At 71.8% G+C, this 57,671-nt stretch carries 44 protein-coding genes (2 of these 44 running past the window's edge); 33 read left to right on the top strand and 11 right to left on the bottom strand.

Annotation, left to right across the window (positions count from 1 at the left end):
* The 6 genes from miaA to hflX form a co-directional block, all read left to right on the top strand.
* Positions 1–215, top strand: the 3' portion of a protein-coding gene (miaA, locus tag OG897_RS20235; protein ID WP_266658604.1) for a tRNA (adenosine(37)-N6)-dimethylallyltransferase MiaA. The gene continues 724 nt to the left of window position 1, outside the view; the window shows 215 of its 939 coding nt (coding positions 725–939); the start codon falls outside the window, past its left edge; its stop codon occupies positions 213–215.
* Positions 216–322: 107 nt separating this feature from the next.
* Complete coding sequence (locus tag OG897_RS20230; RefSeq protein WP_266660349.1) at positions 323–820, top strand: hypothetical protein; 498 nt, start codon at positions 323–325, stop codon at positions 818–820.
* Between the two features lie 182 nt (positions 821–1,002).
* Positions 1,003–1,899 (top strand): diaminopimelate epimerase, encoded by an 897-nt coding sequence (dapF, locus tag OG897_RS20225; RefSeq protein ID WP_266658603.1) that lies wholly within the window; start codon positions 1,003–1,005, stop codon positions 1,897–1,899.
* 162 nt (positions 1,900–2,061) lie between these two features.
* Positions 2,062–4,266, top strand: a complete 2,205-nt coding sequence (locus OG897_RS20220) for a bifunctional (p)ppGpp synthetase/guanosine-3',5'-bis(diphosphate) 3'-pyrophosphohydrolase (RefSeq protein WP_266658602.1) — start codon at positions 2,062–2,064, stop codon at positions 4,264–4,266.
* Positions 4,267–4,418: 152 nt separating this feature from the next.
* Complete coding sequence (locus OG897_RS20215) at positions 4,419–5,897, top strand: M1 family metallopeptidase (protein ID WP_266658601.1); 1,479 nt, start codon at positions 4,419–4,421, stop codon at positions 5,895–5,897.
* 284 nt (positions 5,898–6,181) lie between these two features.
* The gene (gene hflX / locus OG897_RS20210; RefSeq protein ID WP_266658600.1) at positions 6,182–7,660 is read left to right on the top strand and encodes a GTPase HflX; all 1,479 of its coding nucleotides are present in this window, start codon (positions 6,182–6,184) and stop codon (positions 7,658–7,660) included.
* Positions 7,661–7,841: 181 nt separating this feature from the next.
* Here hflX and OG897_RS20205 read toward each other — a convergent pair whose 3' ends face one another.
* Together OG897_RS20205 and OG897_RS20200 are read right to left on the bottom strand one after the other, a co-directional pair.
* Positions 7,842–9,026: a serine protease gene (locus OG897_RS20205; protein WP_266658599.1), complete on the bottom strand. Its 1,185-nt coding sequence runs from the start codon at positions 9,024–9,026 to the stop codon at positions 7,842–7,844.
* A 148-nt stretch (positions 9,027–9,174) separates the two neighbouring features.
* Positions 9,175–10,398: a serine protease gene (locus OG897_RS20200; protein ID WP_266658598.1), complete on the bottom strand. Its 1,224-nt coding sequence runs from the start codon at positions 10,396–10,398 to the stop codon at positions 9,175–9,177.
* 156 nt (positions 10,399–10,554) lie between these two features.
* On the opposite strand from OG897_RS20200, the gene OG897_RS20195 reads away from it, so the two are divergent.
* The 5 genes from OG897_RS20195 (at position 10,555) to OG897_RS20175 (ending at position 19,393) form a co-directional block, all read left to right on the top strand.
* The gene (locus OG897_RS20195; protein ID WP_266658597.1) at positions 10,555–12,309 is read left to right on the top strand and encodes a diaminobutyrate--2-oxoglutarate transaminase family protein; all 1,755 of its coding nucleotides are present in this window, start codon (positions 10,555–10,557) and stop codon (positions 12,307–12,309) included.
* Between the two features lie 237 nt (positions 12,310–12,546).
* Positions 12,547–14,454, top strand: a complete 1,908-nt coding sequence (locus OG897_RS20190; protein ID WP_266660347.1) for an IucA/IucC family siderophore biosynthesis protein — start codon at positions 12,547–12,549, stop codon at positions 14,452–14,454.
* A gap of 136 nt (positions 14,455–14,590) precedes the next feature.
* Positions 14,591–15,316, top strand: a complete 726-nt coding sequence (locus OG897_RS20185) for a GNAT family N-acetyltransferase (protein WP_266660345.1) — start codon at positions 14,591–14,593, stop codon at positions 15,314–15,316.
* Positions 15,317–15,539: 223 nt separating this feature from the next.
* Positions 15,540–17,336 (top strand): IucA/IucC family siderophore biosynthesis protein, encoded by a 1,797-nt coding sequence (locus OG897_RS20180; protein ID WP_266660343.1) that lies wholly within the window; start codon positions 15,540–15,542, stop codon positions 17,334–17,336.
* Between the two features lie 74 nt (positions 17,337–17,410).
* Complete coding sequence (locus tag OG897_RS20175; protein ID WP_266658596.1) at positions 17,411–19,393, top strand: ATP-dependent DNA helicase; 1,983 nt, start codon at positions 17,411–17,413, stop codon at positions 19,391–19,393.
* 110 nt (positions 19,394–19,503) lie between these two features.
* Here OG897_RS20175 and lexA read toward each other — a convergent pair whose 3' ends face one another.
* Positions 19,504–20,289, bottom strand: coding sequence for a transcriptional repressor LexA (gene lexA, locus OG897_RS20170; protein ID WP_266658595.1), 786 nt, complete (start codon positions 20,287–20,289; stop codon positions 19,504–19,506).
* A 578-nt stretch (positions 20,290–20,867) separates the two neighbouring features.
* On the opposite strand from lexA, the gene nrdR reads away from it, so the two are divergent.
* Positions 20,868–21,380, top strand: coding sequence for a transcriptional regulator NrdR (gene nrdR / locus OG897_RS20165; protein ID WP_266658594.1), 513 nt, complete (start codon positions 20,868–20,870; stop codon positions 21,378–21,380).
* Positions 21,381–21,564: 184 nt separating this feature from the next.
* Positions 21,565–24,459: a vitamin B12-dependent ribonucleotide reductase gene (locus tag OG897_RS20160; RefSeq protein ID WP_266658593.1), complete on the top strand. Its 2,895-nt coding sequence runs from the start codon at positions 21,565–21,567 to the stop codon at positions 24,457–24,459.
* Between the two features lie 114 nt (positions 24,460–24,573).
* On the opposite strand, the gene OG897_RS20155 is transcribed toward OG897_RS20160, so the two are convergent.
* Complete coding sequence (locus tag OG897_RS20155; RefSeq protein WP_266658592.1) at positions 24,574–25,104, bottom strand: TerD family protein; 531 nt, start codon at positions 25,102–25,104, stop codon at positions 24,574–24,576.
* A 90-nt stretch (positions 25,105–25,194) separates the two neighbouring features.
* Here OG897_RS20155 and OG897_RS20150 point away from each other — a divergent pair, with 90 nt between their 5' ends.
* From OG897_RS20150 to OG897_RS20120, 7 genes are all read left to right on the top strand, one after another.
* Positions 25,195–26,025 carry an arylamine N-acetyltransferase gene (locus OG897_RS20150; RefSeq protein WP_266658591.1) on the top strand — a complete coding sequence of 277 codons (831 nt, stop codon included), beginning with the start codon at positions 25,195–25,197 and terminating at the stop codon, positions 26,023–26,025.
* 33 nt (positions 26,026–26,058) lie between these two features.
* A complete protein-coding gene (locus OG897_RS20145; protein ID WP_266658590.1) occupies positions 26,059–26,664 on the top strand; it encodes a YdbC family protein in 606 nt (201 codons plus the stop codon).
* Between the two features lie 93 nt (positions 26,665–26,757).
* Positions 26,758–27,417, top strand: a complete 660-nt coding sequence (locus OG897_RS20140) for a histidine phosphatase family protein (RefSeq protein ID WP_266658589.1) — start codon at positions 26,758–26,760, stop codon at positions 27,415–27,417.
* Between the two features lie 11 nt (positions 27,418–27,428).
* Complete coding sequence (locus OG897_RS20135) at positions 27,429–28,337, top strand: ADP-ribosylglycohydrolase family protein (protein WP_266658588.1); 909 nt, start codon at positions 27,429–27,431, stop codon at positions 28,335–28,337.
* Positions 28,338–28,617: 280 nt separating this feature from the next.
* Positions 28,618–30,507: a DUF4153 domain-containing protein gene (locus OG897_RS20130; RefSeq protein ID WP_266658587.1), complete on the top strand. Its 1,890-nt coding sequence runs from the start codon at positions 28,618–28,620 to the stop codon at positions 30,505–30,507.
* Positions 30,508–30,679: 172 nt separating this feature from the next.
* Positions 30,680–31,390, top strand: a complete 711-nt coding sequence (locus OG897_RS20125) for a ribonuclease HII (RefSeq protein ID WP_266658586.1) — start codon at positions 30,680–30,682, stop codon at positions 31,388–31,390.
* A gap of 94 nt (positions 31,391–31,484) precedes the next feature.
* Positions 31,485–32,123, top strand: a complete 639-nt coding sequence (locus tag OG897_RS20120; protein WP_266658585.1) for a hypothetical protein — start codon at positions 31,485–31,487, stop codon at positions 32,121–32,123.
* An 82-nt stretch (positions 32,124–32,205) separates the two neighbouring features.
* On the opposite strand, the gene OG897_RS20115 is transcribed toward OG897_RS20120, so the two are convergent.
* Both OG897_RS20115 and OG897_RS20110 read right to left on the bottom strand, forming a co-directional pair.
* Complete coding sequence (locus OG897_RS20115) at positions 32,206–32,835, bottom strand: hypothetical protein (RefSeq protein WP_266658584.1); 630 nt, start codon at positions 32,833–32,835, stop codon at positions 32,206–32,208.
* A gap of 216 nt (positions 32,836–33,051) precedes the next feature.
* Positions 33,052–35,271 carry a RecQ family ATP-dependent DNA helicase gene (locus OG897_RS20110; RefSeq protein WP_266658583.1) on the bottom strand — a complete coding sequence of 740 codons (2,220 nt, stop codon included), beginning with the start codon at positions 35,269–35,271 and terminating at the stop codon, positions 33,052–33,054.
* Between the two features lie 172 nt (positions 35,272–35,443).
* Between OG897_RS20110 and OG897_RS20105 the strand changes: the two genes are divergently transcribed.
* The 7 genes from OG897_RS20105 (at position 35,444) to OG897_RS20075 (ending at position 46,011) form a co-directional block, all read left to right on the top strand.
* Positions 35,444–36,793, top strand: coding sequence for a DUF4192 domain-containing protein (locus OG897_RS20105; protein ID WP_266660341.1), 1,350 nt, complete (start codon positions 35,444–35,446; stop codon positions 36,791–36,793).
* 254 nt (positions 36,794–37,047) lie between these two features.
* A complete protein-coding gene (locus tag OG897_RS20100) occupies positions 37,048–38,952 on the top strand; it encodes a glycogen debranching N-terminal domain-containing protein (RefSeq protein ID WP_266660339.1) in 1,905 nt (634 codons plus the stop codon).
* Positions 38,953–39,131: 179 nt separating this feature from the next.
* Complete coding sequence (locus tag OG897_RS20095) at positions 39,132–40,028, top strand: NUDIX domain-containing protein (protein WP_266658582.1); 897 nt, start codon at positions 39,132–39,134, stop codon at positions 40,026–40,028.
* A gap of 157 nt (positions 40,029–40,185) precedes the next feature.
* Positions 40,186–41,991, top strand: a complete 1,806-nt coding sequence (locus OG897_RS20090) for an ATP-binding cassette domain-containing protein (RefSeq protein WP_266658581.1) — start codon at positions 40,186–40,188, stop codon at positions 41,989–41,991.
* Between the two features lie 160 nt (positions 41,992–42,151).
* A complete protein-coding gene (locus OG897_RS20085) occupies positions 42,152–43,039 on the top strand; it encodes a FadR/GntR family transcriptional regulator (protein ID WP_266658580.1) in 888 nt (295 codons plus the stop codon).
* A 380-nt stretch (positions 43,040–43,419) separates the two neighbouring features.
* Positions 43,420–44,988: an RNA polymerase sigma factor gene (locus OG897_RS20080; protein ID WP_266658579.1), complete on the top strand. Its 1,569-nt coding sequence runs from the start codon at positions 43,420–43,422 to the stop codon at positions 44,986–44,988.
* A 192-nt stretch (positions 44,989–45,180) separates the two neighbouring features.
* A complete protein-coding gene (locus OG897_RS20075) occupies positions 45,181–46,011 on the top strand; it encodes a trypsin-like serine protease (protein ID WP_266658578.1) in 831 nt (276 codons plus the stop codon).
* A gap of 390 nt (positions 46,012–46,401) precedes the next feature.
* On the opposite strand, the gene OG897_RS20070 is transcribed toward OG897_RS20075, so the two are convergent.
* Entirely contained in the window at positions 46,402–46,632 is a 231-nt protein-coding gene (locus tag OG897_RS20070; protein ID WP_266658577.1) for a hypothetical protein, read from the bottom strand.
* A 450-nt stretch (positions 46,633–47,082) separates the two neighbouring features.
* Between OG897_RS20070 and OG897_RS20065 the strand changes: the two genes are divergently transcribed.
* From OG897_RS20065 to OG897_RS20045, 5 genes are all read left to right on the top strand, one after another.
* On the top strand, positions 47,083–49,200 hold the full coding sequence (locus OG897_RS20065; protein WP_266658576.1) for a type IIA DNA topoisomerase subunit B: 2,118 nt from the start codon (positions 47,083–47,085) through the stop codon (positions 49,198–49,200).
* A gap of 98 nt (positions 49,201–49,298) precedes the next feature.
* On the top strand, positions 49,299–50,492 hold the full coding sequence (locus tag OG897_RS20060; protein WP_266658575.1) for a sensor histidine kinase: 1,194 nt from the start codon (positions 49,299–49,301) through the stop codon (positions 50,490–50,492).
* On the top strand, positions 50,489–51,241 hold the full coding sequence (locus OG897_RS20055; RefSeq protein ID WP_266658574.1) for a response regulator transcription factor: 753 nt from the start codon (positions 50,489–50,491) through the stop codon (positions 51,239–51,241). The genes OG897_RS20060 and OG897_RS20055 overlap by 4 nt, the downstream gene beginning before the upstream one ends.
* Positions 51,242–51,372: 131 nt before the next feature.
* Positions 51,373–51,831 (top strand): DUF485 domain-containing protein, encoded by a 459-nt coding sequence (locus OG897_RS20050; protein WP_266660337.1) that lies wholly within the window; start codon positions 51,373–51,375, stop codon positions 51,829–51,831.
* Positions 51,828–53,426 (top strand): cation acetate symporter, encoded by a 1,599-nt coding sequence (locus OG897_RS20045; RefSeq protein ID WP_266658573.1) that lies wholly within the window; start codon positions 51,828–51,830, stop codon positions 53,424–53,426. Before OG897_RS20050 ends, OG897_RS20045 begins: the two co-directional genes overlap by 4 nt.
* Here OG897_RS20045 and OG897_RS20040 read toward each other — a convergent pair.
* From OG897_RS20040 to OG897_RS20030, 3 genes are all read right to left on the bottom strand, one after another.
* Positions 53,423–55,006, bottom strand: a complete 1,584-nt coding sequence (locus OG897_RS20040) for a sensor histidine kinase (RefSeq protein ID WP_266658572.1) — start codon at positions 55,004–55,006, stop codon at positions 53,423–53,425. The genes OG897_RS20045 and OG897_RS20040 overlap by 4 nt on opposite strands.
* An 84-nt stretch (positions 55,007–55,090) precedes the next feature.
* Complete coding sequence (locus tag OG897_RS20035) at positions 55,091–55,324, bottom strand: hypothetical protein (protein ID WP_266658571.1); 234 nt, start codon at positions 55,322–55,324, stop codon at positions 55,091–55,093.
* 123 nt (positions 55,325–55,447) lie between these two features.
* The gene (locus OG897_RS20030; protein WP_266658570.1) at positions 55,448–55,945 is read right to left on the bottom strand and encodes a DUF6082 family protein; all 498 of its coding nucleotides are present in this window, start codon (positions 55,943–55,945) and stop codon (positions 55,448–55,450) included.
* Between the two features lie 193 nt (positions 55,946–56,138).
* Between OG897_RS20030 and OG897_RS20025 the strand changes: the two genes are divergently transcribed.
* The gene (locus OG897_RS20025) at positions 56,139–57,275 is read left to right on the top strand and encodes a GTP-binding protein (RefSeq protein WP_266658569.1); all 1,137 of its coding nucleotides are present in this window, start codon (positions 56,139–56,141) and stop codon (positions 57,273–57,275) included.
* A 50-nt stretch (positions 57,276–57,325) separates the two neighbouring features.
* On the opposite strand, the gene OG897_RS20020 is transcribed toward OG897_RS20025, so the two are convergent.
* Positions 57,326–57,671: the 3' end of a DNA topoisomerase (ATP-hydrolyzing) subunit A gene (locus OG897_RS20020; RefSeq protein ID WP_266658568.1), read on the bottom strand. Its footprint extends 2,108 nt past the window's final position; 346 of the gene's 2,454 nt are visible here — the last part of the coding sequence; its start codon lies beyond the right edge, outside the window; it ends in the stop codon at positions 57,326–57,328.

Below are 57,671 nucleotides of genomic sequence, written 5' to 3'. Positions count from 1 at the left end.
TGGGGTACCAGCAGGTGCTGGCCGCCCTCGCGGGGGAGTGCACGGACGACGAGGCGCGGGCCGAGACGGTCCGGGCCACCAAGCGGTTCGCGCGCCGCCAGGACTCCTGGTTCCGCAGGGACCCCCGGGTCCACTGGCTGAGCGGCGCGGCCGAGCACCGTGCGGAACTCCCGCACCAGGCGCTGGCGTTGCTCGAACGAGCGGTCACAGCCTGATCACGTGATGGCATCGGGACGCTCCGCCCGTCATGGGGGCGCCCGTGCGCGTGCCATCATCGAGCTTCGAGCGACCGTTGGAGTCCGAGTGGGGAGGGCGCGTGGCGATGGAGGCCGGCCCTCGCGACAGAGCACAGGAAGAACCGGAGCGGTTGAGTCCTGACGGGCCCGAAGACCAGTCCCGACTGCCGGGCGAGCACCCCGGGCACGGGGAGCACGCCGATGCGCCGGAGCTGCCCGAGGTTCCCGGGCTGCCCGCCCCCGAGGCCGAGGTCGAGGTCGAACTGCGCCCCCAGCGGCGCCTGCGGATCTGGCAGCTCGCCCCCATCGTCGGCCTCGCGGCCGTCGGGTCGCTGATGTTCGCCTTCCCGCTCGCCTTCGAGATCGGCGACGGAGGCGCGGTCGTCGCGATGCTCGGACTGCTGATCAGCTGCTGCGCCGCGGGCTGGGGCATGATGGCCGCCCGCCGCGTCGGCTACACCTGGCCGGGACTGCCCGCCAAGGGGGCGGGCGGGCGCGCTGACTGGCGCGTCGCGGCCCTCTACGCGGCGGTGTGCGTGGCCCTGGTCGCGCTGGCGATCTGGCGCGTGGCCCGACTCCGCTGACCCGGCCGTTCGATCTCTCGGAGCGCGTACGGCGCGTGCGGTCCTTAACTCGTCGGCGTGCGTACGTCGGCCCGTCCCGGCGGCGCCCGCCCGGCCCGTGTCGGGCGTGTGGAGCAAGGCCCGTACCCGCAGGCCCGGCGGTCGAAGACCGGTTGTCGGACCCGGCCCTTACGATGGACCGCGTGACCACCGCACCCGCCGCCCCCGCACCGCTCACCTTCCTCAAGGGCCACGGAACCGAGAACGACTTCGTGCTCGTTCCCGACCCGGAGAACGCCCTCGTGCTGCCGCCGACCGTCGTCGCCAGGCTGTGCGACCGCCGGGCCGGAATCGGCGGCGACGGCCTGCTGCACGTCGTGCGCTCCGCCGCGCACCCCGAGGCACGCGCGATGGCCGCCGAGGCCGAGTGGTTCATGGACTACCGCAACGCGGACGGCTCGGTCGCCGAGATGTGCGGCAACGGCGTGCGCGTCTTCGCCCGCTACCTCCAGCACGCCGGGCTGACCGACGGGGGCGACCTCGCTGTCGCGACCCGGGGCGGCGTCAAGCACGTCCACCTCGACAAGAACGGCGACGTCACCGTCTCCATGGGCCGCGCGGCCCTCCCCGGGGGCGACGTCACCGTCGCCGTGGACGGCCGAGAGTGGCCCGCCACCAACGTCAACATGGGCAACCCGCACGCGGTCGCCTTCGTCGAGGACCTCGCACACGCCGGGAACCTGTACGACCCGCCGCCGTTCAGCCCCGCGAGCGCCTACCCGCAGGGTGTGAACGTCGAGTTCGTCGTCGACCGGGGCCCGCGCCACGTCGCGATGCGCGTGCACGAGCGCGGCGCCGCCGAGACCCGCTCCTGCGGTACGGGCGCGTGCGCCGTCGCGGTGGCCGCCGCCCGCCGCGACGGGGCGGACCCGGCCGTCACCGGCGCGCCCGTGACGTACACCGTGGACGTGCTCGGCGGACGCCTCGTGATCACCGAGCGGCCGGACGGCGCCATCGAGATGACCGGCCCCGCCGTGATCGTCGCAGAGGGACAGATCGACCCGTCCTGGCTCGAAGAGGCCCAAAACGCCCCCGCATAGACCTTCGCTCGAATGGGTGATCCGGTTCACGCCGGGCGGGACCCGGTCAACACCGCGTGATGGGCTCGGTAGCATCAAGCACCGGCCCGGACGGGACACTCCCGACGAAGGCAGGGGGAGTCACCACCCGCCCACCGCCGGTCGAGGCTGCCGGAGGTGCCCATGAGTGCAGAGGCCACCAACCCCAACGGTGTGTCCCCGGAGTTCCGCCCGCTGACCCAGCCGGCGGCACTCCCCAGGACGACGCAGGGCCGCAGGCGCGGCCGTCCCAGGATCGACCTGCGGCGGCTCGGCCGGGCCGCACTGCTCGGTCCTGCCACGCGCGGCCGGACCCCGGACGCGATCGCCCATGTGGCCGAGGCCCATCGCGCCCACCATCCGGACGCCGACCTCACCATCCTCAGCAGGGCCTACGTCCTCGCGGAGTCCTCACACCGCGGCCAGATGCGCAAGAGCGGCGAGCCGTACATCACGCACCCGCTGGCCGTCACCCTGATCCTGGCCGAACTGGGCGCCGAGACCACCACCCTGACCGCGTCCCTCCTCCACGACACCGTCGAGGACACCGACGTGACCCTCGACCAGGTGCGGGAGCAGTTCGGCAACGAGGTCTGCTTCCTCGTCGACGGCGTCACCAAGCTGGAGAAGGTCGACTACGGGGCCGCCGCCGAGCCCGAGACCTTCCGCAAGATGCTCGTCGCCACCGGCAACGACGTACGCGTGATGTCGATCAAGCTCGCCGACCGGCTGCACAACATGCGCACCCTCGGCGTGATGCGCCCCGAGAAACAGGTCCGCATCGCCAAGGTCACCCAGGACGTCCTCATCCCGCTCGCCGAACGGCTCGGCGTGCAGGCGCTCAAGACCGAACTCGAAGACCTCGTCTTCGCGATCCTCCAGCCCGACGACTACGCCGGCACCCGGGCGCTCATCGACGGCAACGCCGTGCAGGGCGACCCGCTCGCGCCCATCGCCGAGAGCGTGCGCGGGGTCCTCAAAGAGGCGGGCATCACCGCGGAAGTCGTCGTGAGGCCCCGGCACTTCGTCTCCGTGCACCGGGTCTCCCGCAAACGCGGCGAACTGCGCGGCACGGATTTCGGACGGCTGCTCGTCCTGGTCGGCGAGGACGCCGACTGTTACGCCGTACTCGGTGAACTGCACACCTGTTTCACCCCGGTGATCTCCGAGTTCAAGGACTTCATCGCCTCGCCCAAGTTCAACCTGTACCAGTCGCTGCACACCGCCGTCGCGGGCGGCGACGGGGCGGTCGCCGAGATCCTCATCCGTACGCACCAGATGCACAAGGTCGCCGAGGCGGGCGTCGTCGCCCTCGGCAATCCCTACGCGCAGCCCGACAGCAGCGAGCCCGCCCCGGACGGCGAGCGCGTCGATCCGACCCGGCCCGGCTGGCTGTCCCGGCTGCTGGAGTGGCAGGAGTCCACGCCCGACCCGGACGCCTTCTGGACGTCCCTGCGGGCCGACCTCGCGCAGGACCGGGAGATCACCGTCTTCCGCTCCGACGGGGGCACGCTCGGGCTCCCCGCGGGAGCGAGCTGCGTGGACGCCGCGTACGCCCAGTACGGGGAAGCCGCGCACGCCTGCATCGGTGCTCGCGTCAACGGCCGTCTGGCCACCCTCAGTACGGTGCTGCGCGACGGCGACAGCGTGCAGCTGCTGCTCGCGCACGACGCGGCCTCGGGCCCCTCGCCCGACTGGCTGGAGCACGCGCGTACGCCCGCCGCCCGCATCGCCATCGCGGGCTGGCTCGCCGACCCGGACACCGAGCACGACGCGGGGCCGCCCCAGGGGGTGCGGGCGGGCGCGGAGACCGCCAGGGCGGCCGGGGCCTCACCCGCGCCCCCCGTGGCGCCAGAAGGCGCTTCACGGCCCGCTGAGGACGTCTCGCGGCCCGTCGTGGAGAACGCGGTGGCGGACCTTCCGGACGCGAGCGTCCGACTGGCCGGGTGCTGTACGCCCGTACCGCCGGACAAGGTGCTCGGCTTCGTCGTCCGGGGCGGCGTCGTCACCGTGCACCGCGAGGCGTGCGCCGCCGTGGACCGGATGCGGGCGCTCGGCCGGGAACCGGTCGGGGTGCGCTGGCAGCAGGGCACCGCGGACCTGAGGGTGACCCTCGTCGCCGAGTCCTTCGGCCGACCGCACCTGCTGGCCGACCTCACCGAGGCGATCGCCACCGCGGGAGCCGAAGTGGTCTCGGCGACGGTGGAGCCCCCGACCGAACAGCGCGTGCGGCACACGTACACCCTCCAGCTCACCGACGCCGCCGGGCTCCCGGCGCTGATGCGGGCCATGCGGGAGGTCGCGGGCGTGTACGACGTCAGCCGCGCCCAGCACCCGGCGACGGCCTGACCGGCGCTCGCGCGCACCGTCGGGGTCACCCGCGCAGGTCGGGGTCACTCGCGCACCGTCCGGGTCACCCGCGCGGGGCAGTCCGACCCCGTTCGAGTGGTGCGGAGCGTGCCGTCCCCGCCGTTGCGCTCGGGCGCTGATAGCGGTGGTTCATGCTGCTCACCTCCCGGCGCCTGCGTGCCGCTCTGCTGGCCGCCGCGTCCGCCTTCCTCGTCGGCGCCGTCCTGCCCGCGCCCGTCCCCCTGGGGATCGGCGACACCCTCTTCCCGCACCTGGGCAACCCCGGGTACGACGTCCTCTCGTACGACATCGGCCTCACCTACGACGGCGACAACGGCAAGCCGCTGAACGCCGTGACCAGGATCAAGGCGCGCACGACCGAGACGCTGGAGCACCTCAACCTCGACTTCGCGCACGGCACCGTGCAGTCCGTCGAGGTGAACGGCGCACGCGCGACGTTCGCCACGTCCGGCGAGGACCTGGTGATCACTCCCGCCTCGGCCCTCAGCAGCGGAAGCCGCACGGTCATCACGGTCAAGCACACCAGCAACCCCGTCGGCGACGCCTCCGACGGCGGCTGGGTGCGCACCGGCGACGGACTCGCCATGGCCAACCAGGCCGACGCGGCGCACCGCGTGTTCCCCTGCAACGACCACCCCTCCGACAAGGCGTACTTCACCTTCCGGGTGACCGCGCCCAAGGAGCAGACGGTCGTCGCCAACGGACTGCCCTCCGCGACGCCCCGCGCGGTGAAGGGCGTCAAGGGCGGCAAGGACGCCCTGTCCTGGACGTACACCACCCGTCACCCCATGGCCACCGAGCTCGCCCAGGTCTCCATCGGGAAGTCCGCCGTCCTGCACCGGACGGGGCCGCACGGACTGCCGGTGCGGGACGTGGTTCCGGCCGCCGACGCGAAGAGACTGGAGCCGTGGCTCAAGAAGACTCCGGCGCACCTGGCGTGGATGGAGGAGCGCGTCGGGCGCTACCCCTTCGAGACGTACGGGGTGCTGATCGCGGAGGCCAACACCGGCTTCGAGCTGGAGACGCAGACGCTGTCCCTGTTCGAGCGGTCCCTGTTCGCAGGCACCGGATACCCGGAGTGGTACGTCGAATCGATCATGGTGCACGAGCTGGCGCACCACTGGTTCGGCAACAGCGTCTCCCCGCGCTCCTGGTCCGACCTGTGGCTCAACGAGGGGCACGCCAGCTGGTACGAGGCGCTGTACGCGCAGAAGGACCGCCCTCTTGAGGAGCGCATGAAGGCGGCGTACGGCAACTCCGACGGCTGGCGGCGGGCGGGCGGCCCCCCGGCCGCGCCGAAGCCCTCCCAGCCCGGCCAGAAGATCAGCATCTTCCGGCCGGTCGTCTACGAGGGCAGCGCACTGGTCCTGTACGCACTGCGCCAGGAGATCGGCGAGAGGGCCTTCGACACCGTGGAACGACGCTGGGTGAGCGAGCACAGGGACGCGGTGGCCACCACCGCCGACTTCGTGAAGCTCTCGTCGGACGTCGCCGGACGTGACCTCGCCGGATTCTTCGAGAAGTGGCTGTACGGCCAGAAGACGCCCCCCATGCCGGGGCACCCGGAGTGGAAGAGCGCCGCCGCGCAGGGGCCGGAGAGTCACCGCTGAGGACGGCTGGGGAGACGGGGGAAGCGGGCGGCGACCGGATGCGGGGAGACCGCGAAGCGGGCGCTAAACCCGTGTGACGCCCGGGCCGTGCCGTGCGACCATCGACGGGTCGGCGGCACGGTCGGGCGGGAAATTCTCCGGAGATCTCCGGGGGAATCACCGGGGTCCTTCGGGAATCATCCGGGACCGTCACGCGTTGTGACTGTCGACGGGGCCTTCGGGTCTCCCCACGGAGGGGAGGTCTGCGGCTCCTCCACACATCGACACGACGACGTTAGGACCCAATGACCCCCTCCACTTCTTCCCCTTCCAAGAACGACAACATCACAGACAGCCTGCGGGCCGATGCCCTGATGGAAGAGGACGTCGCCTGGAGCCACGAGATCGACGGAGAGCGGGACGGCGACCAGTTCGACCGCTCCGAGCGCGCCGCACTGCGTCGTGTGGCCGGCCTCTCCACCGAGCTTGAGGACGTCACCGAAGTCGAGTACCGGCAGCTGCGCCTGGAGCGCGTCGTGCTGGTCGGTGTGTGGACCTCGGGGACCGCGCAGGACGCGGACAACTCCCTCGCGGAGCTGGCGGCGCTCGCTGAGACCGCCGGAGCCCTGGTGCTCGACGGTGTCGTCCAGCGGCGCGACAAGCCGGACCCGGCGACGTACATCGGCTCGGGCAAGGCCATGGAGCTCCGCGACATCGTCCTGGAGACCGGCGCCGACACCGTCGTCTGCGACGGTGAGCTCAGCCCAGGCCAGCTCATCCACCTCGAAGACGTCGTCAAGGTCAAGGTGGTCGACCGGACCGCCCTGATCCTCGACATCTTCGCCCAGCACGCCAAGTCCCGAGAGGGCAAGGCGCAGGTCGCCCTCGCGCAGATGCAGTACATGCTGCCGCGACTGCGCGGCTGGGGTCAGTCGCTCTCCCGTCAGATGGGTGGCGGCGGCGGTGGCGGCATGGCCACCCGTGGTCCCGGTGAGACCAAGATCGAGACGGACCGGCGCCGGATCCGCGAGAAGATGGCGAAGATGCGCCGGGAGATCGCGGAGATGAAGACCGGCCGCGAGCTCAAGCGCCAGGAGCGCAGGCGCAACAAGGTGCCCTCGGTCGCCATCGCCGGGTACACCAACGCGGGCAAGTCCTCGCTGCTCAACCGCCTCACGGGTGCGGGCGTGCTGGTGGAGAACTCCCTGTTCGCCACCCTCGACCCGACCGTGCGCCGTGCCGAGACGCCCAGCGGGCGGCTCTACACGCTGGCGGACACCGTCGGATTCGTCCGGCACCTGCCGCACCACATCGTCGAGGCGTTCCGCTCCACCATGGAGGAGGTCGGCGACTCCGACCTCATCCTGCACGTGGTGGACGGCTCGCACCCGGCGCCGGAGGAGCAGCTGGCCGCCGTGCGCGAGGTGATCCGTGACGTCGGCGCGCTCGACGTGCCGGAGATCGTCGTGATCAACAAGGCGGACGCGGCCGACCCGGTCGTCCTCCAGCGGCTGCTGCGCATCGAGAGGAACGCCATCGCGGTCTCGGCCCGTTCGGGTCAGGGCATCGAGGAACTCCTGGAGCTCATCGACCGCGAACTGCCGCGCCCCTCGGTCGAGATCGAGGTGCTCGTGCCGTACATCCAGGGCGCGCTGGTCTCGCGGGCGCACGCCGAGGGCGAGGTGATCTCCGAGGAGCACACCGAGGAGGGCACGCTGCTCAAGGCGCGGGTGCACGAGGAACTGGCGGCGGAGTTCGCCACGTTCATCCCGACCGCGCACTGACGCACGCGTGCGCCGTGCGGCTCGGGCTGGTACGGCGTGCGCCGTACGGCTCGAATGCGTAGGGCCACCGCGCCAGCACGGCCGTACCGCACGCGTTCGGCTCGTACCGTGCGCGAAGGCCGGTGGCCCGCACCCTCCTGACGAGGGTGCGGGCCACCGGCCTTGCGCGTACCGGAGGAGATCAGCTCTTGCCGTACCTCTTGCTCATCATCGTGTAGAGCTGCTCGGCGCCCTTGCCGAGTCGCGGGCCGGCCAGCCAGCCGTGCGTGACGGGGCCGATCGAGGTGTTCGAGACCAGGCTCAGGCCGCCGCCCTGCCGGTTCATGAACCAGCCGCCGCCCGAGGAACCGCCGGTCATGGTGCAGCCGATGCGGTGCATGGTGGGCGTGGTCGGGCTGAGGGACAGCCGGTTCGGCCGGTCGACGCACTTGTGCATGACGTAGCCGTCGTAGGGCGGGCCCGCCGGGTAGCCCCAGGCGCCCATCGCGCTGATCCGCCGGGTGTCGGGCGCGTTGAAGTCGATCGGCATCGCGGTGCCGACGGTCTCCTCCAGAGACTTGCCGCCGTTCTGCGGCTTCACGTGCAGGACCGCGTAGTCGTACGGAGCACCGTTGCCGCCGGTCGGGCCGCCGCCCCGGATCCATTCGCCGGAGGTCGCCACCCAGTCCGCCCAGTAGGCGCCGTAGGGAGCTTCCTCCTGCGGCGGGGCCGCCTGGAGCGCGGCGGGCGACTTGGCGTTGTTGTTGTACGCGGGAACGAAGATGATGTTGCGGTACCAGCCGCCCGCACCGCCCGCGTGCACGCAGTGCCCGGCCGTCCAGACGAGGTTGGACCTGCCGGGGTTGTTCACGTCCTTGACCACGGTGCCCGAGCAGACCATGTGGCCCTTGGGGGAGTCGAAGAAGAGCTTCCCGACCGGGGCGCCGTGCCGGGTGTACGGGGTCTTCTCGCGCGCCGCCTGTACCGGACGCGGCGCGGGGTCCGAGACGCCCTGGCCGGAGGAGAGGTCACTGGCGGTCGTCGTCTTCGCGGGGTCCTTGGCGCTCCGCATCCGCTCAGGCTTCCACAGGCCCTCGATGACCGGGTTGACGAAGTCCTTCGCCTCGCGCAGCCACTTGTCCTTGTCCCAGTTCTTCCACTCGCCGCTCTTCCACTTCTCGGGGTCGACGCCGTGCTCCTTGAGCTTGTCGGCGAGGTCCTTCGGAAGAGCGATGTCGGAATCCCCTGCGGGAGTCGAGGCGGCCGGTGCGGACGCCTTGTCGCCGCCCCCGGACGCCTTGTCCTCGGTGGGGCCGCAGGCCGTCGCCGTCAGCGCGAGTGCCGCGGCGAGGCCGGTGACGGCCAGTAGTGGACGTATGGATCGCATGGAAATGTTTCCCCCTGGATGTACCGGATGTTCAGATGTGTCATGAGCGTGTCATGTGCGGAACTGACGTGCGGGAAGGTAGCAGACGGGTCTTCCGGGTCCCGCGAAGGAGGGCGCACCCCGCGGGGTGCGCCCTCACGGCTTCTCGCTAGCGCGAACCGGCCTTGTCGTAGATGGTCTTGGCCTCGGGGCCGAGCCGCGGACCGGCCAGCCAGCCCGCCGTGACCGGGCCGATCGAGGTGTTGGACACCAGCGCGGGCTTGCCGTCCTGGCCCTGAGCGACCCAGCCGCCGCCCGACGAACCACCGGTCATGCTGCATCCGATGCGGTACATCGTGGGCTGCGCGGGCTTGATCGCGAGGCGGCCCGGTTTGTCCTGGCACTGGTACATGCGCTCGCCGTCGAAGGGCGGCGCGGCCGGGTAGCCGGTCGCCTCCATGCTCGCGATCTTCGGCACGGCGGGTGCGTTGAACTCGACCGGGAGCGCGGAACCGACCGTCTCCTCCAGCGACTTGCCCGCACCCTTCTCCGAGGTGACGTTCAGCACCGCGAAGTCGTACGGGGCGCCCTCGCCGCCGGTCGGTCCGCCCTGAGTGATCCACTGGGCGGAGGTGTAGGCGTTCTTGGCCCACCACACGCCGTACGGTGCGATCTGCTCACGGGTCGTCTCCTTGGAGACCGCCCCGGCCCGGTCGTTGTACGACGGCACGAAGGCGACGTTGCGGTACCAGCCGCCCTTCGCGCCCGCGTGCACGCAGTGGCCCGCCGTCCACACCAGGTTGGACTTGCCCGGGTGCGCCGGGTCCTTGACGACCGTCGCGGAACAGGACATCGACCCCTCCGGGCCGTCGAACAGCAGCCGCCCGGACTCGGGAGCGGCGGAGTGGTACGGAGCCTTGGCGGCCTTCGCCGGGAGGCGGGCGGGGATCGGGTCGGTGATGCCCTTGTCGCCCGAGATGTCATTGTCGACGGGCTTCTGCGGCTGCTTGTCGGCGTCCTTCATGCGGTCCGGGTTCCACAGGTCCGCGATGATCGGGTTGACGAAGTCCTCGGCCTCGCGCAGCCAGTCGTCCTTGTTCCAGTTCTTCCACGCGCCGTTCTTCCACTTGTCCAGGTCGATCCCGTGCTCCTTGAGCCGGTCCTTGAGATCGTCCGGAATCGTGATCTTGTCGTCGCCCGAACCCCCGGTGGTGGCCGCCGAGCCGGTGGTCCCCGTGGTCGGCGTACCGGCGGCGCCGTCCTCGGTGGGGCCGCAGGCGGTGACGGTCAGCGCGAGCGCGGCGACGAGACCGGCGACGGACATCGAGGGCGCACTTCTGCGACGGGCGCTCTTCCCCTGACGAACGGTGCGGGTCGGGCGTATGGGTCGCATGTCTTGATCCCCCTGGGACTTCGAACGTGACGGGCGAGGCGGTGCGGCGGGTGGAAACGGGTGGAACAGGCAGAACGGGTGGAACGGGCGGCACCGGTGGGGTGTGTCCTGCGGCCCCGGGAGCGCCGGAGACCGGCCACCACTATGCCGGTGCCGATGGGGACGGCCAACGGCAGGGCTGCGGTTCCGCGCCGGAAGGATCTTCTGATTGCCCGTGATCCCTCGGGGTCACTGTCGTTGGTACGTACGAGGGATATCTGGTGGGCGTTCAACCCTGCGGGGCAATGCGCGCAAACCCGTACCAATGGCACACCTGGGGGAGGACCAGCAGTCGTGGCCGTGACCGAACCTGCTCCGGCATCGGCACTCGTTGCCCAGCCGGGCGCCGCCCCGCCGACCGGCGCTCCGCCCGCCGCCGACCGGCCGACGGTCGCCCACGAGGGCATCCTGCGCCGGCAGTCGCTGCGCGAGTCCGCCGCCCGGACGTACGCGCGCTCGCTCCCGATCGTTCCCGTACGCGCGCGAGGGCTGACGATCGAGGGGGCGGACGGGCGGCGCTACCTGGACTGTCTCTCCGGGGCCGGGACGCTCGCCCTCGGGCACAACCACCCGGTGGTGCTCGAAGCGATCAAGAAGGTCATCGACTCGGGCGCCCCGCTGCACGTCCTGGACCTGGCCACCCCCGTCAAGGACGCCTTCACCACCGAGCTCTTCGCGACACTGCCGCCGGGACTCGCCGCCGACGCGAGGGTGCAGTTCTGCGGACCGGCCGGCACCGACGCGGTCGAGGCCGCGCTGAAGCTGGTGCGCACCGCCACCGGCCGCAGCGGGCTGCTGTCCTTCACCGGTGCCTACCACGGCATGACCGCCGGGGCGCTGGACGCGTCGGGCGGGGCGCAGGACGTACGGGTGACGCGGCTGCCCTATCCGTACGACTACCGCTGTCCCTTCGGGGTCGGCGGCGAGCGGGCGGCGGCGCTCGCCGCGCACTGGACGCAGAGCCTGCTGGACGACCCCAAGGGCGGAGTGCCGAGGCCCGCAGGGATGATCCTCGAACCCGTACAGGGCGAGGGCGGAGTGATCCCGGCACCGGACGGCTGGCTGCGGCGGATGCGGGAGATCACCTCGGCCCGCCGGATCCCGTTGATCGTGGACGAGGTACAGACCGGGGTCGGCAGGACCGGCGCGTTCTGGGCGGTCGAGCACAGCGGGATCGTGCCCGACGTCATGGTCATGTCCAAGGCGATCGGCGGCAGCCTGCCGCTCGCCGTCATCGTCTACCGGGCCGAACTCGACGCCTGGGAACCCGGCGCGCACGCGGGCACCTTCCGCGGGAACCAGCTCGCCATGGCCGCCGGTGCCGCCACCATGCGGTACGTACGGGAGAACGGGCTCGCGGAGCGCGCGGGGACGCTCGGCGCGCGCATGCTCGCGCAGCTGCGCCAACTGGCCGCCGAGCACCCGGTCATCGGGGACGTCCGGGGCCGTGGCCTGATGATCGGCGTCGAGCTGGTGGATCCCGAGCGGGCGGTGGGGGAGGGCCTCGGTGGGGATCGCGCGGATCAAAGCGACACGTCCGTGGACCGGAGTTCCGAGGACGGCAATTCCCAGGACTGGAGTGACGGGGTCGCGGAGTCCGGTCCCGCGCCTGCGGCACCCGCGCTGGCCGCCGCCGTTCAGCAGGAGTGTCTGCGGCGCGGGCTCATCGTCGAGGTCGGCGGCCGCCACTCGGCGGTCGTACGGCTGCTGCCGCCGCTCACCCTCACCGACGAACAGGCCGTAGCGGTACTGGACCGGTTCGCCGACGCCCTCGCGGCCGCCGAGCGCTCGCCGTACCGCACCCAGCCGCCCCGTCAGGGGCAGTACCGCCCGGAGCAGTACCGCCAGGAACCGACCGGCACATCGTGCTGACACCGGCTGGCAGCCGACAGAGGCTGGCACCGGAACAACCTCCCAAGGAAGCCCTCCGTGAACCCCACACCCGCACCCGACACGTATGAGGACACCGCAGTAGAGGCCGTCGGCGCCGACGCCGACGCAGGCCAGGACACCGAACGCGTGGCGGCCGTCTCCGCCGCATCCGTGGACGCCCCCGCGCCCGCACCCGTGGCGGATCTCCCGGCCGAACCGGTGACCGTCCCCCGGCAGATGTCCAAGGCACACAACGCGCCGCACCGTCCGCAGCCCGCCCAGGGTGCGCGGCCCGACCTCCTCGACCACCCCGACCCGCAGACGGCGGCGGACGCGGCGGCCGTCGAGAACCTCCTGCGCTGCTGGGTGCGCGAGACCGGTCTGCCCCGCCCGCAGGGGAGCACCCTGCGCATCCCGCTTCCGAAGACCGGCACCTCCCTCCTGGTGCCCGTCCGCTACTGGTCCGTCGCGGGATGGCACCGCTTCGGGATGCCGGTGCTGGCCTGTGGCCCCGCGCACGCTCCGACGGCCGACGCGGTCACCCTCGCGGCCCTCTTCGGCAGGGAGTCGGCACCGGACGCGGTGCCGGATGCGGCGGCGGGCTCGGTACCCGGCTCCGTGTCGGATCCGGTGCCGGGCCCTGTGTCGGGAGGAGGGGCTGCCTGCGGCACCGCCGGAGCCCATCGGCCGGAAGGAGCCGACCTGGTCGGCCGGGTCGCCGACTCCGTGCGCAGGACCGCCGACTTCCTCGCCGACCGCCGCCGCGCCCCCGGCCCGGAGGGCGGGAGCGAGGGAGGGGCCGAGGGGTCTGTCGACCTCTTCCTCGCCGCCGAACAGTCCCTGCTCCTCGGGCACCCGACGCACCCCACACCCAAGAGCAGGGAAGGGCTCTCCGAAGCCGAAGCGCGCCGCTACTCACCCGAGTTGAGGGGTTCGTTCCCTCTGCACTGGATGGCCGTCGACCGTTCCGTACTCGCCCAGGACTCCGCCTGGACGGAACGCGGGCGCACCCTCAAGGCCGAGCAGCTCGCCATGCGGCTGGCCGGAGACCTGCGCGTACCGGAAGGGACCGTGCCGCTTCCGCTCCACCCCTGGCAGGCCCGCGAACTGGCACTGCGCCCGGCCGTCGCCGCGCTCCTCGCCGAAGGGCAGCTGCACGACCTCGGCCCGTCCGGCGACGCGTGGTACCCGACCTCCTCCGTGCGTACGGTGCACAGGCCAGGGGCCGCGACGATGCTCAAGCTCTCCCTCGGCCTGCGCATCACCAACTCCCGCCGCGAGAACCTCCGCAAGGAACTCCACCGGGGCGTCGAGGTGCACCGCCTGCTGCGCGGCGGACTCGCCGAGCAGTGGCACGCCGCACACCCCGGCTTCGACATCGTCCGCGACCCGGCCTGGCTCGCCGTCGACTCCCCGGATGGCGAACCCGTTCCCGGCCTCGACGTCATGGTCCGGCACAATCCCTTCGGGCCCGCCGACGACGCCGTCTGCATCGCGGGCCTGACCGCGCCCCGCCCCTGGCCGGGACGGACCGGCATGCACTCCCGCCTCGCGGACTGCGTGGCGCGGCTCGCTTCCCGTACCGGAAAGCCCGTGGGAGCCGTCTCCGCCGAGTGGTTCCTGCGCTACCTCGACCAGGTCGTACGCCCCGTGCTCTGGCTCGACGGCACGGCGGGCGTCGCCCTGGAGGCCCACCAGCAGAACACCCTGGCCCTGCTCGACCGCGACGGCTGGCCCGTCGGCGGCCGCTACCGCGACAACCAGGGCTACTACTTCCGCGAGTCCCACCGCGACACCCTCGAAGCACGCCTGCCCGGCATCGGCGAACACAGCGACACCTTCGTCAGCGACGCCGTCACGGACGAACGCTTCGCCTACTACCTCGGCATCAACAACATCCTCGGTCTGATCGGCGCGTTCGGCGCCCAGCGTCTCGCCGACGAGCGGGTCCTGATCGCCGCCCTGCGCCAGTTCCTCGGCAAGTCCACCGGCCTCGGCTCCGCGCTGCCCGCCCAGCTCCTGGAGAGGCCGACCCTCCGCTGCAAGGCCAACCTGCTCACCCGGCTGCACGGCCTGGACGAGCTCGTGGGCCCGGTCGACACCCAGTCCGTCTACGTCACCATCGCCAACCCCCTCCGCCCCTGACCCGCCAGGCCCTTGCGGCCCTTGCCGACTCAACGCCCCGCCACCACACAAAAGTTCCCCCGCTTCGCACCCCGAGTCCAGCCGCGGGCCCGCCACCCCATCGGCCCGCTGAGAGGAGAGCGCCGCCGTGCACACCATTCCTGCGAGCACCGACACCGGAGCCGACCCGGGCTCCTCCGCAAGGCCGAGCAACGAGGAGACCCTGGAGCTCCGGCTGCCCGACGAGTTCGTCGCACGGTTCAGAACGCCGGAGACCGCCGACGCCGCCGAGGAGGAGACCCGGCCGCAGGGCGACCTCCTGGACTCCGTCGCGGGCTGGTCGGCGGCGGCCACCCCCGAGGGCAAGTTCCGGCTCCGCTTCGTGGACCCGGCGGCGGACCTGCCGCTCCTCACCCGGTGGATGAACGATCCCGCAGTCGCCGCCTTCTGGGAGCTGGCAGGGCCCGAGGAGGTCACCGCGGCCCACCTGCGCCCCCAACTCGAAGGCGACGGACGCAGCGTCCCCTGCCTCGGCGTCCTCGACGGCGTCCCGATGAGCTACTGGGAGATCTACCGGGCCGACCTCGACCCGCTGGCCCGCCACTACCCGGCCCGCCCGCACGACACGGGCGTGCATCTCCTCCTGGGCCCCGTCGCCGACCGAGGACGCGGCCTGGGCACTCTGCTCCTGCGAGCCGTCGCCGACCTCGTACTGGACCACCGGCCGGCCTGCTCCCGGGTCGTCGCCGAACCCGACCTCCGCAACACCCCGTCCGTCGCGGCCTTCCTCGGTGCGGGTTTCCGCCTCACCGCCGAAGTCGACCTCCCCGGCAAACGCGCCGCACTCATGATCCGCGACCGAGCCCACCGGCATCAGCTGTAACTCCGACCCGCTCCGCCTCCCGGCGCCCCGGCACTTTCCCGCACTGCTCGTTCCATCGGTCCCACCCCGAGGAGTCACCGTGTCGAAGCCTCCACCCGTCCCTTCTCCCGTCCCGCCGTCCGGCCCCCAGTCCGTCCCCCAGCCCGGCCCCCAGTCCGTCCCGATTCCGGCTCAGTCCGCGCCGCGTCCCGGCAGGGGAGCACCGGACCGCGCGGCGCCGGTCCTGTTCGCCCCGCCGGAGCTGACCTCCGCCCTCTGGGAGCACGCGGCCGGCCGCCTGCTCGCCAAGACGCTCGCCGAATTCGCGTACGAGGAGATCATCGAGCCGGTTCCGGCCGACGCGACCTCCCCCGACCGGGCCGCACCCCACACCCTCCGCCTCGACAACGGCGCATTACTGTCCTTCCGCGCCCGCCGCGGCTCCTACGGCAGCTGGCGGGTCGACCAGGACTCCATCGAGATCCAGGACCACGACCACCCCGAGCGCCGCCCCTTCCGCGACCCGGTCCGCTTCATGGTCCTCGCCCGCCGCCTCCTCGGCCTCGACGGCACCACCCTCGGCCACCTCGTCCGGGAGCTGACCGCCACCCTCGCCGCCGACGCCCGCCTCGACCACACGGCCGTCAGCGCCGCCCGCCTCGCCGACCTCTCCTACGCGGAGCTGGAGGGCCACCAGACCGGCCACCCCTGGCTCGTCCTCAACAAGGGCCGCGTCGGCTTCTCCGCCGAGGACACGTCCGCCTGGGCACCCGAGGGCCGCACCCCGGTCAGGCTCCCGTGGATCGCCGTCAGCACCGCCCTCGCCCGCTACCAGGGCGTCCCCTCGCTCGCCGACCCCGAGCAGCTGTATGCCCAGGAGCTCGACGCCGCCACGCGCGCGTCCTTCGAGGCCGCACTGCGCGACAGGGGGCTGGACCCGGCCGGGTACCTCTGGCTGCCCGTGCACCCCTGGCAGTGGGACGAGGCGATCCTGCCGCTCTTCGCGCCGGCGGTCGCGCGCGGCGAGATCGTCCCGCTGCCCGCCGACGGCGACCTCAGACTGCCGCAGCAGTCCATCCGCACGTTCCTCAACGTGAGCCGCCCCGAGCGGCACACCGTCAAGCTGCCGCTGTCCATCCTCAACACCCTCGTCTGGCGCGGCCTGCCCACCGAGCGCACCATCGCCGCGCCCGCCGTCACCGCCTGGATGCAGGGCCTGTACGACGCGGACGCGTACCTCAAAGAGGAGTGCAGGGTCGTCCTGCTCGGCGAGGTCGCCTCGGTGGCCGTCGAGCACCCCGTCTACGACCACCTGCCGGAAGCCCCGTACCAGTACAAGGAGCTCCTCGGCGCGATCTGGCGCGAGCCCCTCGAAGGCCGTCTCGACGGCGGCGAGCGGGCGCGCACCCTGGCCGCGCTGCTGCACACCGACCCCGGGGGGCGGGCGTTCGTCGCGGAACTCGTCGACCGCTCAGGGCTCACCCCCGGCAGCTGGCTGCGCCACCTCTTCGGGGCGACCCTGCCGCCCCTGCTGCACTTCCTCTACCGCTACGGCACGGTGTTCTCCCCGCACGGCGAGAACGCCATCGTCGTCTACGACGGGAACGACGTCCCGGCCCGCCTCGCGATCAAGGACTTCGTCGACGACGTCAACGTCAGCGCCGAGCCGCTGCCCGAACACGACTCCATGCAGGACGACGTGCGCGCCACGCTGCTCACCGAACCGGCTTCGTTCCTGCCGCAGTTCATCCAGTCGGGCCTCTTCATCGGCGTCTTCCGCTACCTCGCCCCCCTGTGCGAGGACCAACTCGACGTCCCCGAAGCGGAGTTCTGGTCACTCGTACGGGCCGAAATCCTCCGCTACCACGCACGCTTCCCCGAACTGAAGGCCCGCTTCCAGATGTTCGACCTGCTCACGCCCCGGCTGGACCGCCTCTGCCTCAACCGCAACCGGCTCCACACCGACGGCTACCGCGACCGCCCGCACCGCCCGCACGCCACCGTGCACGGCACCGTGCCCAACCCGCTGCACCGGCCGTGACGCCGTCTTCGGGGGCGGTCGGGACTCCGGCCGTGACCACCGTTGTCAGTGGTGCGTCGTAGGGTGGTCGGGCTATGACGAAGCCCTCACTCCCCGAGCTCCTCCACGCCGCCGTCGCCTCCGTCGGCGGTGTGGAACGGCCTGGCCAGGTCACCATGGCCCAGGCCGTCGCCGACGCGATCGACGACACCTCCCACCTGCTCGTCCAGGCGGGCACCGGCACCGGAAAGTCCCTCGGCTATCTGGTGCCGGCCCTCGCCCACGGCGAGCGCGTCGTGGTCGCCACGGCGACGCTGGCCCTCCAGCGCCAGCTCGTGGAGCGGGACCTGCCGCGCACGGTGGAGGCGCTGAAGCCGCTGCTGCGCCGCACCCCGCAGTACGCCATGCTCAAGGGCCGGTCGAACTACCTCTGCCTGCACCGCCTGCACGAGGGCGCCCCGCAGGACGAGGAGGACGGCCTCTTCAACCCGATCGAGAGCTACGAGGCCAGCGGCCCCAGCAGCAAGCTCGGCAAGGACCTGCTGCGGATGCGCGACTGGGCCGACGAGACCGAGACGGGCGACCGCGACGACCTCACCCCCGGCGTCTCCGACAAGGCATGGGGCCAGGTCTCCGTCTCCTCCCGGGAATGCCTGGGCGCCAGCAAGTGCGCGTACGGAGCGGAGTGCTTCGCCGAGGCCGCGCGCGAGCGCTCCAAGCTGGCCGACGTCGTCGTCACCAACCACGCCCTGCTCGCCATCGACGCCATCGAGGGCGCTCCGGTCCTGCCGCAGCACGAGGTGCTGATCGTCGACGAGGCGCACGAACTGGTCTCCCGGGTGACCGGCGTCGCCACCGGCGAACTCACCCCCTCCCAGGTCACCCGGGCCGTCAAGCGTGCCTCGAAGATCGTCAACGAGAAGGCGGCCGACGCCCTCCTGACGGCGTCCGACAGCTTCGAGAAGGTGATGGAGCTGTCCCTGCCGGGGCGGCTGGAGGAGATCCCCGAGGACCTCGGGTACGCGCTGATGGCCCTGCGGGACGCCGCCCGCACGGTGATCTCGGCGCTCGGTTCCACCAAGGACCGGGCCGTCACCGACGAGGACGCCGTCCGCAAGCAGGCCCTCGCCATGGTCGAGAACATCCACGGCGTCGCGGAGCGCATCGCGAACGGTTCCGAGTACGACGTCGTCTGGTTCGAGCGCAACGACCGCTACGGCACCGCCTCGCTGCGCGTCGCACCGCTCTCCGTCTCCGGGCTGCTGCGCGAGAAGCTCTTCACCGAGCGCTCCGTGATCCTCACCTCCGCCACCCTCAAGCTGGGCGGCGACTTCAACGGCGTCGGCGCCTCGCTCGGCCTCGCCCCCGAGGGCCAGCACGGCGAGGACCTGCCCGAGTGGAAGGGCCTCGATGTCGGCTCGCCCTTCGACTACCCCAGGCAGGGGATTCTGTACGTCGCCAAGCACCTGGCCCGCCCCACCCGGGAGTCAGGACGCGAGGACATGCTCGACGAACTGGCCGAGCTCATCGGGGCCGCGGGCGGTCGCACCCTGGGGCTCTTTTCCTCGATGAAGGCCGCCCAGACGGCGGCGGAAGCACTGCGCGAGCGGCTCGACGTGCCGATCCTGCTCCAGGGCGAGGACACCCTCGGCGAGCTGATCAAGGGCTTCGCGGCCGACCCGCAGACGTGCCTGTTCGGCACGCTGTCGCTGTGGCAGGGCGTGGACGTTCCCGGACCGAGCTGCCAGCTCGTGGTGATGGACAAGATCCCGTTCCCGCGCCCCGACGACCCGCTGATGAGCGCCCGCCAGAAGGCGGTCGAGGAGAACGGCGGCAACGGCTTCATGGCGGTGGCCGCGACCCACGCGGCGCTGTTGATGGCGCAGGGCGCGGGCCGTCTCGTACGGGCCATGGACGACAAGGGTGTCGTGGCCGTGCTGGACCAGCGTCTCGCCACCGCCCGCTACGGCAGCTACCTCAAGGCGTCGATGCCCAACTTCTGGAACACCGTGGACCGCAATCAGGTGCGCCGCTCGCTGGCGGCGATCGACGCGGCGGCGAAGGCGGAGGGCAAGTAGGGGGCCAGAGGGCGACGGGCCAGGAGCCCGCCCTGCCTGCTGGTGATGTGCGAGGGCCCCGGCCACCACCTCAGTGGTCCCGGGGCCCTCGCACATCACCCCAGCGGGCGTCAGACACGTCGCAGTACTGCGACGACCTTGCCGAGGATGGTCGCGTCGTCGCCGGGGATCGGCTGGTACGCGGCGTTGTGCGGGAGCAGCCAGATGTGGTTGTCCTCACGCTTGAAGCGCTTCACGGTGGCCTCGCCGTCCAGCATCGCGGCCACGATGTCGCCGTTCTCCGCGACCGGCTGGCGGCGGACGGTCACCCAGTCGCCGTCACAGATGGCCGCCTCGACCATCGAGTCGCCGACGACCTTCAGGACGAACAGCTCGCCGTCGCCCACCAGCTGGCGGGGGAGCGGGAAGACGTCCTCGACCGACTCCTCGGCGAGGATCGGGCCACCGGCCGCGATCCGGCCGACCAGGGGGACGTACGACGCCGCGGGCTTGCCCGCCGTGTCGGTGGGCTGGTTGCTGGGCTGGTCGGAGCCGCGCACCTCGTACGCCCGGGGGCGGTGCGGGTCGCGGCGGAGGAAGCCCTTCCGTTCGAGAGCCATCAGCTGGTGGGCTACGGAGGACGTGCTGGAGAGCCCGACCGCCTGCCCGATCTCGCGCATCGACGGCGGGTATCCCCGACGCTGCACGGAGTCCCGGATCACCTCGATGACCCGTCGCTGCCGGTCGGTGAGCCCGGAGCTGTCCGCCCTGATGCCCGGAGGTCGGCCGGGCAGTGAACGGGCGGGCTTGGCGCCCTCGGAGTTCGTGGTCGCGTCATTCATGGCATGCACCGGCTCAAGTCGGCCCTGGGAGCGGTCCTGGGCGGCGATCGTTGCGCTGTCCGCGGTGGTGGTCATGGTCGGCCCCTCTCGAATGGTCTCCCTGACCGGACAACGGTAGTAGCTTTCGAAAGGTTGCGCCAAACACACGTTCGAGTGAAAAACCGCAGAATGACTGCCCTATTCGTACGGATGGGTGTATGGAACGAGGGTTCCGCGGTGATCAACGGCCGAAGGGCCGAAGATCCTCGGTCGGAGGCCCGAACGGCAATTCGGCTCATTACGGTAGCCTTCTTCCTCGGATGCCGCCCGGTCGAACATCCCGCCGTGAGGCGTCGCCCTCCTCGTGATGCGCCGTCCGAGGGAGCGGAATCCCGCTCGGCCCCGCGCGTCCCGTACCCTCGTGGGCGGTCGATGCCACGCCCCCTCCGGCGCTCCTCCCCGCGGCTTTCCCGCCGTTTTGCGGTGCGACACGCGCGTAGGGGTGAAGAGTCGCCGAAACCCCAGATCTAGTGGTTGGATCGCTCCAGCTGCCCACAAGTTGTGGTCTGTGGTCCATCGAGGCCGGGGGATCGACTATGCTGGGAGCTGCTTCGAGGGTCCGTTCCGCGACCTGCCGAAGCTCTTCAGACGTGCCGCGAAGGAGGCTTGGAACCATGCACTGCCCCTTCTGCAGGCACCCCGACAGCCGAGTGGTCGACAGCCGCACCACGGACGACGGGACGTCGATCCGCAGGCGCCGTCAGTGCCCCGACTGCTCCCGCCGTTTCACGACGGTGGAGACGGCCTCGCTGATGGTGATCAAGCGCAGCGGGGTGACCGAGCCCTTCAGTCGTACGAAGGTCATCTCCGGCGTGCGCAAGGCGTGCCAGGGCCGCCCGGTCACCGAGGACGCCCTCGCCAAGCTGGGCCAGCGGGTCGAAGAGGCGGTGCGTGCCACCGGCAGTGCCGAGCTGACCACGCACGACGTGGGTCTGGCCATCCTCGGTCCGCTCCAGGAGCTCGACGTCGTCGCGTACCTGCGGTTCGCGTCCGTGTACCGGGCGTTCGACTCGCTCGAAGACTTCGAGGCCGCCATCACGGAACTCCGTGACGGACGGCCTCCCACCAAGGAGGACGGGCCCGGCGGGAATCCCTCGGTCCCCGTGCCCGCCGCGGCCACCGACTAGTTCGGTCCTCCTGCCGGTCGCCGCGCACAGCGGCACCCCTCGGTGACACACCGGGGGGCGGCACCCCGAGAACTTCACGACCTGCCCCGGGCGCCGTCTGCGACGGCCGGGACATCACGACACACACCGTGCCCCGGGAAGAACTGGGCACTTCTGGGCGTTTTAGCCCGATATGGGAGGCGGCATGACCGAGACGACGAGCGGCCCGGCACGAGGTTCCCGCAGCAAGGGTTCCAAGGCCAGCAAGGGTCTGCGTATCGAGCGCATCCACACCACTCCGGGCGTGCACCCGTACGACGAGGTGGTCTGGGAGCATCGTGACGTCGTCATGACCAACTGGCGCGACGGCTCGATCAACTTCGAGCAGCGTGGCGTCGAGTTCCCCGACTTCTGGTCGGTGAACGCGGTCAACATCGTCACCAGCAAGTACTTCCGCGGCGCGGTCGGCACCCCGCAGCGCGAGACCGGTCTCAAGCAGCTCATCGACCGGATCGTCAAGACGTACCGCAAGGCGGGCGAGGACTACGGCTACTTCGCCTCCCCGGCGGACGCCGAGATCTTCGAGCACGAGCTGGCGTACGCCCTCCTGCACCAGATCTTCAGCTTCAACAGCCCCGTCTGGTTCAACGTCGGCACCCCGCAGCCGCAGCAGGTGTCCGCCTGCTTCATCCTGGCCGTCGACGACTCCATGGAGTCGATCCTCGACTGGTACAAGGAAGAGGGAATGATCTTCAAGGGCGGCTCCGGCGCCGGCCTGAACCTCTCCCGCATCCGCTCCTCCAAGGAGCTCCTGTCCTCCGGCGGCAACGCCTCGGGACCGGTCTCCTTCATGCGCGGCGCCGACGCCTCCGCCGGAACCATCAAGTCCGGTGGCGCGACCCGCCGCGCGGCCAAGATGGTCATCCTCGACGTCGACCACCCCGACATCGAGAACTTCATCGAGACCAAGGTGAAGGAGGAGGAGAAGATCCGCGCCCTGCGCGACGCGGGCTTCGACATGGACCTGGGCGGCGACGACATCACGTCCGTCCAGTACCAGAACGCCAACAACTCGGTCCGCGTGAACGACGAGTTCATGAAGGCCGTCGAGTCCGGCGGCAAGTTCGGCCTGCGCGCCCGCATGACCGGCGACGTCATCGAAGAGGTCGAGGCCAAGTCCCTCTTCCGCAAGATGGCCGAAGCCGCCTGGGCCTGCGCCGACCCGGGCATCCAGTACGACGACACCATCAACAAGTGGCACACCTGCCCGGAGTCCGGCCGCATCAACGGCTCGAACCCGTGCAGCGAGTACATGCACCTGGACAACACCTCGTGCAACCTCGCCTCGCTGAACCTGATGAAGTTCCTCAAGGACGACGGCAAGGGCAACCAGTCCTTCGAGTCCGAGCGCTTCGCCAAGGTCGTCGAGCTGGTCATCACCGCGATGGACATCTCCATCTGCTTCGCGGACTTCCCCACCGAGAAGATCGGTGAGAACACCCGCGCCTTCCGTCAGCTGGGCATCGGTTACGCCAACCTGGGCGCGCTGCTCATGGCGACCGGCCACGCCTACGACTCCGACGGCGGCCGCGCCCTCGCCGGTGCCATCACCTCCCTGATGACCGGCACCTCGTACAAGCGCAGCGCCGAACTGGCCGCGGTCGTCGGCCCGTACGACGGCTACGCCCGCAACGCCCAGCCGCACCAGCAGGTCATGAAGCAGCACGCCGACGCCAACAGCGCCGCCGTGCACGTCGACGACCTGGACAACCCGATCTGGGCCGCCGCCACGGAAGCCTGGCAGGACGTCATCCGCCTCGGCGCGAAGAACGGCTTCCGCAACGCGCAGGCATCGGTCATCGCCCCCACCGGCACCATCGGTCTCGCGATGTCCTGCGACACCACCGGCCTTGAGCCCGACCTCGCCCTGGTCAAGTTCAAGAAGCTCGTCGGCGGCGGCTCGATGCAGATCGTCAACGGCACCGTCCCGCAGGCCCTGCGCCGCCTGGGCTACCAGGAGGAGCAGATCGAGGCGATCGTCGCCCACATCGCCGAGAACGGCAACGTGATCGACGCCCCCGGCCTGAAGACCGAGCACTACGAGGTCTTCGACTGCGCCATGGGCGAGCGTTCCATCTCCGCGATGGGCCACGTCCGCATGATGGCCGCCATCCAGCCCTGGATCTCCGGCGCGCTCTCCAAGACGGTCAACCTGCCGGAGACGGCGACCGTCGAGGACGTCGAAGAGGTCTACTTCGAGGCGTGGAAGCTGGGCGTCAAGGCGCTCGCGATCTACCGCGACAACTGCAAGGTCGGCCAGCCCCTCTCCGCCAAGACCAAGGAGAAGGAGAAGGAGGCGGTCACCGCCAAGGCCGAGGACACCATTCGCACGGCCGTCGAGAAGGTCATCGAGTACCGTCCGGTCCGCAAGCGCCTCCCCAAGGGCCGCCCGGGCATCACCACCTCCTTCACCGTGGGTGGCGCCGAGGGCTACATGACCGCCAACTCCTACCCGGACGACGGTCTCGGCGAGGTCTTCCTCAAGATGTCCAAGCAGGGTTCGACCCTCGCGGGCATGATGGACGCCTTCTCCATCGCGGTCTCGGTCGGCCTCCAGTACGGCGTCCCGCTGGAGACGTACGTCGCGAAGTTCGTCAACATGCGCTTCGAGCCTGCCGGCATGACGGACGACCCGGACGTGCGGATGGCGCAGTCGATCGTCGACTACATCTTCCGCCGCCTGGCGCTGGACTTCCTGCCCTTCGAGACGCGTTCCGCGCTCGGCATCCACTCCGCCGAGGAGCGTCAGCGCCACCTCGACACCGGCTCGTACGAGCCGAACCTGGAGGAGGACGAGCTGGACGTGGAGGGCCTGTCGCAGTCGGCTCCGCTGGCTGCGGTCGCCGTCGCCGCCCCGAAGGCGGAGGCTGTCGTTCCGGCCCCCCAGCAGAGCACCCCGCACACCTCGGCCGAACTGGTCGAGATGCAGCTCGGCATCAACGCCGACGCACCGCTCTGCTTCTCCTGCGGCACGAAGATGCAGCGCGCGGGCTCCTGCTACATCTGCGAGGGCTGCGGCTCGACCAGCGGTTGCAGCTGATCCACGGCTGACGCCCTGAACGGGTAGCACGAGGGCGGCACTCCACTGCGGAGTGCCGCCCTTGCTGCTGTGCGCGTAGGCCCGTGCCCGTACACCAGCGCCGGTGCTCGTACGTCAGCGTTGCCGCACGCCCATCAGCCGGGTGAACTCCTCCGGTCCCGCGTCGAATCCGCGCACCGTCTCGTGCATGTCCCAGCTCCCGTCGGCCGCGCGCACGAACTCCGCGACAGTGGCCGCGGTGGCCCGCGCGACAGTGGAGAAGTCGCTGGTCAGGAGCTCGGTGTAGCCTTCCGCCACCCGCATCGTGGTGCTCTGTATGTCACCGAACTCCGCGCGCCCTTCACGCTGTTGGATCGCCACCCCGAGCACCACCCGCCCGTACTCCCGCGACAGCCGTTCCAGCTCGATCGTCATCTGCTCGTCCGGGCCGAAGCCCTGGCCCGTCTTGCTGTCCCGGTGCAGGGTGATCGTGCCGTCCGGGGAGCGGCTGCCGAAGTGCACCAGGTAGGCGGGGTTGTCGTACAGCTCCTCCGCCCGGTACACGGCGGCGACGATGTCGAGGTCGGCGGCGGGCGTGCCGCGTGGGTTGGGGTCCCACTTGAGGGCGACCTCGGCCTTCCGGATTCCCTTGTTGAAGCTGCTCACGGTCTGTCCCTCCGCTTCCAGTCGTGCGCCGATCCTCACAGGGCGAGGGAGGCGCGACAAGTCGGGGCAGCCCCGGCGATCATTGTGTCCATGACGACATGGGGCGGGGAACAGATCGACCTGGACGCCTACTTGGCGAAGATCGGGTACGAGGGCGAGCGTGCGCCCACCCTGGAGGTGCTGCACGCACTGCACAGGGCGCACGTGACGACGATCCCCTTCGAGAACGTGGAGGTCGCTCTGGGGCGCGAAGTGCCCCTCGATCTCAAGAGGGTGCAGGAGAAGCTCGTCGGACAGGCGCGCGGCGGTTACTGCTACGAGCAGAACACCCTGCTGGCGGCCGCACTGGAGCGCCTCGGCTTCCAGGTGGCGGGGCGAGGGGCGCGCAACCGTACGCGTGGTGACGCCCTGCTGCCCGTCACGCACGCCGTGCTCGTCGTGACGGTCGAGGGCGAACAGTGGCTGGTGGACGCCGGGTTCGGCTGGCAGGGGCTGCTGGAGCCGATGCCGCTGCGGGCCGGGGCGCAGGTGCGGCAGAGCGACGGATGGACCTTCGCGATCGCCGAGGAGGAGGGCGAGGGCATCCTCGTACTGAGGTCGCTGCGTACCGAAGGGTGGGTCGATCTGTACGCCTTCGCGCCGCAGACGCTCTACCCGGTCGACTTCGTCCTGATGAACCACTACAGCTCCACCCACCCCCGCTCCAGCTTCCTGGGCAAGGTCGTCGCCCACCGCATCGCCCCCGACGCCCGGTACGGCTTCGTCGCGGACAGTCTGCGCACCGGCAGGTCGGACGGCAGCTTCGACGAACGTCCGGTCGCCCCGGAGGAGTTGGCCGACCTCCTCGCCGAGGTGTTCAGGATCGGGCTGAGCGCCGAGGACGCGGCGGCCGTCGGCCGGGTGCACCCCGACGCGGGGTGACCTGCGCCACCCTCCTGGCCGTACGATGGCGCGGTGCTGGTCAAGTGGATTCGCTGCACTGTCGTGGACCGTCGAGGTTTTGAACAGGGGCAGCGGAAATGGGCGGGGCTGCTCGGCGAACCCGGATTCCGGGGCCAGGGCGGCGGCTGGAGCAGAGGGCGGGACGGGGTGGCCCACGTCTTCGCCTTCTGGGAGAGCCGCGCCTTCTACGACTCCTTCATGGCCCGCTCGCACGACCGGCTCGCCGCCGCGCAGTCCGGAACGTACAAGGACGTCCAGGTCAAGCTGTTCGACTACCGCTTCGACGTGAAGACGGGCTTCGAGCCGCGCTTCACCGACGCCGACGTGGTGCGCATCGCGCACTGCAAGGTGCGCGAGGACCGGGTCGAGCACTTCGCGCTGATGCAGCAGAAGGTGTGGAACCCGGCGATGGCGGGCTCGCCGGGCATGCTGCGGGGGGTCTTCGGGGAGGCCCCCGGCAACGAGTTCCTGGTGCTGTCGATGTGGCAGTCGGCCGCCGAGCACGGAAAGTACCGGGCGGAGCGCGTGGAGCGGCTGTCGCTGCGGGCGCAGACCGAGGCGGACGTCGCGGCGCTGGCGGGGGACGTGGTGGAGCTCGAGCCGTACTGGACGGTGTGACCGTCCGGTCCGGCGCGGCGTTCCGTACGCCGGATGGAGGCGCTGCGGGAGGCCGGTCGAGCCCGCCGAGCGCCGTCGAACTAGGGTTTCGGCATGGCACGACCGCGACGCATCGTCCTCGTCCGGCACGGCGAATCCGAGGGCAACGCCGATGACACCGTCTACGAGCGCGAGCCCGACCATGCCCTGAGGCTCACGGACACCGGCTGGCAGCAGGCCCGTACGGCGGGCGGGCGGCTGCGGGAGCTCTTCGGCGACGAGCGGATCAGCGCGTACGTCTCGCCCTACCGGCGCACCCACGAGACCTTCCGCGCCTTCGACCTCGACCCGGAGCGCGTACGGGTCCGGGAGGAGCCCCGGCTGCGCGAGCAGGACTGGGGGAACTGGCAGGACCGCGACGACGTACGCCTTCAGAAGGCGTACCGGGACGCCTATGGGCACTTCTTCTACCGCTTCGCCCAGGGGGAGTCTGGTGCGGACGTCTACGACCGTGTGGGGGCCTTCCTGGAGAGCCTCTACCGCAGCTTCGAGGCGGCCGACCACCCGGAGAACGTCCTGATCGTCACGCACGGGCTGACCATGCGGTTGTTCTGCATGCGCTGGTTCCACTGGTCCGTCGCCGAATTCGAGTCGCTGTCCAATCCCGGCAACGCCGAGATGCGGGTGCTGGAGCTGGGCGACGACGGGCGGTACACGATGGACCGGCCGTTCGCGCACTGGTGCACCCCGGAGTCCTACGGGGCCACCGGTTAGAGTGCTGAGCGATGACCGCTGACTCCGATTCCGACCCGCGCTTCGAGCGCGCGCTCGACAGCCTGCGAGGGCTGTCCGTGGGAGACGCACTGGGCTCCCAGTTCTTCGTACCCGCCAACTACCCCCTGCTCAAGCGCCGGGAACTGCCCGAAGGACCGTGGCAGTGGACCGACGACACCGAGATGGCCGCGTCCGTGCTGGCCGTACTCGCCGGGCAGGGAAGGATCGACCAGGACGTCCTCGTACGCTCCTTCGCCGACCACCACGACTTCGACCGAGGCTACGGGCCCGCGGTCAACCGCATGCTGCGGCTGATCCGCGAGGGCGGCGACTGGCGGGAACTGGCCGCCGCGCTGTTCGACGGACGCGGCTCCTGGGGGAACGGCGCCGCGATGCGGATCGCGCCGCTCGGCGCCTGGTACGCGGACGACCCGGAGCAGGCCACCCACCAGGCCGAGATCTCCGCGTACGTCACCCACCAGCACCGGGAAGCGGTGATGGGTGCCATGGCGGTCGCCGCCGCTGCCGCCTTCGCGGCGGACCCGGCCGGACCGCCGACGCCCGCGGCACTGCTCGACGGCGTGATCGCGCTCGTCCCGCGCAGCGCGGTCGGGGCGGGATTGCGCAGGGCGCGCGACATGCTGGACTACGACGACGCGAACACGGTCGCGGCGGTGCTGGGCTGCGGCAGGCGCACCAGCGCGCACGACACCGTGCCGTTCGCCCTGTGGGCGGCCGCGCGCGGGCTCGGTGACTTCGAGGGCGCCTTCTGGCGGACCGCGCAGGTCGGCGGGGACGTCGACACGAACTGCGCCATCGTCGGCGGGGTGCTCGCGGGTACGCGGGCGGGCCGCCCGCCGGAGCGCTGGCTGGAGCAGACCGAGGTGCTGCCGCAGTGGCTGCCGGAGCGGGTGGGCTGAGCGCTCGTTCTTCGGGTGCGTGCTCGCTGGTGCGTCAGGGGGCCGCGCGGACGGTGTCCGGGCGGCCCCCTTCCGTCTGCCGGTCCTCGCCGACAGGTTGACGGTGCGCTGTCACGGTTCTGTCCGCATCTGCGACGGGGCGTCAGGGACGCGCCGACTCCGGGCTAATCTGACGGCACGCCGCCGCGATGATCACTTCCGGCGGGCGCCGAATGAGACACCAGGTGCAGCCCGCCGCGTACCGCGCGAGGCGTGACGTGCCTGGTCGGGAGGGGGTCCCGTGCCTGACGACGCACAGCCGTCGATACCGTCACCGTCCGCATCGCCCGAGGGGGAGAGTGCCTCCGCGGGGGCGGAAGCCGGGGCCGCAGAGGTGCCTGCCGCCGGTCCGCAGGACGCCGTACCGCAGCCTGCTGTCACACCGGCACCGGCGTCGGCACCGCTGTCGGCACCGGGACCGGCGTCGGAATCGGCAGCCGCCCCCGCTCGGGCAGTCGCGGCGGCACCGGCGGCCGCCCCCGGTCAGCCGCAGCCTGCCGCGCCCGCACCCGCGCCCGCACCCGCACCCGCGCCCGGCCACGCATACGCGCAGACCCCCGCGCAGGAACTCCGGCAACAGCAGCAGTGGCAGCAGTGGCAGGCGCACCAGCACTGGCAGCAGCAGCGGCAGAAGAAGGCTCTCGACCCGCCCGCCTGGCGTGCCGGAGTGCGTCCCGCGCCCCCGGCCCGGATCCGTGCCGCCTCCCTGTGGGCGGTGCTGGCCACCGCGCTGCTCAGCGCGCTGTTCCTCGGCGACGGGCTCGGCCTGAACCTCCTGGTCGTCGCCGTGCCCGCCGCCCTCGCCGCGTACTTCGCCGCGCAGGCGGCGGGCCGCCGCATCCGGCCCTGGACCCTGCTCTGGGGCCTCGGCGGGCTGGCGCTCCTCGCGGTGCCCGCGCTGCGGGACGCGGGCTGGCCCACCTTTCTCGCGATCCTCTCCGCGCTCGCGCTCGGCTCGCTGGCGCTGCACGGCAGCCGGTCCTGGGCCGGTGTCCTCATCGGCTCCGTGGGCATCGTGGGCTCAGTGGTCCCCGGCGTGCGCTGGGGCTGGCGGGGGATGCGCGAGCGGGCGGACGGCTCGCGGGACCGCTGGGGGCCCGTGCTCCGTACCGGTGCCATCGCGGCCGCCCTGCTGGTGGTCTTCGGCGCACTGTTCGTGAGTGCCGACGCAGCCTTCGCCCAACTCCTCGGCGACCTCGTGCCGGAGGTCTCCGTCGGCGACGGGCCCTGGCGGTTCCTGCTCTTCTTCCTCGGGCTGGTCGGCGCGCTCGCCGCCGCCCGCACGGCCGCGGCCCCGCACCAGTGGGACAAGGCCAGGATCAAGCCCGGCAGGGCCCGCAAGCGCCTGGAGTGGGCGCTTCCGCTGATCGTGCTCAACCTGCTGTTCGCTGCCTTCATCGGGGTGCAGCTCGCGGTGCTCCTGCGCGGCTACGAAGCGGTGCTCGACGAGACCGACCTGCCCATCGCCGAGTACGCCAGGCAGGGCTTCTGGCAGCTCCTGTGGGCCACCGTGCTGACCCTCGTGGTGATTGCCTTCGCGAAGCGCTGGGCGCCGCGCGGAGGTGCGCGCGATCACGTGCTGGTGCGTTCCGTGCTCGGCGTGCTGTGCGTGCTGACGCTGGTGGTCGTGGCGTCGGCGCTCAGCCGGATGAACATGTACGTCGACGCGTACGGCCTCACCCGGCTGCGCATCTCGGTGGCCGCGATGGAGCTGTGGCTCGGCGTGGTGATCGTCCTGATCATGGCCGCCGGGGTGTTCGGGGCGCGCTGGCTGCCCCGCGCGCTCGCCGCGAGCGCCGGGGCTGCGGTGCTCGCCTTCGGGCTCGTGTCGCCGGACGCGCTGGTTGCGGAGCGGAACGTCGCCCGGTACGAGAAGTACAGGACGATCGACGTCGAGTACCTCCAGGACCTGTCGGCGGACGCCGTGCCCGCATTGGACAAGCTGCCCGAGCCCCTGCGCACCTGTGCGCTGCTGGAGATCAGGGAGGGGCTGGACAAGGACAGTCCCTGGTACGCCACCAGCCGCAGCGAACAGCGTGCGCTGGACCTCTTCGAGCAGCGCCCGGTCGACGGACGGATCGCCGAGTGCAACGGCTCCTCCGTGGGCGACCACGGCGACGACTATCGCTGACACCGGCCCGTGAAGCGCCGACACCTCCCCGTAAAGGTGTGCGGAAGCGAATCGGACGTGCGCGTTCCGGGGCGGTGACGGAGAGGGGCCCTCTCCCGTTCCGCCCCGGTCCGCACCGCCCCGGGCCCGGGGTGTCGCGGGCGACCCCCGGCGGCGTACTCTGGCTGGCGCCATGCCGTACGAACCACCCACACACACCGTCGAGCGCTCGCTGCGCGCCACCACCGGTGCCCGTACCGTCGCCGGAGTCGACGAGGTCGGGCGCGGAGCGTGGGCCGGACCGGTCACCGTGTGCGCCGCCGTCACCGGCCTGCGCCGCCCGCCCGCCGGACTCACCGACTCCAAGCTCCTCACCGTCAAGCGCCGTGACGCGCTGCTGCCGGTCCTGGAGGACTGGGTCACGGCGTACGGCCTCGGCCACTCGACGCCCGAGGAGATCGACGCCCTCGGCATGACGGCAGCCCTGCGGCTCGCCGCCGAACGTGCGCTAAATGCCTTGCCGGTACGGCCCGATGCGGTCATCCTCGACGGGAAACACGACTATCTCGGGGCTCCCTGGAGGGTTCGTACGGTGATCAAGGGCGACCAGTCCTGCATCGCGGTGGCGGCCGCCTCCGTGATCGCCAAGGTCCGGCGGGACGCCATGATGGCCGAGCTGGAGTCGGAGGCCGGAGGCTGCGCGCCGTACGGTTTCGCGGCCAACGCGGGTTATCCCTCGCCCGTGCACCAGGCGGCCCTCGCCGAACTGGGGCCGACCGCGCACCACCGCCTCTCCTGGTCCTATCTCGACGGACTTCCCAAGTGGCGGCACCTCAAGAAGCACCGGCCCTCGGCAGAGGCCGCAGCACTGGAAAGCGGGGGCCAACTCGGCTTCGACTTCTGATTGCCCGCGCCGCCGGGCAGGAAGTCGCCCAGGCACCCTCCGCCCCGCGCGTCGCACTGATGTACTACCCGCTGGTGCCTCATCGCACCGGCGTTTGACAGATGTCCCACTCACGCCTCTCATCCCTCAGGAGCCCCAGATTCACGAGAGCGCCCAGGGTCCCCGCGCCACCCCGGCTGCCAGCCGTACCGCGCCGACCCCTCGCCCCGTACCCGGCCCGCGTCCCGCGGCGGTGCCGCGCCCCGGTCCCGCCGTCCGCCCCGGCCCTCCGGCGCAGCGGACGCACACCCCCCGGCCCCCGGCCCCGCGCGCGGAGAGCCCCTCCGCTCCGCAGGCCGACGCCGGAACCCAGATCCAGCTGATCCCGGCCCCCGCGAACGGCGCGCTCGACGCCGCGGGGGAGGCGGTGGACCTGCTGCTCGACTCCGGCCGTGCGCCGGGCGAGGTGCTGGTACTCACCACCGGTGACCAACACCCCTGGGCCACACACGAGCTGTCCTTCGGTGAGGCGTCCTACTGGGCGCAGCACGACGCCCGGGACGACGTCTTCTACGCGGCCGCCAAGGCCGCCGAGCGGGCCGCGCGGCGTCCCGTCGTCATCGTGGCCGTCAACGACGAGTCCGGTGACGACCTGGGCCGCGCGCTGGCGGTGTCCCGCGAGCGCGCGGGCACGCTGATGATCGTCTGCGGCGACCCGCAGCGGATCAACTCCGCGCTGGGTGCAGGCGTCTGACGCCCGGCAGGGCCGTGGCGTGAAGGTCCCGCCCGTGAGCTCACGGGCGGGACCTTCACGGCGTTCCCAGCGTGCCGCGTTCCTAGCGTGCCGCGGCCCGGCGCAGGGCCGCGGCGGCTCCGCCTCCGGTGCGCTGCGGCGCGGGATCGGGCTCGGCCAGCGACTCGGCGAGCCCCGACGGCCGGGACCCGGCGAAGGGCCGACGGCCGCCCCGGCCCTCGCCCAGCACCTGCCAGCCGCCACGGGTCAGCGTGATGTACGCCCCGCAGCGCAGCCCGTGCAGGGTGCAGGCGTCCCGCAGTCCCCACATCCAGGCCCCGTCCTCCTCCGTCCAGCGCTCGTCGCCGTCACGGCAGTAGAGCAGTACGGCCGTACGGACCGGAGTGCGGCGGCGCAGGTCGTGCGGGACGACCCGGCGCAGGTGGGCGAGCAGTGCGTTGCGCAGTTCCCAGCCGTCCGCCGGGGTGGACCGGCGGACGAAGGAGGCGCTGGCGATCAGCCGTTCCTCCGTGTCCAGCACGGCGACGACGGCGGTCGAGGTGACGGGGAGGTGGCGGGCGTGCAGGCCGCTGACGACCTCACGGGGGTTGCGCAGCAGGGGGATTCCCGCCGACGCCCATTCGGCCGGCTCCAGCGTCCGGCCCAGGCGACCGGCCGGATCGGCCGACGACGGGCTGAGCGAACTCGGCGACGGAGCGAATCCGAAGGTCACGGTCCTCCCTTCGGGTACGCGCCCGCGACTGCGGGCAAGGGCGGGTGGGGGCGCACCACGGCACAGCCCTTGCGGACCACAGGGGAACCGTGCGGGAGCGCTTCCAATTCTTCCTGGCGCGAGGGGATGCGGCAACGAGCAATTGGGGCGGGCGGCCGGATTCTATGGATATGACACTGATATCCCTGCCCAATCCGGCCGCTCCCGACTCCTCGGTCACCCTTGAACGGCGAGGACCAGCGGAAACACCCCCTCCGCTCCGGACCGGCGCAGCATCCGGGCCGCCACCGCGAGGGTCCACCCAGTGTCGGACGCGTCGTCCACCAGTAGGACCGGGCCTCCGGCGTCCGCGAGGGCGTCCGCGAGCTCCGGCGGAACGGTCAGCGTCTGATGCAGCGAACGCACCCGCTGGGCGCTGTTGGCCTGCCCGAGCGGCGCTCCGGCGGACTCTGGGGCGTACTCCAGCGAACCGAGCAGAGGCATCCGCCCCACCTCCGCGATCCGGCTGCCCAGCGACCGTACGAGAGCTGGCCTGCGGTACGACGGGAGAGTGACCACACCCACCGGGCGCGGCGGTGCGCCCGCCTCCCCGGAGGCCCAGCCGCCGGAACCCTTCGCCCAGTCGGCGAGGACCGTCACCACCGCGTGCAGCACATCGTCCGGAACGGGGCCGTCCGGTGCCTGCGCGGCCAGCATCGGACGCAGCCGGTTGCCCCAGCCGATGTCCGAGAGCCGTCCCAACGCCCTTCCGGGGAAGGCGATTTCACCCTGCGGGATGCGCCCCTTGAGGTCGACGCCCACTGCGGGCAGTCCGGTCGGCCACATCTTGCGGGACTCCACCTCCACACCCGGGCGGCCCAGTTCGCCGCGCGCCGCGTCCAGGGCGGCGTCCGAGACCTCCGCCTCGAACCTGCCGCCCGCGCAGTTGTCGCACCGGCCGCACGGGGCGGCCTCCTCGTCGTCGAGCTGGCGGCGCAGGAACTCCATCCGGCAGTTCGTCGTCGCCGCGTACTCGCGCATCGCCTGCTGCTCGGACTGGCGCTGCTTCGCGACCCACGCGTACCGCTCCGCGTCGTACACCCAGGGTTGGCCCGTGGAGATCCAACCGCCCTTGGTGCGGTGCACCGCACCGTCCACGTCGAGGACCTTGAGCATCGCCTCAAGCCGGGTGCGCCGCAGGTCCACCATGGGCTCCAGGGCGGGCAGCGACAGCGGCCTGGCGGACTGCGCGAGGGCGTCCAGCGTGCGCCGCACGAGCTCCTCGGGAGGGAAGGAGACCGAAGCGAAGTACTTCCAGATCGCCTCGTCCTCCTTGCCCGGCAGCAGCAAGACCTCCGCGTGCTCCACGCCACGGCCCGCGCGCCCCACCTGCTGGTAGTACGCGATCGGGGACGAAGGAGAGCCCAGGTGCACCACGAACCCGAGGTCCGGCTTGTCGAAGCCCATGCCCAGCGCGGACGTGGCGACCAGCGCCTTGACCCGGTTGGCGAGCAGATCCTCCTCGGCCTGCATCCGGTCGGCGTTCTCCGTGCGTCCGGTGTAGGAGGAGACCGTGTGTCCCCGATGGTGCAGGTACGCCGTGACCTCCTCGGCGGCGGCGACGGTCAGCGTGTAGATGATCCCGGAGCCCGGCAGCTCGTGGAGGTGGTCCGCCAGCCAGGCCAACCGGCTCGCCGCGTCCGGGAGTTGGAGCACGGCCAGGCTCAGGCTCTCCCGGTCCAGCGGGCCGCGCAGTACCAGTGCGTCCGTGCCCGCCCCCGTACCGAGCTGCTCGGCGACGTCGGCGGTCACCCGGGAGTTGGCGGTGGCGGTGGTGGCCAGCACGGGCACGCCCGAGGGCAGTTCGGCGAGCATGGTGCGCAGCCGCCGGTAGTCGGGGCGGAAGTCGTGGCCCCAGTCGGAGATGCAGTGCGCCTCGTCGACCACGAGGAGCCCGGTGGCGGCGGACAGCTTGGGTAGTACGTGGTCCCGGAAATCGGGGTTGTTGAGGCGTTCGGGACTGACGAGCAGCACGTCCACCGTGCCCTCGGCGATCTCGGCCTGGACCGTGTCCCACTCCTCGGGGTTGGAGGAGTTGATCGTGCGGGCCCGGACGCCCGCGCGGGCTGCGGCGTCGACCTGGTTGCGCATCAACGCGAGCAGCGGGGAGACGATCACGGTCGGCCCGCTGTCCCGCGCGCGTAGCAGCGACGTCGCCACGAAGTACACCGCGGACTTGCCCCAGCCGGTCCGCTGCACCACCAGCGCCCTGCGCTTGTCCGCGACGAGCGCCTCGATGGCCCGCCACTGGTCCTCGCGCAGCCGTGCCGTGCCGCTCGGGTCCCCGACGAGGCGGGCGAGTACGGAATCGGCGGAGGCCCGCAGATCGGCGCGGTCCGCGGGGTCGGAGGAGGCCGCAGGGGCGGGGGAGGAGGTGGGGGCGTCTGGGTGGGTCATGCCCCCATGCAACCCGATGGCACCGACAATGCGCGAACGCGTCGCCAGGGCCTGTGGACAAAGTTATCCACAGGGGTTTCGGAGTACGGGTCGGACGTCGGAAAGTAGCGGCATGAACACGAACAGTGACGCAAGCGGTAATCGCGATCTCACCCACGGCTCCCCCGCGGACATGTCGGCGGGCGTGGCCAACGCCTCCCCCTCCAACGCCTCCGCCGAACCGGGCGAGGAGCAGCAGGTCACGCTCCGCGGCCCCGCCCAACTCGCCGACTCCCTCCCGTACTTGCTGGGGTTCCATCCCACCGACTCCGTGGTCCTCGTGGCGCTGCACGGGCCCCGGGGCCGGTTCGGTGGACGGCTCAGGGTCGGCATCCCGAAGTCCCCCCAGGAATGGGCCCCGGTCGCCACCCACCTCGCCGAATGCCTGACGGCCAACAGCGAACGGCACGGCAGCCGTCCCGAAGGCGTCGTCGTCTTCCTCTGCCAGGACCCGGGGGAGGGACAGACCGGCCGACAGGTGATGGAACGGCTGCGTGCCTTCGCCCAGCGGCTGCGCACCGCCTGCGGAACCCTGGAGGTGCCCGTCCTCGAAGCCCTCTGCATCTCGGACGGCCGCTTCTGGTCGTACTGCTGCCCCGACCGGCGCTGCTGTCCGCCCGAGGGAACGGGCCTTGCCCTGCCCGGCACGTCGGTAATGGCCGCTGCCGCCGCGTACGCGGGAATCCAGGTGCGGGGGACGCTGCGGGAGATGGAGGCCAGGTACGCACCCGGCGCGACGACGCCCGAGAGCGTGCGAGCGACGGTCCGGGCCCTCGACGACGCGGGCAGCGCGGTGATGCCCCGCATCCTCGCGGAGACGGGCCGCGAAGAGGTCGGCAGGCAGACGCTCACCCTGGCCAGGACCCTCGTCCGCCGCCTGGGGCGGACCGCTCCGCCCCGCAGCTCCTGGCTGGACGCCGACAGCGCCGACGACGCCCTGGTCAGTGACGAGGAAGCGGCCGCCGTTCTCGTCGGCCTCCAGGACCGGGAGACCCGTGACCTGGTGGCGGAGTGGATGGAGGGACCGGAAGCGGCCCCCGCGCTGAGGCTGTGGCGGCTGCTCTGCCGACGGTGCACGGGCCCGTACCGCACCTATGCGGCCCCGCCGCTCACTCTCGCGGGCTGGGTCGCCTGGTCCACAGGCGACGAACCGGAAGCCAGGGTGGCGCTCGGCCTGGCCCTCGGGGTCGACGAGCACTACACCTTCGCCCAACTCCTCCACCAGGCATGCAACCAGGGGCTCGATCCGGAGCAGTTGCGCGCCTGCCTGCGCCGGGAGCGCAAGGGGCGGTCCCGGCGGACCGGCGCGTCAGCGGGCTCCGGACGTGCCGTACGGCCCGCCGGATCCGGTACGGAAGCCACCGCGCGGGGAGCGGGGCGACCGGTGCCCCGGTCTCCGAAGGGGGCCCGGAGCGGGACCGCCGGGGCCGGGCGTCGGGAGGCGCCGCACCGCACGCGGCGCGGCACGCGGAGCGGGCGATGAAGGGCTGGTGCCCGGTCGGCCGTGACCCCGCCGCCCGCCGCGCCGTTCACCTGAGTGGCGGCACCGCTTTCACCGCGTCGCCACATCCGACGCCACCCTCCGGAGCGCAGAGAAGGCACCGCATGGCCCTCACCGTCCCGCCGTCCTCCGCAGCCCGCGGCACGCCCCCGGCGCCCCGGCGCACCCCACAGGGCTCCGCCCCGGGCGGTGCCCCCGGAGGCGGTGCGCCCGCCGTGCTGCCCGCCGCACACGCGATGATCGTCTGCGTGGACCTGCCCTCCCTGGCGCTCTCCGCCGACCACGGGCAGCTCACCGGACACGGGCTCGACGGCTTCTACCAGTCGGGCCGAAGGCTGCTCTCCCGCTGCGTGCTGCGGGTGGCGGGCCGCGAACCGGTGGCCGTCCAGGGCCGGTCGGTCGCCGCGGACCGGGCCAGGTTCGTGGCCGTCGTCCGTACGCAGGGAGACGGCGGTCCCGACCCGGGGATCATGGTGGAGCGGGTCAGGACCGCCGACGGCTCCGAGCGGATCACCCTGCGCAGCTCCGCGCCCCGACCGCTCAGGGTCCCGGTCGAGATCACCCTCGCCACCGACCTCGCCGACCTGGGGGCCATCGGAGCGGGCCGCCCCGGCCCCGAACTGCCCGCCAGCGTCCACGACTCCGGCCTGCGCTGGACGGCGGGCACCGTCCACTCCGTGGTGACCGCCGACCCGCCTCCCGGCGACGCCCTCGCCTCGGCCGGGCTGCTGCGCTGGGAGATGGAACTGCCGCCGGGCGGTTCCCGCACGGTGGAACTGCGGGTGAGGTCCGAAAGGGCCGTGCGCTCCGCCGGGAAGACCGGCGGCTGCCCCCTCCCCGAGGTGAGCGCGGAGGGCGACGACCCCCGGGTGCGGGAACTGCTGCGGACCGGCGTCGACGACCTCAGGTCCCTCCTGATGCGCGACCCCGCCCACCCGTCCGACGTCTACCCGGCGGCGGGCGTCCCCTGGCGCTGCGGGCTCGCTCCGGCGGAAGCGCTCTGGGCGGTCCGCATGGCGCTCCCGCTCGGCACCCGGCTCGCCGCGGCGACGCTGCGCACGCTCGCCCGCACCCAGGCGGGCGGCAACGGCCGCATCCCCGGCCCGTTCCGCGACGCCGGACCGCACCTGCCTCCCGGGTGCACCGGCGTCGAGGCCACGCTCGCCTTCCCCGTGGTGCTCGCCGAGGCCCGGCGCTGGGGGATGCCCGAGCAGGACCTCGCGGAGCTGCTGCCCGCCGCGGAACGCTGCCTCGACTGGCTGCGGACCGTCGTGGGGGACGACGTGTACCTCCGCGACCCGGGACCCCTCGGCCTGCGGCGCGCCGAGACCCAGGCGCACGCACACCGGGCGGCACTGCTCGGCGCGGACCTGCTGGAGTCCTGCGGGCGGCCCGGAGCCGCCCACTGGCGGGACTGGGCCACGGCGCTGCGCCGTGCCTTCCGCGAGGACTTCTGGATCGAGGACCGGGCCGGCGGCCGCCCGCCCGCCGCCCTGGCCCCGGACGGCCGGGCCGTCCCGTACCTCGGCAGCGGCACCGCGCACCTCCTGGACACCGGCCTGCTGGGCGCGGGACGTTCGGCCCCAGGACTGCTCGACAAGGTGCAGACCGAGCAGCTGGCCCGGCTGCTCGGCAGTCCGTCCATGGACTCGGGCTGGGGGCTGCGGGGCCTCGGCGCCAAGGAGGTCGGGCACAACCCGTTCGGCCACCGCAGCGGCGCGGTCCGGGTGCACGAGACGGCGGTCGCCGTCTCCGGACTGGCCGCCGCCGGGTACGAGAGGGAAGCGGGCTCGCTGCTGCGCGGACTGCTCGACGCGGCGCAGGTCTTCGGGTACCGGCTCCCGGAGATGTACGCGGGGGAACAGCGCACCGCCGACAGCTCGCCCCTGCCGCACCCGGCGGCGTGCCGTCCGGCGGCGGTGTCGGCCGCCGCCGCGGTCCACCTGCTCGCCACCGTCGTGGGCATCCGTCCCGACGCCCCCGCCGGAACCGTCCGGCTGGCCGCCCTCAGCAGTGCGCCGCTGGGAGCCCTCCAGCTCTCGGGGCTGCGGGTCGCGGGCGAGCCCTTCGCCGCCAGGGTCAGCAGGCTCGGCCTCGGCATGGTCGAGGAGGCCGCCGACGGACTCCAGCTCGGAGTGTGACCGTGACCGGGGAGAGGACCGTGACAGGCGAACGGATCATGACTGACGAGGCGTCCCTGACCGGCGAACGGATCATGACCGGCGAGACGACCGTGACGGGCGAACGGATCATGACAGGCGATGTGACCTTGACCGGCGAAGGGACTGTTTATCGTCAGGCAGACGACTATGATCGCCGCATGTCCCCCTACGATCCGTCGGCCTTCCCGCCCTTCGCCGTCACCGTGGATCTGGCCGTGCTCACCGTGCGCCGACACGCGCTCTGTGCCCTGGTCGTCCGCCGGGGGGAGCCGCCGTTCCAGGGGCGGTGGGCGCTGCCCGGCGGTTTCGTCAGGGAGGACGAGGACCTCGCGACAGCTGCGGCCCGCGAGCTGGTCGAGGAGACCGGGCTGATCGCCCTGTCCACTCCGACGGCCCCCTCCGCGCCCTCGGTGCACGCCGCGTCAGGGGTGTCGGCCGGGCCCTCCCGCCCCGCCTCGACCGCACCTCCGGCCTCCGTCGCTCCGCACGGCGCCCCCGGACAGTCGGCCAAGGAATCCCCGGCCACCGCCCTCGGCAAGGGGGCCCATCTGGAACAGCTCGCCACTTACGGAGATCCCGCGCGAGACCCCCGGATGCGGGTCGTGAGCGTCGCCCACCTCGCGCTCGCCCCCGACCTCCCCGCCCCCCGGGCGGGCGGTGACGCCAACAGCGCCCGGTGGGCATCGGTGGAAGCCCTGCTCGGCCGCGAGGACGTGTTCGGCAGGGACGAGGAGCAGACGGTTCCGCTCGCCTTCGACCATGCGCAGATCCTCGCCGACGGCGTCGAGCGGGCCCGCTCGAAGATCGAGTACTCCTCGCTCGCCACCGCCTTCTGCCCCCCGGAGTTCACGGTCGGCGAGCTGCGCAGGGTGTACGAGGCGGTGTGGGGGGTGGCGCTCGACCCGCGCAACTTCCACCGCAAGGTGACCGGCACCCCGGGCTTCCTCGTCCCCTCGGGCGGCACGACGACCCGTCAGGGCGGTCGCCCCGCACAGCTGTTCAGGGCGGGCGGCGCGACCGTGCTCAATCCGCCGATGCTGCGTCCCGAAGTCTGAGGTTTCCGCGTCCCGAGGCCCGATGCCGCCTGGGCTTCCGCGAAAAGCCCTAAATGTCGCGTTATGTTGCTGCGGTACCCGCCTCAGCCGCCGAGCGTTCCCTCCACCGCGGGGAGCCGAGGACGTCGCGGGAGACGCACGAGACGCGAGGGAAGCGATGCTCCAGGCCATCGGACTCACCAGCACGCCCCGCCGGGGCCGTCCGCCCGCCGTGGACGACCTGACCTTCGAGGCCCGGCCCGGCTCCGTCACCGCCCTGCTCGGCGCCCCCGGCTCGGGGAAGACCACCGCGCTGCGCCTCATGCTCGGCCTCGAACAGGGCCGTGGTGTCACCTACTTCCGGGGCCGGCCCCTGCACCGCGTCGCCCATCCGGCCCGCGAAGTGGGCGCCCTGCTCGGCGACGTTCCCGGCAACCCCTCGCGCACCGCCCGCGGTCAGCTCCGCATGCTGTGCGCCGCCGCCGGAGTACCCGCCTCGCGCGCCGACTCCCTCCTCGACGTCGTCGGCCTCACCGAACTCGCCGGGCAGCGCCTCGGCAGCCTCTCCCTCGGCATGGACCGCCGCCTCGGCCTCGCCTCCGCGCTCCTCGCCGACCCGCACACCCTCCTCCTCGACGAGCCCGCCGCAGGACTCTCCCCCCGCGACAGCAGCTGGCTCTTCGGACTCCTGCGCGCACACGCCGCCCACGGCGGCACCGTCCTCTACGCCACCGACGACTCCAAGGAGGCCGCCCGCACCGCCGACCGCGTCGTCACCCTGGACGAGGGCCGCCTCGTCGCGGACCAGGCGGTGGCCGACTTCGCCCGCACCCGCCTGCGCCCCCGCGTCGCCGTCCGCACCCCACAGGCCGTCCGGCTCGGCGCCCTCCTGAACAAGGAGGCCCGGGTGGCGCGGCGCTCCGTGGAAGTGGTCCCCGAGGAGGGCAACCGCCTCTCCGTGTACGGCAGTACCTGCGCCGAGGTCGGCGACACCGCCTTCCGGCACGGCGTACTCCTCCATCAACTGGCCGACGAGATCGGTGACATGGGGCCCCGTAACATTCCCGCACCCGACCCGGCAGCTCCCGCCGCACCGACCCCTGACTCCTCATCAGCCTCCACAGTTACGGAGACCTCTGGCGCCCCGTCGGCCCCCACGCCCGCACGGAACCCGGAGGCCGTACCCGCACTTCCCACCCCCCTGCGCCCCCTCCGCAGTCCGCTGCGCCCCCTGCGCTACGAACTCCGCCGCACCTTCAGCACCCGCAGCACCACCCTCGTCACCGTCGCCGCCCTCGCCGTCTCCGCCGCCCTGGCCCTCCTCCTCGTACACACCGGAGGCACACCCCTGCCGACCGCGCTGGCCGCGTGGCCCGCGTTGCTGCCCCTGCCGCCCGCGGCCTTCGCGGCGGGACTGCTCGGCGCGCTCTCCTTCGGTGACGAGTTCCGCTACCCGGCGCTCGCCGCCTCGCGCGGCACCTCGCCCCGCCGCCTGGGCCTGCTCCTCGCCAAACTCGCCGTCTCCGCGGGCCTCGCCCTCCTCCTCGCCGTACTGACGATCGCGGTCAATCTGCTCCTGCTCCGTCTCCTGTACGGCGCCGAGCCGACCGCTCTTCCCCCGGGTCTGCCCGCCAGAGCCGCGAGTTGGGCCGCGCTGTGCGTCGGCTGTGCCTGGGCCGGACTGCTGGGCGCGGGGGTCTTCCGGGTCGCCGCGGCGGGGTTGGCCGCCGTGCTCGCGGTGCCGGTCGTCGTCGCCCCCGCCGTGCAGCACCTGCTCACCGGCCCGGCAGCGCGTTCGATGGTCGGACTCCCGGGCAGGCTGCGGGAGCTGATCTGGATCGGGATTCCGGCCGAGGCGGACCAGTTGCTGCTGGCCACGATGCGGCTCCTCGCCCAACCCGTCGGCGCGGCCCTGGCGTTGTCGCTCCCTGTGCTCCTGTGCACGTATCTGCTCACCGGCCTTCGCCGCAAGGCCCGTTGGTGACCGCATCCTGACGATGAGGCGTCACATCGCCCGCAACTCCCCCTAGGACGCCCATTTCTTTCCGATAAGGCGTCAATTGGAGAGGGGGCGGTGATCACCCTTTCGTGTGCTTTTCACCAAAGACCTCAAGGGGCAGGAGCCGTACGCCGACAACTCATCCGTGAGTACCCTTGCGCACACCATGATGACCGCCGCCCGTTCCGTCGACTCAGGTCTCGCCGGTCCCGGCGACCTCGACCGCTACCCCTACGCGGAGGTGTCCGGCGCCGATCGCGTCGGTCCCCTCGGCTGGGACAGTCCCGAATCCGACCTCGGCCGGGTCGGTCGCCGCGCGGCGGGCAACCGTGGCCGCGGGCTGCACGGCCAACTCGTCCAGCAGCTCGGCCAGATGATCGTTTCCGGCGACCTCGGTGCCGACCGCCCGCTCGTGCCGGAGGAGATCGGCCAGCGGTTCGAGGTGTCCCGCACCGTTGTCCGCGAGTCGCTCCGCGTCCTGGAGGCCAAGGGTCTGGTCAGTGCGCGCCCCAATGTGGGCACCAGGGTCCGACCGGTCAGCGACTGGAACCTGCTCGACCCCGACATCATCGAATGGCGTGCCTTCGGCCCCCAGCGCGACGACCAGCGGCGCGAACTCGCGGAACTGCGCTGGACGATCGAGCCGCTCGCGGCCAGGCTCGCCGCCGGGCACGGGCGCGACGACGTGCAGCAGCGCATCGGCGACATGGTGGAGATCATGGGGCACGCCCTCGCCCAGGGCGACTCCCTCACCTTCTCCAGGGCCGATGCCGAATTCCACTCCCTGCTCATCCAGCTCGCCGGCAACCGCATGCTGGAGCACCTCTCCGGCATCGTCTCCTCGGCCCTTCAGGTGTCCGGCGGGCCGATCTTCGGCTGCGACCGCCCCACCGATGTCTCCCTCTCCCACCACGCCCGGATCGCCGACGCGCTCGCGGCGGGCGACGGTTCCGGGGCCGAGGCCGCGATGCGCCAACTCCTCACCGTCCACCCGGAGGTGGAGCGCGTCGTTCCGGCTCCGCGCGAGCACTGACGCGACCCCGCCCCGGCCGCTCCTTCTCCGTACCGCAGACAGCACTTCACCTGCCGCGCCGTGCGCGGCCGCACTTCCCACCGTGTCGCCGGACCCCTCGGGTTCGGCGACACGGTTGTGGGCACCCGCCCCCTGTGCGGGCGTTCACCGCGCCCGCCTGTGACTCGGGCCACCAAGATTGAGGCGTAACACTCCGTCGGATCCCGCGATGACCTAAGAGGTGACAGCCGAGGAGGGAATGCGGAGGCCGCTCGCGGCATCGCAGACGGTTCCCGGTTCTCGCCCGGTCCGCCGGTGCGTCTCCCCAGCCGGTGGTCGTCGGCTCAGGCCCTTCAGCGGGCGGGGCCGGACGCCATTTCCATCGTTCCGAGAGGTTGTTCGTGTCGGCCAGCACATCCCGTACGCTCCCGCCGGAGATCGCCGAGTCCGAGTCTGTGTTGGCGCTCATCGAGCGGGGAAAGGCTGATGGGCAGATCGCCGGCGACGACGTGCGTCGGGCATTCGAGGCTGACCGGATTCCGCCGACCCAGTGGAAGAACGTCCTGCGCAGCCTCAACCAGATCCTTGAGGAAGAGGGTGTGATGCTGATGGTCACTGCCGCGGAGCCGCCGAAGCGCGCCCGCAAGAGCGTTGCGGCGAAGAGCCCGGTGCAGAAGAGCCCGGTCCAGCGGACCGTGCCCCGGACCTTCGCGGCAAGTGCCGCCGCCCCCAAGACAGTTGCCGCCGCCGCGCCCGTCGCGGACTCCGTCGACGTCGTCGTCGACGAGGCCGCCGCCCCGGCCGGGAAGGCCGCCGCGAAGAAGACGACGGCCAAGAAGGCCACGGCGAAGAAGACCACCACCAAGAAGACCGCGGCGAGGAAGTCCACGGCCAAGAAGGACGAGTCCGCGGACGGCGACGAGCCGGCCGAGGAGACCCGGGCCAAGGCGGGCGACGACGAGGAGAGCGCTGAGGGCGGCGAGAGCGGCGAGTCGAAGGGGTTCGTGCTCTCCGACGACGACGAGGACGACGCCCCCGCGCAGCAGGTCGCGGTCGCCGGTGCCACCGCCGACCCGGTCAAGGACTACCTCAAGCAGATCGGCAAGGTCCCCCTCCTCAACGCGGAGCAGGAGGTCGAGCTCGCCAAGCGCATCGAGGCGGGCCTGTTCGCCGAGGACAAGCTCGCCAACTCCGACAAGCTCGCCCCCAAGCTCAAGCGCGAGCTGGAGATCATCGCCCAGGACGGGGGGCGCGCCAAGAACCACCTCCTGGAGGCCAACCTCCGTCTGGTCGTCTCCCTCGCCAAGCGCTACACGGGCCGCGGCATGCTGTTCCTGGACCTCATCCAGGAGGGCAACCTCGGTCTGATCCGCGCCGTCGAGAAGTTCGACTACACCAAGGGCTACAAGTTCTCGACGTACGCGACGTGGTGGATCCGCCAGGCGATCACCCGCGCGATGGCCGACCAGGCGCGCACCATCCGCATCCCGGTGCACATGGTCGAGGTCATCAACAAGCTGGCCCGCGTCCAGCGCCAGATGCTCCAGGACCTGGGCCGCGAGCCCACCCCGGAGGAGCTGGCCAAGGAACTCGACATGACCCCCGAGAAGGTCGTCGAGGTCCAGAAGTACGGCCGCGAGCCGATCTCGCTGCACACGCCGCTGGGCGAGGACGGCGACAGCGAGTTCGGCGACCTCATCGAGGACTCGGAGGCCGTGGTCCCGGCCGACGCGGTGAGCTTCACGCTCCTCCAGGAGCAGCTCCACTCGGTCCTCGACACCCTGTCCGAGCGCGAGGCCGGTGTCGTGTCCATGCGCTTCGGCCTCACCGACGGCCAGCCGAAGACCCTCGACGAGATCGGCAAGGTCTACGGCGTGACGCGTGAGCGCATCCGCCAGATCGAGTCCAAGACGATGTCCAAGCTGCGCCATCCCTCGCGCTCGCAGGTGCTGCGCGACTACCTGGACTGACGTGCGAAGACCGCCTCCGGGCCCGGGTCCCTCGCGTGCGTTCGCGTACGGGGTCCGGGCCCGCTGCACGTCCGGGTGCGGGCCGTGCGCGGGGGCGGGGGGATCGCCTCGGGCAGGCGGCGCGAGGGTGCGGGGCGTTCTGGGCTGGATGACTCTGGGTGTGCGGAGTTCACCCCTGAGTCAGGAGGACGTATGCGTCGACCCAGCACCAGATCGCTGACGGGGGCCCTCGCCCTGACCGCTGCCATGGCCGGGCTGCCCCTCGCGGCGCCCGGAACGGCAGCCGCCGACGGCGTGGTCATAGGGGGCCAGACCGTGAAGGCGGCGGACAGCCCGTGGGCGGTGGCGGTGGCCAGCCGTGACCGATTCGGAGGTACGCGGGCGGGACAGTTCTGCGGGGGAGTGGTGGTGGCGCCGACCAAGGTCGTGACCGCGGCGCACTGCCTGGGCCGGGACGTGCTCGGCGTACCGCTGAACGAGGTGCCGGACCTGAAGGTCATCGCGGGGCGCGGGGAGCTGCGCGGGTCCGGCGGGCGGGAGGTCGCCGTGCAGAAGGTATGGGTGAACCCCTCGTACGACCCGGTGTCGAACTCCGGGGACGTGGCCGTGCTCACCCTGGCGGCGGCACTGCCCGATGCGTACGTGATCCGGCTGGCCACGGCGGACGGCGGCCTGACCGATCCGGGGACGGGGGCCACGGTCTACGGCTGGGGCGACACCACGGGGGGCGGGGCGTACGCGACGTCGCTGCGGGCCACACGGGTGCGGGTGCTGCCCGACGCGGCGTGCGTACGGGCGTATCCCGGCAATCTCGACGGAACGTATCTTCCGGCCACGATGCTGTGTGCGGGGGATCCGGAGGGGGGTCACGACGCCTGTCAGGGCGACAGCGGGGGGCCGCTGGTGGCGCGGGGGCGGCTGATCGGGCTCGTGTCGTGGGGGAGTGGGTGTGGGCAGGCGGAGAGCCCTGGGGTGTACACGCGGGTGTCGGCGCTGGAGGGGGCGCTGGGAGGGCAGGTCTGAGGGGCCGAGGGGCTGAGGGCTCGTGCGGTGGTGCTCAGGGGGCCGATCGGGTCCGAAAGGGTCCCGGTGGGCGGGGTGGGGCTGAACGGGCGGTGGTGGGGCGTGTGGGCCCCTTGGCGGGGCTTGCAAGGTGCGGGCGGCGCCGGGGTGGGGCGGGGGTGCTCCGGGGTGGGCCCGGAGCGAGAGGGGCCGCCCCCTTGCCCGCCCGTTCCGCCTCCGCCGCCCAAGGAGGCTAGGCGAGCGGCCATGCCGCCCAAGGGGGCGAGGGAAGCGAGGGGGGCGGGGGTGTTCGGGTGCGAGAACGGGCGGTGTTCCCCGCACACCCGGGGGACACCGCCCGTCGACCGGTCTGGCTCCGGTCCTCGGCTCGTCGTGGACGCTCTCAGGGCGTCAGCGTTCGTCGTCCTCTGTGGACGCAGGCGTGACCGTCAGCCGGTCCGTCTCATCCTGTATTTCCGCGGCGATCTTCTTGAGCTCGGGCTCGAACTTGCGACCGTGGTGGGCGCAGAAGAGCAGTTCGCCGCCGCTGGCCAGGAGAACGCGCAGATATGCCTGGGCGCCGCAGCGGTCGCATCGGTCAGCGGCCGTCAGGGGGCTCGCGGGGGTCAGAACAGTAGTCACGTCGCCTCTTCTCTAGCTCGACGAGCTGTCGTACCAGGGTCAACATCCAACCAGGCCGAAAACGTTCCCGCTCGTGGCTTTTCCTTGAAACTTCTTCCGAAGGTCTTCCGGAGTGGTTGTCTGTTGCCGGTTGGCGGCGAATGAGCCGTATTGCGTCGCTTTACGGTTTCGCGTTGCTGGCTTGTCTTGGTGGGGCGTCCCGCCGGCTGGATTGCCGGGTTGTTCATGAGGACGTGCCCGGAGCCTAAATGGTTCATGCCCGGAAGGGAACGTGACATGTGCTTCACTCCATCGAGGGATCGAACATGTGTACGCCCCTGGACTAGCATGAGTTTTCCCGAGGGTGGCGTTACACCCGCTCTACCAGGCCCCGTTACCCTCTGAGCGGCGAACGACGCCGACCCCGTACCCCATCGGGGCCCATTTGAAATTCAGCGAGGAGCGAACCGCGTGACCGCCGATACGACCGTCCCGTCCACCGCACTGCTGAGCGGCGCGGACCGTGACGGTTCCAATTACACCGCGCGGCACCTGCTCGTCCTCGAAGGTCTTGAGGCGGTCCGCAAGCGTCCCGGCATGTACATCGGGTCCACCGACAGCCGCGGCCTGATGCACTGCCTCTGGGAGATCATCGACAACTCCGTCGACGAGGCCCTCGGCGGCCACTGCGACCGCATCGAGGTGATCCTCCACCAGGACGGCTCCGTCGAGGTCCAGGACAACGGCCGGGGCATCCCGGTCGACGTCGAGCCCAAGACGGGCCTGTCCGGCGTCGAGGTCGTGCTGACCAAGCTGCACGCGGGCGGCAAGTTCGGCGGCGGCTCGTACGCCGCCTCCGGCGGTCTGCACGGCGTGGGCGCCTCCGTGGTGAACGCGCTCTCCGCCCGACTCGACGTCGAGGTCGACCGCAGCGTCACGCACTCGATCAGCTTCCGCCGGGGCGTCCCCGGCATCTTCACCGAGTCGGGCCCCGACGCCCCCTTCGACCCGGGTAACGGGCTCCGCAAGGGCAAGCGGGTCCCCAAGGGCCGCACCGGTACCCGCGTGCGCTACTGGGCGGACCGCCAGATCTTCCTCAAGGACGCCAAGCTCTCCCTGGACACGCTCTACCAGCGCGCCCGGCAGACGGCCTTCCTGGTGCCGGGACTGACCATCGTCGTCCGCGACGAGCGGGACCTGGAAGGTGTCGGCAAGAGCGAAGAGACGTTCCGCTTCGACGGCGGCATCAGCGAGTTCTGCGAGTACCTCGCGCAGGACAAGGCGATCTGCGACGTCATGCGGCTCAGCGGGACGGGAACCTTCAAGGAGACCGTCCCGGTCCTGGACGACCGCGGCCACATGACGCCCACCGAGGTCACCCGCGAACTGGCCGTGGACATCGCGCTGCGCTGGGGCACCGGGTACGACACCACGGTCAAGTCCTTCGTGAACATCATCGCCACCCCCAAGGGCGGCACCCACGTCTCCGGCTTCGAGCGCTCCCTCACCAAGACGGTGAACGAGACGCTCCGCTCCGCCAAGCTGCTGCGCGTCGCCGAGGACGACGTCGTCAAGGACGACGCCATGGAGGGCCTCACCGCGGTCGTGACCGTACGGCTCGCGGAGCCGCAGTTCGAGGGTCAGACCAAGGAAGTGCTGGGCACCTCCGCCGCCAACCGCATCGTCGCCAACGTGGTCGCCAAGGAGCTCAAGGGCTTCCTGACCTCCACCAAGCGCGACGCCAAGGCGCAGGCCCGCTCGGTGCTGGACAAGATCGTCGCCGCCGCGCGGACCCGCATCGCGGCCCGCCAGCACAAGGACGCCCAGCGCCGGAAGACGGCCCTGGAGTCCTCCTCGCTGCCCGCGAAGCTGGCGGACTGCCGCAGCGACGACGTGGAGCGCAGCGAGCTCTTCATCGTCGAGGGGGACTCCGCGCTCGGTACGGCCAAGCTGGCGCGGAACTCCGAGTTCCAGGCGCTCCTGCCGATCCGGGGCAAGATCCTCAACGTTCAGAAGGCGTCCGTCTCGGACATGCTGAAGAACGCCGAGTGCGGCGCGATCATCCAGGTCATAGGAGCGGGGTCCGGCCGGACCTTCGACATCGACGCCGCGCGCTACGGCAAGATCGTGCTCCTCGTCGACGCCGACGTCGACGGCGCGCACATCCGCATCCTGCTGCTGACGCTGTTCCAGCGGTACATGCGTCCGATGGTGGAGGCGGGGCGCGTGTTCGCGGCGGTTCCGCCGCTGCACCGGATCGAGCTGGTCCAGCCCAAGAAGGGCCAGGACAAGTACGTCTACACGTACTCGGACAACGAGCTGCGGCAGACGCTGCTGGAGTTCCAGCGCAAGAACGTCCGGTACAAGGACGACATCCAGCGCTACAAGGGCCTCGGCGAGATGGACGCCGACCAGCTCGCGGAGACCACGCTCGACCCCAGGTACCGCACGCTGCGCCGGATCAACATCGGGGACCTGGAGTCGGCCGAGGGCGTCTTCGACCTGCTCATGGGCAACGAGGTCGCGCCGCGCAAGGAGTTCATCACCAGCGCGGCGGCGACGCTGGACAGGTCGCGGATCGACGCCTGATCCGCACGGTCGCTGCCGCTGTGTCAACCCGTGGGTGGAGCGCGAAGCTCCACCCACGCTCCGATTCGCGGGGGCGTCCGGCTCCGTAACGTCGGAGCATGGACACGCAGACGACGCCGTCGAGCGGCGGATTCACCGCCTGGCCCTCCGAGGAGGCCATGTCGCGGATCGGAGTGCCCCGGATGCGGATGGCCATCGACCTGACCATGTGGCTGGGCATCGGCGGCTGGCTCCTCTGGGAGGCGTACGGGGCCGACGTCTTCGACGGGGTCGCCGTCGTGGTGCCGCCGCTCGCGCTGGCCGCGGTCACCGGGGCCGCCGAACTGTACGACCGGCTGACCCTGCGGCACCGGCTGCCGGCCTCGCTCGGGGTGCTCGGGGGCGTCGCGCTGCTGGCCGTGGGGGCGCACGCGGTGGGCGCGACCATGGCGGGGGGCATCCTGCTGGTGGTCTGCGTGGTGCAGGCGATGGTGCGGCTGCCGCTGGCGGTCGCGGTTCCGGTGGGGGCCGCGCTGGTGACCACGCTCGGGCTGCTGGGGCGGGTCAGCCTCCGCGAGGGGGCGATCGTGAGCTTCATCGTCCTGGTCACCGGGTACATGCTGCGGCTGGACGCGCAGGCCCGGGGCTCCGGATTCCTGCAGCTGCGGCAGGAGAGGGCCGTCCGCGCCGCCGAGGCCGAGTCCGCCGCACTCGCCGAACGGGCCCGTATCGCCCGGGAGATGCACGACGTCCTCGCGCACAGCCTCTCCGCCCAGATGGTCCACCTGGAGGCGGCCCGCCTGCTCGTCGAGAGGGAGCCCGAGGGACCGTTCAGGGACGGGGTGCTGGAACGGGTAGTCGACGCCCGCAGGATGGCCCGCGAGGGGCTCGCGGAGGCCCGTCAGGCGCTCTCGGCGCTGCGCGGCGACTCGGCCCCCGTCGAGGAGTACCTGCGGGAGCTGGCGGCCATGGACCCGGCAGACGTACGGGCCGAGGTGCGGGTCACGGGGGAGCCCCGGAAGCTTGCCGCGGACGCCTCCCAGGCGCTGCGCAGGGTGGCCCAGGAGGCCCTGACCAACGTACGCAAGCACGCGCCGGGGGCCGCGACGCGGATCGTGCTCGACTACCGGCCGGGTGAAGTGGCCCTGGAGGTACGGGACTCGGGCCGGCCGGACGCGCAGGGCGAGCTGGCGGGGACCGGCGGCGGGTACGGTCTGGTGGGGATGAGGGAGCGGGCGCAATCGTTCGGGGGCACGCTGGAAGCGGGGCCCGAGGGGAAGGGGTTCGTGGTGCGGCTGCGGATGCCGGTGTGAGCGGGTACGGAGTCGGCGGGGCCCCTGACGGCGCAGGCGCGGTCCGGGTGCTGGTCGTCGACGACCAGGCGATGGTGCGCGAGGGGATCGTGCTGCTGCTGGGGCTGCTGCCCGGCATCGAGGTGGTCGGATCGGCGCGGGACGGCGAGGAGGCCGTCGAGCTGGTCGGCCGGTACGGTCCTGACGTGGTGCTGATGGACCTGCGGATGCCCCGCTGCGACGGGGTGGAGGCGACCCGGCGCATCCGGGCTGGGCATCCCGCCACGCAGGTGGTCGTGCTGACGACGTACGCCGACGACGACTGGCTCTTCCCCGCGCTGCGGGCGGGCGCGCGCGGCTACCTCACCAAGGACGCGGACGGCGAGGAGATCCTCCGGGCGGTGCGGGACGTGATGTCCGGGCAGGCGGGGCTCTCGGCCGGGGTGCAGCGCAGGCTCCTGGAGCAGGTCACCGCTCCCCCCTCCCTGATGTACGGGGCGGCCGGAGGCCCGGGTCCCGTCGAACTGCCGGACGGGCTCACGCCCCGCGAGGCCGAGGTGCTGGAGCTGATCGCGGAGGGGCTGCCCAACGCGGAGATCGCGCGGGCCCTGCGGATCGGGCCCGCCACGGTGAAGACGCACATCAACAACCTCTTCGCGAAGACCGGCGTGCGGGACCGCGCGCAGGCCGTCCGCTACGCCTACCGGCAGGGCCTCGCCAGGCCGCCCCGTACGGAACCCACGGACCCGCCGGGAGCAGACGTCACCTAATGGGGTGAAGAGAGGGGATTGCCGATCCGAGGATCTCTCCGGTCTGCCCATCCTGGGGCGCGCGGACCAGTCCGGCCGCGGACAAGGAGAGTTGTTCGGTGGAGAAGCACGAAGGGCGCGACGCCGCAGCGATGCGGTTCGACGATCCGTGGTACGACGCGCTCGCCTCCGGCTGGGGGGAACTCGACGGCGCGGGAGCCGGGTCGCCCGCCGTGCCGCACCAGAGCGCCGCCCCGGAACACGGTCCCAGCGCCGCCGAGATCTACCTCGAAGTGCAGCGCAGCCCCGCCTTCCAGCAGGTGCGCAGCCGCTACCGGCGGTTCGTCGTCCCCGCGACCCTCGCCTTCCTCGCCTGGTACGTCGCGTACGTCGTCGCCGCCACCGCCGCACCCGCCCTGATGGCCCGGCCGGTGGCGGGGGCGGTCAACGTGGCGATGGTCGCGGGCCTCGGCCAGTTCCTCTCCACCTTCCTGTTGACCTGGGCGTACGCCCGGCACGCCCGGCTCCGCAGGGACCGGGCCGCGCTCGAACTGCGCTGGGACACCCAGGAGTTGACCAGGCTGACCGAGACGGGAGGGGCCAGCAGGTGAATCACGGCCACGAGACCCTGGCACTGCTCCTGTTCAGCGCCTTCGTCGCGACGACGCTCGCCATCACCACGTGGGTGAGCCGCAACCGGCACGGCTCGGCCGAGGAGTTCTACGTCGGCGGACGCCTCTTCAGCCCCATGGAGAACGGTTTCGCCATCGCGGGCGACTACATGTCCGCCGCGTCCTTCCTCGGCATCTCCGGCCTCATCGCCCTGTACGGCTACGACGGGATGCTCTACTCCGTCGGGTTCCTGGTGGCCTGGCTCGTCGTGCTGTTCCTGGTGGCGGAACTGGTGCGCAACTGCGGCCGGTTCACCCTCGCCGACGTCGTCGCCTCGCGGATGCGCGAGCGGCCCGTGCGGATCGCGGCGGGGACGTCCTCGGTGACGGTGTCCGTGCTGTACCTGGTGGCGCAGATGGTGGGGGCCGGATCCCTGGTGGGGCTGCTGCTCGGCGGGAGCAGCGGGGCGGCGCAGACCTGGACGGTCGTCGGAGTCGGTGCGCTGATGGTCATCTACGTGACCCTGGGCGGGATGCGGGCCACCACCTGGATCCAGATCGTCAAGGCGGTCCTGCTGATGGCGGGGGCGCTGACCCTGACGGTCCTGGTCCTGGTGCGCTTCGGGGGCGACTTCAACCAGCTGCTGACCACCGCCGCCGCGCGCAGCGGGCACGGTCTCGACTTCCTCGCGCCCGGGCTCAAGTACGGCGGCGACTGGACCGCGCGCCTCGACTTCATCAGCCTCGGACTCGCCCTCGTGCTCGGCACGGCGGGGCTGCCGCACATCCTGTCCCGCTTCTACACCGTGCCCACGGCGCGGGCCGCGCGCCGTTCGGTGATCTGGTCGATCGGGCTGATCGGCAGCTTCTACCTGATGACGATCGTCCTCGGCTTCGGCGCGGCGGCCCTGCTCGGCTCCGACACGGTGCGGGCGTCGAACGCGGCGGGCAACACGGCGGTTCCGCTGCTGGCCCATGAGGTGGGCGGGGGCGCGGGTTCCACAGGAGGAACGGTTCTCTTCGCGGTCGTCGCCGCAGTCGCCTTCGCGACGATCCTCGCCGTCGTCGCCGGAATCACCCTGGCCTCCTCGGCCTCCGTCGCCCACGACCTGTACGCGTCGCTGCGCAGCAGGAGCAAGCGGGGCAAGCCGTACAGCGAGGTGGCGGTGGCGAGGGTCGCGGCCGGAGGGATCGGCGTGGTGGCGATCGCGCTGGGGCTGCTGGCCAAGGACCTGAACGTGGCGTTCCTGGTGGGTCTTGCGTTCGCGGTGGCGGCTTCGGCGAATCTGCCGGTACTGCTGTTCTCGCTGTTCTGGAGGGGGTTCACGACACGGGGGGCGGTGTGGGCGGTGTACGGGGGGCTCGGGCCTGCGGTGCTGCTGGTGATCGTTTCGCCGGTGGTCTCGGGGAGTCCGGAATCGCTGTTCCCCGGGGCCGACTTTCAGTACTTCCCGTTGCAGAACCCGGGGTTGGTGTCGATTCCGCTGGGGTTCCTGGCGGGGTGGCTGGGGACGGTGATGTCCGGCGACGAACCGGACGAGGCGAGGCACGCGGAGACGGAGGTGCGGGCCCTGACGGGGGCGGGGGCGGCTTAGGGGCCGGACAGGGCTTCTGGGAGGACGACCGTGAACTCGGCGCCGCCGCCCGGGGCTTGGGTGACTCGGGCGCTGCCGCCGTGCCGTTCGGCGAGGCGTCGTACGAGGGCCAGGCCCAGGCCCCGTCTGCCGTGGGACGGGGGTTCCTTCGTCGTCCAGCCTTCCGTGAAGATCGACTCGCGGTGGGCGGGCGGCACCCCGGGGCCGCTGTCCGTGACGCGGAGGACCACCTCCCGGCCGCGGGCGTACAGCGCCACCTCCACGAACGCGTCGGGCGAACCGGCCGCCGCGTCCAGTGCGTTGTCCACCAGGTTGCCGACCACCGTGACCAGTCCGCGCGGGTCGATCAGACGGTCGGGCAGCATCGTCTCCGCCGCCGGGCGCAGCACCACAGCGCGCTCCGCCGCGACCGTCGACTTGCCGACCAGCAGGGCCGCGAGGAGCGGGTCGTGGACGCGTTCGGTGAACTCCTCGGCCGTCGCCCGGTGTACTCCCGCCACCTCCGTCACGAACTCCATCGCCTCCTCGTGCATGCCGAGTTCCAGGAGGCCCAGGAGGGTGTGCATCCGGTTGGCGTGCTCGTGGTCCTGGGCGCGCAGGGCGTCGATCAGGCCCCGGGTGGAGTCCAGTTCGCGGCCCAGCTGCTCCAGTTCGGTGCGGTCGCGCAGGGTGGCCACGGCGCCGCCGTCGTCGGTGGGCATGCGGTTGGCGACCAGCACTCGGGGGCCCCGTACGGTCAGCAGGTCTTCGCCTGACACCCGTCCCGCGAGGACGTCCGCCGTGCGGCCCTCGCCCAGGACCTCGTCCAGCGGGCGGCCCGCCGCCTCGTCGCCGATGCCCAGGAGGCGACGCGCCTCGTCGTTGACCAGCCGCACCCGGCCCGCCGGGTCCAGGGCCACGACGCCCTCGCGGATGCCGTGCAGCATGGCCTCGCGCTCCGCGAGCAGGGCGGCGATGTCCGAGAAGGCCAGGTCGTGCACCTGGCGCTGGAGCCTGCGCGAGATGAGGTAGGCGGCCAGGGCGCCGATGGCGAGTGCTCCGCCCGCGTACGCCAGCAGGCCGGGGATCGCGGCGAGGAGGCGGGCGCGGACGCTGTCGTACTCGATGCCGACGGAGACCGCGCCGACGATGCGGCCGGTCCCGTCGTGCAGGGGAACCTTGCCGCGCGCGGAGGGGCCGAGGGTGCCGCTGTCGATCTCCATGACCTCGCGTCCCGCCAGGGCGTCGCTGGGGTTGGTGGAGACGACCCGGCCGATGCGGTCGGTGGCGGTGTGCGACCAGCGGACGCCCCGCCGGTCCATGATCACGACGTACTCGGCCCCGGTCGACCGCCTGATCCGCTCGGCCTCCGCCTGCACGGGGCCACCCGGCGCGGCGGGGGAGTCGAGCAGGGTCCGTGCGACGTGGGGGGACGCGGTGGTCTGGGCGATGGCCAGCGCCCGCCGCATCGCCTGGTCGTCGAGCTGCGCGCCGAGGGGGGCGAGGAAGAGGCCGGTGGCGAGGACGGTGATGCCGGTGGCGATCGCCAGTTGCAGCAGGAGGAACTGGGAGACGACGCGCTGGGGCCAGGAGATGCGCATGGGTACGCACCGTAGACGTACGGGGACGCGGGCCGTGCGGCGCGTCCGGTACGGAGGTGCGGCGGCCTCCGTACCGGACGGGAGCTACGCGTCCGGGATGTCGGCCTTCGCCCTGATCAGGGTTTCGCGGGTGATGACGACGATCCGCTCGTAGTCGGCACGGCCTGCGTCGGACGGCAGGGCCCCGTCGAGAGTGTCCGTGAGATCGGTGCCGATGACGGCGAAATTCCCGTCGTTCAGCTCGAAGATGTCCGGACAGGTCTGGCCTGACATGCTCCCGCGTTCGCGAGGAGATGCGCCGATCCTGCGTTTGATCATTGACGGGGCCCATTCCTGTAGGGAGTAAATTCCCCACCGTGCATGCCCATGCAGATTCCGCTCTGTGGGCTGCCGTCGTCAATTCTGTCTGAAGGTCCACTATTTCGAGCGAAATTTATTCGCTCAGGTGACCCACCATCGATCACGTTCCTCACTCGCGCGAGCGACGACGGTGTCCACCATCGCGGCGAGGGTCCGCTCCTGGGACGTGGCGGGCAGGGCCTCCCTGTGGTGCCGGGTGGCGTCCCAGTAGTCCCGGAAGATCGCGCTCTGGGAGATCCCCCGGAGGTGCGCGAGCGTCTCGGAGGTGTCGATGGTGCCGAGGCGGTACGCGTGCAGCAGGTTGCCGTAGAGCGCGTTGGCGAGGAGGAACTGGCGTTGCCTGCCGGTGGGGATCTCCTCGTCGTACGTATCGAGTACGGCAGCCAGTTCCGGATCGTCCATCGCCTTGCAGAGCAAGTCGAATTGGAGCCGGTGCTTGTCCGCGAGTTCGATACGGCGTTGCATATATCTGCGTTGCGCGAGTTGTGCGAGAAATGCCGCGCATGCTGCGGCTGACGTCGCGGCGTAGGCGATTCCGGTTACCGGCACCCTGTGCCGGCGGCATCCGTGCGCGATCATGACCTGCCCCACCCCCGAACTCCGGCTTCCAGGGTGGCGGGTGGTCCCGGCCAGTGGGAGGCGGAGAGACGGCGCACAGAAGGAACGATTCCTCGAACAAAAGCACGCCATATCGAATGTGTGCCCGGTGTGCGCCGCCGACAACCGCTCGCCGCCCGGCAGGCCGGGGAGGGGGCTCCTTTACGATCGGGGGATGTCCACGCAACAGATTCCCGTCGTCGTCCTCGCAGGATTCCTGGGATCGGGCAAGACGACTCTGCTCAATCATCTGCTCAAGCGGAGTCGCGGCACCCGGATCGGGGCGATCGTCAATGACTTCGGGGCGATCGAAATCGATGCGATGGCGGTGGCCGGACAGCTGGGGGACAGCACCGTTTCGCTCGGGAACGGGTGTCTGTGCTGTGCCGTCGACGCCAGCGAGCTGGATGTGTACCTGGAGAAGCTCGCGGAGCCCGGGGCCGGGATCGACGTCATCGTCATCGAGGCGAGCGGGCTGGCCGAACCGCAGGAACTCGTGAAGATGGTGCTCGCCAGTGAGAGCCCGTACGTCGTGTACGGGGGGCTGGTCGAGGTCGTGGACGCGGCGGAGTTCGCGGCGACGCGAAAGAGGCATCCGGAGATCGTGCGGCACCTGGCGATCGCCGATCTGGTCGTGCTCAACAAGACCGACCGGGTGGCGGAGGGGGAGCTCGCCGCGCTCAAGGCGGAGTTGGGCGGGCTCGGGGAGGGGACCCTGATCTCCGCCGAGTACGGGCGGATCGATCCGGAGGTTCTCTTCAACCGGCGGAGCGACGACCAGCACCGGCAAGACGGGTGGCAGTTGAGTTTCGAGGATCTGAGGGCGGAGGCCGAAGCGGGGGAGGGGGACGATCACTCCGGGCATCTGCACGCCGCGTACGAGAGCGTGGAGTTCGTGTCCGAGGTGCCGATGGACGCGGCGCGGCTCATGGCGTTCCTCGACGCGCGGCCCGAAGGGCTCTACCGGATCAAGGGGTACGTCGACTTCGGCGCGGCCGATGCGCGGAACCGGTACGCGGTGCATGCGGTGGGGCGGTTCCTGCGGTTCTACCCGGAGGCGTGGGGGGACGGCGAGGAGCGGCTCACGCAGCTCGTGCTGATCGGGTCGGGCACGGACGGCGCGGCGCTGCGGGAGCGGCTCGGCGAGTGTGTGGCGGAGCCGAGTGCGCGGGACCTCGCGCCCGGTAAGGACACTCCCGGTGAACGCGCCATGTGGGGCGTGCTGCGCTACGTACAGGAAGTGCGGGAAGCGCAGGAAGTGCAGGAAGACGAGGAGGGTGGGCGGGAAGCGGACGGGTCGCAGGCGCTGTAGAGGGGCGGGCCGGGCGCGACGAAGTCGGCGCCCGGCCCGCAGGGTGCTCCCTACACCGCGCCCGCCAGCGCGGCGACCTGCTGCGGCAGCGGGGTGCCCGAGCCGTCGCGGCGCGGGTCGATCTCCGGGAGTTCGACCGGTGAGCCGTTCTGCTGGGCGGCCCTGGCCGGGGCCGCTCCCGCCCAGGCCAGCATCAGGACGTCCTCGCCGCGCAGGAACCGCTGGCAGCGGACGCCGCCCGTGGCCCTGCCCTTGCGCGGGTACTGGTCGAACGGGGTGAGCTTGGCGGAGGATTCCGCGTCGCCCAGCAAGGTGCCCTTCGAGCCCGCCACCGTGAAGACCACGGCGTCGGCGGCCGGGTCGACGGCGGTGAAGGAGATCACCTTCGCGCCCGCG

This window comes from Streptomyces sp. NBC_00237, from assembly GCF_026342435.1.
In the GTDB taxonomy this organism is placed as follows: domain Bacteria; phylum Actinomycetota; class Actinomycetes; order Streptomycetales; family Streptomycetaceae; genus Streptomyces.
The sequence above is the reverse complement of the archived record's forward strand: the minus strand, read 5'-3'. Positions and strand labels throughout refer to the sequence as shown.

Bases quoted from the DNA above. Each gene is read 5' to 3' on its own strand.
- OG897_RS20040 (WP_266658572.1), bottom strand. From the start codon at position 55,006: ATGCGCATCTCCTGGCCCCAGCGCGTCGTCTCCCAGTTCCTCCTGCTG.
- OG897_RS20110 (WP_266658583.1), bottom strand. From the start codon at position 35,271: ATGACCCACCCAGACGCCCCCACCTCCTCCCCCGCCCCTGCGGCCTCC.
- OG897_RS20030 (WP_266658570.1), bottom strand. From the start codon at position 55,945: ATGATCGCGCACGGATGCCGCCGGCACAGGGTGCCGGTAACCGGAATC.
- OG897_RS20125 (WP_266658586.1), top strand. From the start codon at position 30,680: ATGCCGTACGAACCACCCACACACACCGTCGAGCGCTCGCTGCGCGCC.
- OG897_RS20230 (WP_266660349.1), top strand. From the start codon at position 323: ATGGAGGCCGGCCCTCGCGACAGAGCACAGGAAGAACCGGAGCGGTTG.
- lexA (WP_266658595.1), bottom strand. From the start codon at position 20,289: ATGACCACCACCGCGGACAGCGCAACGATCGCCGCCCAGGACCGCTCC.
- OG897_RS20025 (WP_266658569.1), top strand. From the start codon at position 56,139: ATGTCCACGCAACAGATTCCCGTCGTCGTCCTCGCAGGATTCCTGGGA.
- OG897_RS20160 (WP_266658593.1), top strand. From the start codon at position 21,565: ATGACCGAGACGACGAGCGGCCCGGCACGAGGTTCCCGCAGCAAGGGT.
- OG897_RS20140 (WP_266658589.1), top strand. From the start codon at position 26,758: ATGGCACGACCGCGACGCATCGTCCTCGTCCGGCACGGCGAATCCGAG.
- OG897_RS20075 (WP_266658578.1), top strand. From the start codon at position 45,181: ATGCGTCGACCCAGCACCAGATCGCTGACGGGGGCCCTCGCCCTGACC.
- OG897_RS20215 (WP_266658601.1), top strand. From the start codon at position 4,419: ATGCTGCTCACCTCCCGGCGCCTGCGTGCCGCTCTGCTGGCCGCCGCG.
- OG897_RS20205 (WP_266658599.1), bottom strand. From the start codon at position 9,026: ATGCGATCCATACGTCCACTACTGGCCGTCACCGGCCTCGCCGCGGCA.
- OG897_RS20100 (WP_266660339.1), top strand. From the start codon at position 37,048: ATGATCGTCTGCGTGGACCTGCCCTCCCTGGCGCTCTCCGCCGACCAC.
- nrdR (WP_266658594.1), top strand. From the start codon at position 20,868: ATGCACTGCCCCTTCTGCAGGCACCCCGACAGCCGAGTGGTCGACAGC.
- OG897_RS20090 (WP_266658581.1), top strand. From the start codon at position 40,186: ATGCTCCAGGCCATCGGACTCACCAGCACGCCCCGCCGGGGCCGTCCG.
- OG897_RS20035 (WP_266658571.1), bottom strand. From the start codon at position 55,324: ATGATCAAACGCAGGATCGGCGCATCTCCTCGCGAACGCGGGAGCATG.
- OG897_RS20190 (WP_266660347.1), top strand. From the start codon at position 12,547: ATGTCCAAGGCACACAACGCGCCGCACCGTCCGCAGCCCGCCCAGGGT.
- OG897_RS20220 (WP_266658602.1), top strand. From the start codon at position 2,062: ATGAGTGCAGAGGCCACCAACCCCAACGGTGTGTCCCCGGAGTTCCGC.
- OG897_RS20060 (WP_266658575.1), top strand. From the start codon at position 49,299: ATGGACACGCAGACGACGCCGTCGAGCGGCGGATTCACCGCCTGGCCC.
- OG897_RS20050 (WP_266660337.1), top strand. From the start codon at position 51,373: ATGCGGTTCGACGATCCGTGGTACGACGCGCTCGCCTCCGGCTGGGGG.
- OG897_RS20105 (WP_266660341.1), top strand. From the start codon at position 35,444: ATGTCGGCGGGCGTGGCCAACGCCTCCCCCTCCAACGCCTCCGCCGAA.
- OG897_RS20150 (WP_266658591.1), top strand. From the start codon at position 25,195: ATGACGACATGGGGCGGGGAACAGATCGACCTGGACGCCTACTTGGCG.
- OG897_RS20175 (WP_266658596.1), top strand. From the start codon at position 17,411: ATGACGAAGCCCTCACTCCCCGAGCTCCTCCACGCCGCCGTCGCCTCC.
- OG897_RS20195 (WP_266658597.1), top strand. From the start codon at position 10,555: ATGGGGACGGCCAACGGCAGGGCTGCGGTTCCGCGCCGGAAGGATCTT.
- OG897_RS20200 (WP_266658598.1), bottom strand. From the start codon at position 10,398: ATGCGACCCATACGCCCGACCCGCACCGTTCGTCAGGGGAAGAGCGCC.
- OG897_RS20135 (WP_266658588.1), top strand. From the start codon at position 27,429: ATGACCGCTGACTCCGATTCCGACCCGCGCTTCGAGCGCGCGCTCGAC.
- OG897_RS20095 (WP_266658582.1), top strand. From the start codon at position 39,132: ATGTCCCCCTACGATCCGTCGGCCTTCCCGCCCTTCGCCGTCACCGTG.
- hflX (WP_266658600.1), top strand. From the start codon at position 6,182: ATGACCCCCTCCACTTCTTCCCCTTCCAAGAACGACAACATCACAGAC.